General features: G+C 49.5%; 67 protein-coding genes. 3 read left to right on the forward strand and 64 right to left on the reverse strand.

Features of this window, described 5'->3' with window-relative positions; genetic code table 11:
* Window positions 1-430: 430 nt before the first annotated feature.
* From LK416_09665 to dinB, 4 genes are all read right to left on the reverse strand, one after another.
* The gene (locus LK416_09665) at window positions 431-874 is read right to left on the reverse strand and encodes a sigma-70 family RNA polymerase sigma factor (protein ID UEA73926.1); all 444 of its coding nucleotides are present in this window, start codon (window positions 872-874) and stop codon (window positions 431-433) included.
* Between the two features lie 319 nt (window positions 875-1,193).
* Window positions 1,194-1,397 carry a hypothetical protein gene (locus tag LK416_09670; GenBank protein ID UEA73927.1) on the reverse strand — a complete coding sequence of 68 codons (204 nt, stop codon included), beginning with the start codon at window positions 1,395-1,397 and terminating at the stop codon, window positions 1,194-1,196.
* A 15-nt stretch (window positions 1,398-1,412) separates the two neighbouring features.
* The gene (locus LK416_09675) at window positions 1,413-1,955 is read right to left on the reverse strand and encodes a hypothetical protein (protein ID UEA73928.1); all 543 of its coding nucleotides are present in this window, start codon (window positions 1,953-1,955) and stop codon (window positions 1,413-1,415) included.
* A gap of 14 nt (window positions 1,956-1,969) precedes the next feature.
* Complete coding sequence (gene dinB, locus LK416_09680) at window positions 1,970-3,208, reverse strand: DNA polymerase IV (GenBank protein UEA73929.1); 1,239 nt, start codon at window positions 3,206-3,208, stop codon at window positions 1,970-1,972.
* A gap of 198 nt (window positions 3,209-3,406) precedes the next feature.
* Between dinB and LK416_09685 the strand changes: the two genes are divergently transcribed.
* From LK416_09685 to LK416_09695, 3 genes are all read left to right on the forward strand, one after another.
* Window positions 3,407-3,844: a helix-turn-helix domain-containing protein gene (locus LK416_09685; GenBank protein ID UEA73930.1), complete on the forward strand. Its 438-nt coding sequence runs from the start codon at window positions 3,407-3,409 to the stop codon at window positions 3,842-3,844.
* Window positions 3,845-3,882: 38 nt separating this feature from the next.
* Window positions 3,883-4,404 (forward strand): ImmA/IrrE family metallo-endopeptidase, encoded by a 522-nt coding sequence (locus LK416_09690; protein ID UEA73931.1) that lies wholly within the window; start codon window positions 3,883-3,885, stop codon window positions 4,402-4,404.
* A gap of 477 nt (window positions 4,405-4,881) precedes the next feature.
* A complete protein-coding gene (locus LK416_09695; protein ID UEA73932.1) occupies window positions 4,882-5,163 on the forward strand; it encodes a hypothetical protein in 282 nt (93 codons plus the stop codon).
* Between the two features lie 80 nt (window positions 5,164-5,243).
* On the opposite strand, the gene LK416_09700 is transcribed toward LK416_09695, so the two are convergent.
* The 60 genes from LK416_09700 to LK416_09995 form a co-directional block, all read right to left on the reverse strand.
* Complete coding sequence (locus LK416_09700) at window positions 5,244-6,122, reverse strand: DUF4261 domain-containing protein (GenBank protein UEA73933.1); 879 nt, start codon at window positions 6,120-6,122, stop codon at window positions 5,244-5,246.
* Between the two features lie 183 nt (window positions 6,123-6,305).
* Complete coding sequence (locus tag LK416_09705; protein UEA73934.1) at window positions 6,306-7,181, reverse strand: spondin; 876 nt, start codon at window positions 7,179-7,181, stop codon at window positions 6,306-6,308.
* Between the two features lie 26 nt (window positions 7,182-7,207).
* Window positions 7,208-7,987, reverse strand: a complete 780-nt coding sequence (locus LK416_09710; protein UEA73935.1) for a hypothetical protein — start codon at window positions 7,985-7,987, stop codon at window positions 7,208-7,210.
* 24 nt (window positions 7,988-8,011) lie between these two features.
* Window positions 8,012-8,953: a DUF3885 domain-containing protein gene (locus LK416_09715; GenBank protein ID UEA73936.1), complete on the reverse strand. Its 942-nt coding sequence runs from the start codon at window positions 8,951-8,953 to the stop codon at window positions 8,012-8,014.
* A 14-nt stretch (window positions 8,954-8,967) separates the two neighbouring features.
* Window positions 8,968-9,327: a hypothetical protein gene (locus tag LK416_09720; GenBank protein UEA73937.1), complete on the reverse strand. Its 360-nt coding sequence runs from the start codon at window positions 9,325-9,327 to the stop codon at window positions 8,968-8,970.
* A gap of 24 nt (window positions 9,328-9,351) precedes the next feature.
* Window positions 9,352-9,855, reverse strand: coding sequence for a glutathione reductase (locus LK416_09725; GenBank protein UEA73938.1), 504 nt, complete (start codon window positions 9,853-9,855; stop codon window positions 9,352-9,354).
* Window positions 9,783-10,445 carry a DUF4304 domain-containing protein gene (locus tag LK416_09730; GenBank protein ID UEA73939.1) on the reverse strand — a complete coding sequence of 221 codons (663 nt, stop codon included), beginning with the start codon at window positions 10,443-10,445 and terminating at the stop codon, window positions 9,783-9,785. Before LK416_09730 ends, LK416_09725 begins: the two co-directional genes overlap by 73 nt.
* A 9-nt stretch (window positions 10,446-10,454) precedes the next feature.
* A complete protein-coding gene (locus tag LK416_09735) occupies window positions 10,455-11,318 on the reverse strand; it encodes a CbrC family protein (GenBank protein ID UEA73940.1) in 864 nt (287 codons plus the stop codon).
* 15 nt (window positions 11,319-11,333) lie between these two features.
* Window positions 11,334-18,029, reverse strand: coding sequence for a DUF2185 domain-containing protein (locus LK416_09740; GenBank protein UEA73941.1), 6,696 nt, complete (start codon window positions 18,027-18,029; stop codon window positions 11,334-11,336).
* A 42-nt stretch (window positions 18,030-18,071) separates the two neighbouring features.
* A complete protein-coding gene (locus tag LK416_09745) occupies window positions 18,072-19,712 on the reverse strand; it encodes a hypothetical protein (GenBank protein ID UEA73942.1) in 1,641 nt (546 codons plus the stop codon).
* 9 nt (window positions 19,713-19,721) lie between these two features.
* Window positions 19,722-20,204 (reverse strand): SMI1/KNR4 family protein, encoded by a 483-nt coding sequence (locus LK416_09750; GenBank protein UEA73943.1) that lies wholly within the window; start codon window positions 20,202-20,204, stop codon window positions 19,722-19,724.
* Window positions 20,194-20,604 carry a hypothetical protein gene (locus tag LK416_09755; protein UEA73944.1) on the reverse strand — a complete coding sequence of 137 codons (411 nt, stop codon included), beginning with the start codon at window positions 20,602-20,604 and terminating at the stop codon, window positions 20,194-20,196. The genes LK416_09750 and LK416_09755 overlap by 11 nt, the downstream gene beginning before the upstream one ends.
* Window positions 20,604-20,918, reverse strand: coding sequence for a hypothetical protein (locus tag LK416_09760; protein UEA73945.1), 315 nt, complete (start codon window positions 20,916-20,918; stop codon window positions 20,604-20,606). Before LK416_09760 ends, LK416_09755 begins: the two co-directional genes overlap by 1 nt.
* A gap of 18 nt (window positions 20,919-20,936) precedes the next feature.
* A complete protein-coding gene (locus LK416_09765) occupies window positions 20,937-21,266 on the reverse strand; it encodes a hypothetical protein (protein UEA73946.1) in 330 nt (109 codons plus the stop codon).
* Window positions 21,256-21,699 (reverse strand): immunity 51 family protein, encoded by a 444-nt coding sequence (locus LK416_09770; GenBank protein UEA73947.1) that lies wholly within the window; start codon window positions 21,697-21,699, stop codon window positions 21,256-21,258. The genes LK416_09765 and LK416_09770 overlap by 11 nt, the downstream gene beginning before the upstream one ends.
* 10 nt (window positions 21,700-21,709) lie before the next feature.
* Window positions 21,710-21,955 (reverse strand): hypothetical protein, encoded by a 246-nt coding sequence (locus LK416_09775; GenBank protein ID UEA73948.1) that lies wholly within the window; start codon window positions 21,953-21,955, stop codon window positions 21,710-21,712.
* A gap of 2 nt (window positions 21,956-21,957) precedes the next feature.
* Window positions 21,958-22,578, reverse strand: a complete 621-nt coding sequence (locus tag LK416_09780; GenBank protein ID UEA73949.1) for a hypothetical protein — start codon at window positions 22,576-22,578, stop codon at window positions 21,958-21,960.
* Window positions 22,575-22,811 carry a hypothetical protein gene (locus LK416_09785; protein ID UEA73950.1) on the reverse strand — a complete coding sequence of 79 codons (237 nt, stop codon included), beginning with the start codon at window positions 22,809-22,811 and terminating at the stop codon, window positions 22,575-22,577. The genes LK416_09780 and LK416_09785 overlap by 4 nt, the downstream gene beginning before the upstream one ends.
* Before the next feature lie 8 nt (window positions 22,812-22,819).
* Window positions 22,820-23,779 (reverse strand): RhsIA family immunity protein, encoded by a 960-nt coding sequence (locus LK416_09790; GenBank protein ID UEA73951.1) that lies wholly within the window; start codon window positions 23,777-23,779, stop codon window positions 22,820-22,822.
* 11 nt (window positions 23,780-23,790) lie between these two features.
* Window positions 23,791-24,738, reverse strand: coding sequence for a DUF4241 domain-containing protein (locus LK416_09795; GenBank protein UEA73952.1), 948 nt, complete (start codon window positions 24,736-24,738; stop codon window positions 23,791-23,793).
* A gap of 5 nt (window positions 24,739-24,743) precedes the next feature.
* The gene (locus tag LK416_09800) at window positions 24,744-25,070 is read right to left on the reverse strand and encodes a DUF5713 family protein (GenBank protein UEA73953.1); all 327 of its coding nucleotides are present in this window, start codon (window positions 25,068-25,070) and stop codon (window positions 24,744-24,746) included.
* A 16-nt stretch (window positions 25,071-25,086) separates the two neighbouring features.
* Entirely contained in the window at window positions 25,087-25,632 is a 546-nt protein-coding gene (locus tag LK416_09805) for a hypothetical protein (GenBank protein UEA73954.1), read from the reverse strand.
* Between the two features lie 16 nt (window positions 25,633-25,648).
* Window positions 25,649-26,653 carry a DKNYY domain-containing protein gene (locus LK416_09810; protein UEA73955.1) on the reverse strand — a complete coding sequence of 335 codons (1,005 nt, stop codon included), beginning with the start codon at window positions 26,651-26,653 and terminating at the stop codon, window positions 25,649-25,651.
* Complete coding sequence (locus LK416_09815) at window positions 26,650-27,204, reverse strand: SUKH-3 domain-containing protein (GenBank protein UEA73956.1); 555 nt, start codon at window positions 27,202-27,204, stop codon at window positions 26,650-26,652. The genes LK416_09810 and LK416_09815 overlap by 4 nt, the downstream gene beginning before the upstream one ends.
* A 26-nt stretch (window positions 27,205-27,230) precedes the next feature.
* A complete protein-coding gene (locus LK416_09820) occupies window positions 27,231-27,866 on the reverse strand; it encodes a hypothetical protein (protein UEA73957.1) in 636 nt (211 codons plus the stop codon).
* A 22-nt stretch (window positions 27,867-27,888) separates the two neighbouring features.
* Complete coding sequence (locus LK416_09825; GenBank protein UEA73958.1) at window positions 27,889-28,488, reverse strand: hypothetical protein; 600 nt, start codon at window positions 28,486-28,488, stop codon at window positions 27,889-27,891.
* Window positions 28,478-28,981, reverse strand: coding sequence for a DUF2004 domain-containing protein (locus LK416_09830; protein ID UEA73959.1), 504 nt, complete (start codon window positions 28,979-28,981; stop codon window positions 28,478-28,480). Before LK416_09830 ends, LK416_09825 begins: the two co-directional genes overlap by 11 nt.
* A gap of 13 nt (window positions 28,982-28,994) precedes the next feature.
* Window positions 28,995-29,834, reverse strand: coding sequence for a DUF2262 domain-containing protein (locus LK416_09835; GenBank protein UEA73960.1), 840 nt, complete (start codon window positions 29,832-29,834; stop codon window positions 28,995-28,997).
* Window positions 29,835-29,846: 12 nt separating this feature from the next.
* Window positions 29,847-30,467 carry a hypothetical protein gene (locus LK416_09840; protein UEA73961.1) on the reverse strand — a complete coding sequence of 207 codons (621 nt, stop codon included), beginning with the start codon at window positions 30,465-30,467 and terminating at the stop codon, window positions 29,847-29,849.
* Between the two features lie 11 nt (window positions 30,468-30,478).
* On the reverse strand, window positions 30,479-31,558 hold the full coding sequence (locus LK416_09845; protein UEA73962.1) for an ankyrin repeat domain-containing protein: 1,080 nt from the start codon (window positions 31,556-31,558) through the stop codon (window positions 30,479-30,481).
* A 26-nt stretch (window positions 31,559-31,584) separates the two neighbouring features.
* The gene (locus tag LK416_09850) at window positions 31,585-32,727 is read right to left on the reverse strand and encodes a hypothetical protein (protein ID UEA73963.1); all 1,143 of its coding nucleotides are present in this window, start codon (window positions 32,725-32,727) and stop codon (window positions 31,585-31,587) included.
* Between the two features lie 98 nt (window positions 32,728-32,825).
* Complete coding sequence (locus tag LK416_09855) at window positions 32,826-33,326, reverse strand: hypothetical protein (GenBank protein UEA73964.1); 501 nt, start codon at window positions 33,324-33,326, stop codon at window positions 32,826-32,828.
* Window positions 33,317-33,712: a hypothetical protein gene (locus LK416_09860; protein UEA73965.1), complete on the reverse strand. Its 396-nt coding sequence runs from the start codon at window positions 33,710-33,712 to the stop codon at window positions 33,317-33,319. The genes LK416_09855 and LK416_09860 overlap by 10 nt, the downstream gene beginning before the upstream one ends.
* Complete coding sequence (locus tag LK416_09865; protein ID UEA73966.1) at window positions 33,709-34,251, reverse strand: hypothetical protein; 543 nt, start codon at window positions 34,249-34,251, stop codon at window positions 33,709-33,711. The genes LK416_09860 and LK416_09865 overlap by 4 nt, the downstream gene beginning before the upstream one ends.
* 13 nt (window positions 34,252-34,264) lie before the next feature.
* Window positions 34,265-34,498, reverse strand: coding sequence for an immunity 17 family protein (locus tag LK416_09870; GenBank protein UEA73967.1), 234 nt, complete (start codon window positions 34,496-34,498; stop codon window positions 34,265-34,267).
* Between the two features lie 12 nt (window positions 34,499-34,510).
* On the reverse strand, window positions 34,511-35,893 hold the full coding sequence (locus LK416_09875) for a DUF6138 family protein (GenBank protein ID UEA73968.1): 1,383 nt from the start codon (window positions 35,891-35,893) through the stop codon (window positions 34,511-34,513).
* Window positions 35,894-35,907: 14 nt separating this feature from the next.
* Window positions 35,908-37,023: a hypothetical protein gene (locus LK416_09880; protein ID UEA73969.1), complete on the reverse strand. Its 1,116-nt coding sequence runs from the start codon at window positions 37,021-37,023 to the stop codon at window positions 35,908-35,910.
* Window positions 37,024-37,038: 15 nt separating this feature from the next.
* The gene (locus LK416_09885; GenBank protein ID UEA73970.1) at window positions 37,039-37,230 is read right to left on the reverse strand and encodes a hypothetical protein; all 192 of its coding nucleotides are present in this window, start codon (window positions 37,228-37,230) and stop codon (window positions 37,039-37,041) included.
* Between the two features lie 247 nt (window positions 37,231-37,477).
* A complete protein-coding gene (locus LK416_09890) occupies window positions 37,478-37,741 on the reverse strand; it encodes a helix-turn-helix domain-containing protein (protein UEA73971.1) in 264 nt (87 codons plus the stop codon).
* 15 nt (window positions 37,742-37,756) lie between these two features.
* Window positions 37,757-39,535: a type IV secretory system conjugative DNA transfer family protein gene (locus tag LK416_09895; GenBank protein UEA73972.1), complete on the reverse strand. Its 1,779-nt coding sequence runs from the start codon at window positions 39,533-39,535 to the stop codon at window positions 37,757-37,759.
* 54 nt (window positions 39,536-39,589) lie between these two features.
* Entirely contained in the window at window positions 39,590-40,528 is a 939-nt protein-coding gene (locus LK416_09900) for a DUF3991 and toprim domain-containing protein (protein UEA73973.1), read from the reverse strand.
* A 14-nt stretch (window positions 40,529-40,542) separates the two neighbouring features.
* Window positions 40,543-43,419 carry a relaxase MobL gene (mobL, locus tag LK416_09905; protein ID UEA73974.1) on the reverse strand — a complete coding sequence of 959 codons (2,877 nt, stop codon included), beginning with the start codon at window positions 43,417-43,419 and terminating at the stop codon, window positions 40,543-40,545.
* A gap of 110 nt (window positions 43,420-43,529) precedes the next feature.
* Window positions 43,530-44,129 carry an alpha/beta hydrolase gene (locus LK416_09910; protein UEA73975.1) on the reverse strand — a complete coding sequence of 200 codons (600 nt, stop codon included), beginning with the start codon at window positions 44,127-44,129 and terminating at the stop codon, window positions 43,530-43,532.
* Window positions 44,130-44,153: 24 nt separating this feature from the next.
* On the reverse strand, window positions 44,154-44,474 hold the full coding sequence (locus LK416_09915; protein UEA73976.1) for a TfoX/Sxy family protein: 321 nt from the start codon (window positions 44,472-44,474) through the stop codon (window positions 44,154-44,156).
* 43 nt (window positions 44,475-44,517) lie between these two features.
* Window positions 44,518-44,934 (reverse strand): YjdF family protein, encoded by a 417-nt coding sequence (locus LK416_09920; GenBank protein ID UEA73977.1) that lies wholly within the window; start codon window positions 44,932-44,934, stop codon window positions 44,518-44,520.
* Between the two features lie 195 nt (window positions 44,935-45,129).
* Window positions 45,130-45,549: a nuclear transport factor 2 family protein gene (locus tag LK416_09925; protein ID UEA73978.1), complete on the reverse strand. Its 420-nt coding sequence runs from the start codon at window positions 45,547-45,549 to the stop codon at window positions 45,130-45,132.
* 156 nt (window positions 45,550-45,705) lie between these two features.
* Complete coding sequence (locus LK416_09930; GenBank protein UEA73979.1) at window positions 45,706-46,119, reverse strand: hypothetical protein; 414 nt, start codon at window positions 46,117-46,119, stop codon at window positions 45,706-45,708.
* Between the two features lie 405 nt (window positions 46,120-46,524).
* Window positions 46,525-46,788 carry a DUF6103 family protein gene (locus LK416_09935; protein UEA73980.1) on the reverse strand — a complete coding sequence of 88 codons (264 nt, stop codon included), beginning with the start codon at window positions 46,786-46,788 and terminating at the stop codon, window positions 46,525-46,527.
* Window positions 46,789-46,857: 69 nt separating this feature from the next.
* Window positions 46,858-47,136 (reverse strand): chemotaxis protein, encoded by a 279-nt coding sequence (locus LK416_09940; protein UEA73981.1) that lies wholly within the window; start codon window positions 47,134-47,136, stop codon window positions 46,858-46,860.
* A 113-nt stretch (window positions 47,137-47,249) separates the two neighbouring features.
* Window positions 47,250-48,275: a C40 family peptidase gene (locus LK416_09945; protein UEA73982.1), complete on the reverse strand. Its 1,026-nt coding sequence runs from the start codon at window positions 48,273-48,275 to the stop codon at window positions 47,250-47,252.
* A 53-nt stretch (window positions 48,276-48,328) separates the two neighbouring features.
* Window positions 48,329-48,850 (reverse strand): gamma-glutamylcyclotransferase, encoded by a 522-nt coding sequence (locus LK416_09950; GenBank protein ID UEA73983.1) that lies wholly within the window; start codon window positions 48,848-48,850, stop codon window positions 48,329-48,331.
* A gap of 14 nt (window positions 48,851-48,864) precedes the next feature.
* Entirely contained in the window at window positions 48,865-49,908 is a 1,044-nt protein-coding gene (locus tag LK416_09955) for an amidoligase family protein (GenBank protein ID UEA73984.1), read from the reverse strand.
* 15 nt (window positions 49,909-49,923) lie between these two features.
* A complete protein-coding gene (locus LK416_09960; GenBank protein UEA75904.1) occupies window positions 49,924-51,687 on the reverse strand; it encodes a DUF87 domain-containing protein in 1,764 nt (587 codons plus the stop codon).
* A gap of 83 nt (window positions 51,688-51,770) precedes the next feature.
* Window positions 51,771-52,370 (reverse strand): hypothetical protein, encoded by a 600-nt coding sequence (locus tag LK416_09965; protein UEA73985.1) that lies wholly within the window; start codon window positions 52,368-52,370, stop codon window positions 51,771-51,773.
* Entirely contained in the window at window positions 52,367-52,627 is a 261-nt protein-coding gene (locus tag LK416_09970; protein UEA73986.1) for a hypothetical protein, read from the reverse strand. Before LK416_09970 ends, LK416_09965 begins: the two co-directional genes overlap by 4 nt.
* 68 nt (window positions 52,628-52,695) lie before the next feature.
* On the reverse strand, window positions 52,696-53,046 hold the full coding sequence (locus LK416_09975; protein ID UEA73987.1) for a 4-oxalocrotonate tautomerase: 351 nt from the start codon (window positions 53,044-53,046) through the stop codon (window positions 52,696-52,698).
* A 110-nt stretch (window positions 53,047-53,156) separates the two neighbouring features.
* Window positions 53,157-54,878 (reverse strand): DNA cytosine methyltransferase, encoded by a 1,722-nt coding sequence (locus LK416_09980; GenBank protein UEA73988.1) that lies wholly within the window; start codon window positions 54,876-54,878, stop codon window positions 53,157-53,159.
* Window positions 54,875-55,249, reverse strand: a complete 375-nt coding sequence (locus LK416_09985) for a DUF4406 domain-containing protein (GenBank protein ID UEA73989.1) — start codon at window positions 55,247-55,249, stop codon at window positions 54,875-54,877. Before LK416_09985 ends, LK416_09980 begins: the two co-directional genes overlap by 4 nt.
* Before the next feature lie 15 nt (window positions 55,250-55,264).
* On the reverse strand, window positions 55,265-56,167 hold the full coding sequence (locus LK416_09990; GenBank protein ID UEA73990.1) for a DUF6045 family protein: 903 nt from the start codon (window positions 56,165-56,167) through the stop codon (window positions 55,265-55,267).
* A gap of 17 nt (window positions 56,168-56,184) precedes the next feature.
* Window positions 56,185-56,613 carry a hypothetical protein gene (locus LK416_09995; GenBank protein ID UEA75905.1) on the reverse strand — a complete coding sequence of 143 codons (429 nt, stop codon included), beginning with the start codon at window positions 56,611-56,613 and terminating at the stop codon, window positions 56,185-56,187.
* Window positions 56,614-56,722 lie beyond the last annotated feature (109 nt).

Consider the following 56,722-nt stretch of genomic DNA (forward strand, 5'->3'; position numbering starts at 1 on the left):
ACAACCGATATCTTTGGGCGGCAACACTGACCAGCCATGGCTTAAGGCTGTCATGGGATTGTTCCCCTCCGAGGGTCTCTCCGAGCCGCCCTCATTGCGTGTTCCCGTTTTGCGGGGCTGTGACTGGACGGAAGTATCATTATAGGCTGTTCAGGTCATTGCAGGCAGTCTGCCAAAACTGCTTTAAGGACAAATTTTTTTCGCTCTGCACCTTTGATGTCATCTTATTGACAGACACTCTGACTATCTGCAGGTGGTCGTGGCGGATTTTCCTTTGTGCTTTTCCTTTTGGGCTGAACAACTAAGGTATCTGTATTGCCGGATATGACTGTTTCACACAGTTTTTGCCAAAGAACAGAAAGAGAAATCAGTCCCCTTCACTTCTTTCCACGCTGGCAGAGAAGTTTGAGAACCAAAAACAGAAAAATAATTAAAATAATTTTCTCAGTTTCTCTAAAATCTTCTGTCTCCGTTTGTTTATCGCCTTCTGTGACAATCCAAGTACCGAAGCTACCTCCCGTTCCGTCCGTTCCTCAAAATAGAGTTCCTGAATCAACCACTGTTCTTCTTTCGAGAGTTCTAAAAGGAATTTATGTAACTGTTCACACTCTATTTTTTTCAGAATCTGATCCTCAACACTTCTGTTTTCTTCTGGAAATTGCACAGCCATTTCCTGCAGGCGTTCATAGGAATCCTCTCTGCTAGGAATGGTCATTTTCTCTCCTGTTTTAGGATCTACGATATTTCTTGCTCTTTTTAAGTCATATTCCTGATACTGCATTTTTCTTTCACTTGTTCTCAATACAGCGATTACTTCCTCGCTGGCTTCCGGATACATTTTTCTAAAATCCGGTATCTTATACGGTTTTGCCATGTTCCTGTCCTCCTTAGTTTTCGTTGGGTGGTGAAAACGAAGGACAAGTGGCGGACTACGACATAGGTTTCTGGCAATCCTCAAGCAAAAGCTTTTCTCCATACGCTGCTCCTTAGAAAAAAAGAAGCCAACGGGAAGATCCCGCTGGCTCTTAACAAATTTGAAATTGGATGCAGCGCACAAAACACTATAAAAAAAGACCCCATACATTTCTGTATGAGATCTTCTCGCTCAGCACACTGACCATCCAGTGTACTGACTATAACATGAGAGAAGTCGGACTTTCAGTAGGACTATTGTCGGACTTTAGTCGGACTATTTAATTAATATGAAGCGTTCTCGGTTTGCTTCCGTCACTTTCAATCAGATGTTCTTCCTTCAATTGCCGAAGATAACCATGCACAGTTGATGGGGAACGATACCCTAAACCTTTTCCGATATCCCGCACAGTAGGCGGATATCCATACCTTTTTATGTATTGCTCAACAAAATACAAAACTTCCATTTTCTTTTTGTTGCTCATAAAACCACCTCTCCTCTATTCATAAAGTAACGGTTCTTCCAAAGCCTGTTTGATTTGAGGAAGAGCACTCCCCCAAAGGGATAGACCGAATATTTTAATTGCTTCCTTTTTTCTATCATAATATGTGCTTCTTTCCATCCGAAGCGTTTCCAGTAATTCAGGTTCTGTATATCGGAACCGGCTTAAATAACACTTAAACACAATGTCAAAATAAAGCTGTGGTGAATATGGAAAATCACGCATTTTAACCATGGCCGAGTCTACCAGTTCCACAAGCCACTTGGTCTGGAACAGGCTTTTTACTGTTTCTTCAAACTTTTCCCTCTCTACAGTAGGAGCAAAATCATTCAGATATAGAAGCCCCTCCTCCAGTTCTCTGCCATAACAATATTCTGCTTCTTCACGAAGCATTGCAGCACGGTCACAGGCCGTCCAGCATACATTTCGATAAATAGATAATAACAATTTTGACCTTTCATATAAATTTTGTTCATCCAGATGCTGCATCACACACAGCATCTGAATACTGTTTTTTGCCAATGAGTTTTTCCGTCCCATAAGCCCCTCCTATCTTACCGGTTCATAACTCCCGGCATAATCAAACCATGATCTCGGTATTCCGGCATCTTCAGATCCTTCATCAAGGCCGCTGGATAGATAGCCCTTTTTCCAAATCGCCGCCGAATTTCCTCAATCGCCAGAAATAATTTTTCTTCTTTCTCAAGCCGGATTGGATCCGAAAACAAACAGATTTGCTCCGGTTCTTTTGCTGATACCAAGTTGATTGCACGAACAGTTACCGAACGCACAGGTTCCTTCCAATCATAATTTCTCTGAAATAGTTCCCTCGCCAGTTTAGCAATTTCCAAAGGCACTATCGTCGGAAGGGAAAGTTGACCTTGATACTGCCTTATAAATAGTTCCTGACTGCGAATCGCTATCTGAACCCCCTGTGCTTTCAATCCATGAATCCTTAATCGATGTCCTATGTCCTGGCATAATTCCAGAATAACCTTCCAGACCTCCTCTTCTGTTTTAAGATCTGCTGTACAAGTAATTCCATGCCCCACACTTTTCATCGGAGACACAAAGTCCTTCTCCATTACCGGACTATCATCCAGACCATTTGCATATGACCACAGCATCAGCCCATTTTTACCAAGAAGCTGGTTCACATAATCATGATCCATTTCTGCCAGATCTCCTATCGTATAAATTCCAACTTGCTCCAGCTTCTTTGTAGTTGAGCGGCCACAGAATAATAATTCCGATACCCGAAGCGGCCAAACCTTTTGTTTCCATTCTGATTCTTCAATGCTAGTTATGGCATCCGGCTTCTTCATATCACTTCCCAGTTTTGCAAATATTTTATTGAATGAAATTCCTATACTAACAGTCAATCCCAGTTCATTCTTCATCCTGCAGCGAATCTGGTCTGCAATTTCTTTTCCAGAACCATAAAGAACCTGACTTGCTGTCACATCTAGAAAGCACTCGTCCATTCCGTAAGGCTCTACCAGGTCTGTATATTCCTGATAAATCTCTCTTGCCATATTGGAATATTTTAAATACTGTTCATACTGGGGTGGAACCAAAATCAAATCCGGACAAAGTCGTTTTGCCTCCCAGTTAACCATCCCTGTTTTTATTCCTGCTTGTTTCGCTTTCTCTGATTTTGCAAGAACAATTCCATGACGGTTTTCTGTGGACCCGCACACTGCTACTGCTTTTCCCTGTAGCTCTGGGTTCAGCATCATTTCTACAGAAGCATAAAAACAGTTCATATCGCTATGAAGGATTGTCCGATTCATATTCTGTACCCTCTTCCAATTTTTTCTAGCAAGTATTAGCACACTTATTCTTGACAGTTTGCACACTTACCATTATAATTTGCATATAGTCACTGATACTTGCTAACTCTTGCTAATTCAAATATTAGCAACTACATGCACACTTGTCAATAGCACAGTTAGCAAGTTTACGCACACTAAAACGAATGGAGGTCTGACATGAAATCTTTTGGTGCTAAAGTTAAAGAACAACGCGGAAATCTTGGATTAAGTCAGAAACAATTAGCAGAAAAAGCCGGAATGGGTATCCGGACAATTACTTCTTATGAATTAGGCGAAAGAAAACCATACCAGGCACAGCTTTATAAACTGGCAAAGGCACTGGAGGTATCAACCGAGTATCTGCAGAACGATAACATAGAGGATCCATCTTACGGCTTAGACCGCATGGAATATGTAGAAGATATGAGAAAAAATAGCGGAACCAGGGAGGCGTTGGATCTACAGAAAATGCTGGCTGAGAACACAGCTCTTTTTGCAGGAGGCACTCTAAGCGAAGAAGCAAAAGATGCTTATTTTCAGGCAGTTGCCGAAGCATACTATGACTGTAAAAAAGCAGCCAGAAAAACCTTTGGCAAAAAGAAAAATCCACAATAATCTTCTCCCGTAATATAGTCCGAAAGGAGGGAGCTGTTTTGACTATTCAATCCATATCTGAAGAAGTCAGACGGATCCAGAAAAAATATGGTGAATCGGATCCATTCCGTCTGGCACAGGCAATGAAAATTATCGTGGTATTAAAACCGATGGGAAGATATAAAGGGTGCTGCAAAGGATTTTATGTTCAGCACCGCAGAATCAAACATATCACAATCAACAGCGATTTACCGGAAGTGATTCAACGGGTCATACTAGCTCATGAAATTGCTCACTCCGTGCTTCATACAAACATAACAGCTGCGTTTCATGAATTTACACTATTTGACGATACAGATCGGCAGGAATATGAAGCAAATCTCTTTGCTGCCGAACTGCTGTTATCCGATGACTGCGTATTAAATGCATTAAACGAAGACCAGTTTTTCTTTCAGGCAGCCAAAGCTCTTTATGTACCAGCAGAATTACTGGACTTTAAATTTCGTGTCATGAAACGTAAAGGTTATAAACTGGAGTCTCCCATCGTATCACATGGGAATTTTCTGAAAACAATTGAATAGGAGGACTACTGATGAACGAAGATACTATCCGCGATATATACTATGTAGAACATAAATGGAACCCCCATTTTTTCTATCTTTCCCCAAAATCATTTTGCCAGGATCTTGAAAAAAATGGCTCCGATCTATACCTTGACTTGTTCCATGCCATGTATCAGGAAGAGTCTGATTATATTTGTCCATATACGGAAAACGATTTTTCCCTTAGAAAAGAACTTTGCAACAATGGGACAACTATCATCTATCAGCTTATTACTCCATCTCCTGTCCTCTCCCCTCTTACCCGGTGTGCCTATTTCTGCTGTCAATTAGATAAGCAGCAATATTTTTACTATACCTCTGAGCTAACACATACCGGTGATTATCTGCTATGCGGATGGACAAAGGATGAAGCACATCTCATTTTCCATTCAGATGCATCTACACTTGAGGAAGAACTGGAAGAAGTTAAAAAACTTTTTAAGGAGGTAGAACTATATGAGCGGTGTTCAGACAGACTGCAAGGTTTATGTAAACGTAAGAGCAGCCTTCCTTCCAGACGGAAAAATGCTTCCAGAAGAACTTACCTGGGAAGACGGAACGCCTTATACAATTGACCGCATTTTGAATGTGAAACCCTCTGTCGCAAGGAAAGCTGGAGGTCAGGGCGACTGTTATACAATTTTGGTAAACGGAAAGCAAAGCCATCTCTTTTTTGAACGCAGTACAAATTTAACGGGAGCTTATATAGGCCGGTGGTTTGTAGAACGAAAATCTTAACCAAAACCCTTATATAAAAAAGATAGCTGTCATTTTACGATATAATGTCAACTATCTTTTTTATATGGCATCATTTTATATTAACGCATTCCAGATGCACACTCTCCCATATTAATGTCCAGCACCCCTCTGAGCGGCTGGATCAGAGCGTCCTCATACTGGCACTTCCACTGAATCTCCCGGCACATCTGGCCATCCGCCACGCCGTCTATGGTTTCCCCATCCTGAATGGGGTTATCATGCTCCAATATGTACGATGCCACATTGTAGGCGTGGTTTACCACCCAGTTGGGGTCCATGTCGTGGAAGTGGTACTGGAGGTCGGGCAGGAACAGGGTGCTCATGCCCACCGTGTCGATGAGCATATCTTCGGTGCCCTCAATGTTAAAGAAGCGGACATTGACGCCAAAGCGGATGAACCGATCCGAACCTTCAATCTGGTGAGAACGCACATCCTCCGCCAGAAACAGTTTGCCGCAGTTCTGGAAATAGAATGCCTCACAGGTGGGGTATAGCTCCGCCAGAGCCTCCAAAAAGTCGGCATCCAGATTGGCACGCTCCAGCGCCGGAAGCGCCGCAGACAGCATATCGGTGGCTACCACCTGATATTTGCACTCCCGGAAGATCCGCTCCCGGTCCTCCTGGCAGTCCCACATCTGGCTCATCAGGAAGGCATCAAAGCCTTTGCCCTTGAACTTGTCGCATTTCATCACCATCAGCTGCACCGGGCATTTTCCGTCCTTGAACTCTGCAATATGCTCCTGTGCGGCAAAGCCAGCCATTTTCTTATCATAACAGAAGCACTCTGTTGATCCGATGTGCTTCTCCATTACAGCAGTCATTTTTTCTTTATCCGGCATTTCTACCGGCTCTTTGAACAGCATCTGAATGAGATAGGGGCCACCGGGCTGGGGGCCTTTTTTGTCGTTCAGATTTTGCCGGAAAACTTGATTGCTCATTTAGTTTCCTCCTTATAGCAGTAGATTATGTGGCAATGGACAATCACTACTTTGTGTGTGGAGTTACTCCAAAGGCTAAAAAAAGAACCACACAAAACAGAATCAGTCCGATGAAGTTGCGTTCTATCAGCAGTTTTATAGCCATGAGAAGCAGCAGACTACAAACCAGAATAATAATACCGTTCATTTTCTTTCTTCCTCTCTGTTAGCGAACAGCTTCCACCGGAACTCCAGTTCTTTCTGGACAAATTCTTTCGGCAGACCCCGGGGATTGGCGATGAGATACCATACCCGAAAGGTGCGTTTCTTCGGATCTGTTTCCTGCTGGTAGAGCTGATAGCCCGCCTCATCCTCCTGCGTCCACTGTCCTGTCTGCCGCTTGGCCTGCACAAAGGGTTCCACCACCTGGTCCAGTTCCTCTCTGGTGCGGCTTGAGGCCCAGGCATGATCCACATCCTTGGCATGGGACTGGTAGAACAGCAACTTTCCGGTATGGGTCTTCGCCTTGCACTCCGGCGTTCCGCGCAATTCTGCCTGACGGCGGTACTCCTCCATCTGCTCCGCCGTTCCGTACCGTTTCACCATCTGCTCCCGCACATAGATGAACCATCTGTAGTCCTCCGCCTCGGTGAAGGGGGCGCAGACCGACTGTAATGCCTCCACGGGGTCTGCCTCGAAGCGGTCGATGAAGTCAAGGTAGTGGGCTTTGATCAGGGGCAGAAAGGTGTCCAGCAGCCCGGTGTTCAGCCGCAGGTCCTCTGTCAGCATCCGAAAGAATGAACCGCCTGTTGTGGGTTCAATTCTGAAAGAGTAGAGGTAGTCATCTCCCTGCTTTATGATACAGCTGAAACCCACCTCCACATTTCCATGGCCGATTTCGTAGTCTATGTAGTTGTAGCGGCTCCGGTCAAACCAGATCTGATAGGTCAGCCCGTTTTTCGTTTTCTTTTTGAAGTCGCCTTTTTTCAGACGCTTCCAGCCCTTTTCCTCCAGGCCCAGGCCGTTCCATAGGTAGTCCAGAAGTTCCTGGAATATATCTGCCGGGCGTTTTTGTTCCACGGACTTCACCTCCTGATGAATCCTCTTTAATAATCAAGCAGGATGGGCACCTGCTGTTCCTCGGCAAACCGCATGGCCCGCCAGAACATGGAGAAGGCAAACTTGGCAAGGGATTGGGTGTCATACTGGGTGTGTTCCGGGATGTCCGCCTTGCTGTACTGTCCATCCGGGCCCAGGGTCCCGTCTACCGGGTATCCCTCCGTGTCTGCCCAACCAAGGATGGTATCCTCATCTGCCTGCCATGCCAGCTGGTTCAGCTTTTCCAGTTCCTTCCGCAGTCCGCCCAGGGTGGCGATCATCGCCTGATCATCGGTGGGCAGAGGCGCCTGAAAGAAGAAGGCATCCGCCAGAGGCAGCCACCAAGTTGCGCCCCGAAGCAGGGACCACACCCGCTCCTCGTCCGATGCAAGACGGGCGACCAGAGGATGCTCCCCGAAGATCCAGTCCTTCTCCACGGTGGAAGGCACCGGTTCCTCGTATGTACGACAGGCGGCCACCAGCAGCATAGCGCCGAAGGCATCCCAATCCGGCTTGTCGGTGTAATAAGGTTTCTCATTATCTTCAAGCCAGGGAGCGTAGGGGGGCTGGCCCGGCTGAGAAATGGCGCTCAAGATCTGATCCCGCCAGTTCTCCACCGCCGCCTGAACCTCAGCCGGGGACATTTCTTCCTCGTTATCAGCAGGTTCCCCATCCGGGGTGATGCAGTTGAAGGAGTATCCGTTTTCCTCCGCCCACTGCTGGACAACGGTTTTCCAGTTGTGAGAATAGTACCGGGTCAATGTTCCGGCGTAGATGTCAAGTCCCATAGTATTGCCTCCGTTTCTGTTCGGTCAAAACCGTTCCAGGGTACAGTCGTGCCCGGAATGGTCTGTATCCAAAATGATTTCCACAATGGTGTCCATAGTCACTTTTCCGAGATTACGGACGCTTTTTTCATAGGCCAACCACTGGATGTGGATGGGCTGTCCATACTCATGCCGTCCAAAACCGCCCCGGAGAATATCGTTGAAAGCGTTCAGGTTCCGACCGTTCTTCCGGTCCAAACCAAAGGTAAACACCCGCTCCACCTCGTCATAAAAACCAGCCATGTTAGAAAAGCGGCGACCGTCGATGGTGAACTTCTGCCGCTGTGGTTGCTCCGCTGTAAACACCCGGTCAATCTGCTCCAGATTATACTCCAAGATCCAGCCATGAAACTGATGGTAAAGCGGCAAAAGCAGTTCTCTGGAACTGCCCAGCACATCCAGCCCCCGGTCATCGTACAGGTGGTAGAGGAACGGTCCAGGCCCTGTCAGATAGACGCTGGACACAAAGCCGGCCCAGCCTCCGATATCTCCCAGAATGATCTCCTGCAAAAGTTGCTCCGGCTGAAAGGTAATCCCGCTGAGATCCCAGTAAAACTGCACTTGTGCATGGGTATCCCCATCTTCGTCCAGCTCTATGACCGGAAGTTGCTCATTGGGAACCGGGAGTCCCATTCGCTGCCGGATAACGGTCAGCAGGGACTCGGCAGGTTCTTCATCGGGATATCCGTCGATCCGCAGAAGGTCCGGCACCTCCGGAAGTGCCCGATAGATCGCGGCGGCCCGGTCCAGCGCCCCCTGAACATAGGCGGGGTTGGTTCTCAGCTTCGCCGCACTCCTGTCCAGATAGATTGGTTCCTCCCCGCCGATCTCAAACCGAATGCCTACCGGCGCATGGTAGAACAGAGGGTGTTCCAGTTCAGCCATGCCCAGCTTATGTAAAATATCTTCAAACCGCTTTGCCAGCATAGTATCCCTCCGCCTTATAACATTTCATACAGCAGGGCAACGTCGCCCCGCACCAGTTCCAGATGGGAGCGCAGCGTTTCAAGCCCGCTTTGCACCGCCTCGGTGGGCAGGTCCCAGTCAGGGGCAATTTCAGCGGCCAGCTCCGGGAGGTCCCACTCCCGCAGAGCTGCCAGCATATTATACGCCAGATCTCGCTCCAGCAGAGCGCAGTCCAGGGTGTCCTCCGTCTGGGGAGCAGGAAAACGGACATCCAGATCCAGCTCGCTCTCACACCAGTCCCAGATGGCCATATAGACCACGCCGGAGCAGTCTCCGTTGGACAGTTCCTGCCGCTGGCCGTCTTTGAGAAGATAAAAGGATGCAATCTGTGACATGGTGATTCCTCCTGCAAGTTAATCTTACGCGTCTCCTCTTTGCTCCAGCAAAGCAAAAACTTCATTCATATCCATTTCGAACATGACACTGTTTGCCTGCACCGGTGCAAAGTAGTAGGCAACTTTTTCTGCGCCAAATTCCTGCTCTATCTGCTCCCATTCTGAAGTGGGATAAATACAGAAAGCGAGGGTATCGCTACCGAGCGAGCCCATATACCAGCGGAGCTGATACTGCGGCGACAGATACTCCTGAATACTTCTCAGTGTAGTGTCACGGTCGGTACAATCATCTGCGTAGGGGATCGGTGCGCTGACACCATTCTTTTTCATAAAAATATCAACACCGCGTTCTTTTTCTGTTTCCACACATTCAAACTGAATTTTATCTTCATCAGGCAGTTTTTTATTGAAGTATTCGATGATAGATTCATCAAAATCTCTCCAGTCCACCCAGATCAGAGCATCGCTTTCCCAAAATTCGTCCTGATGTTCCTCAGGTTCCGATAAAAACTTTCTGATTTCTTCCATACCGCTTTCCTCCGTTTTGTTTTCTTACTGTAATTTATTATATCTTTTTCAGATACTCCCGGGAAGCATTCGATGAACTCCCGATTCCGCTTAGGGACATCGAACCCCCTCCGATAGGGGAAGAACCCCTCTCGTTCCACATCGTCCAGCAGCTTCGGCAAGTCGGAAAACCGGGCGAAGAACGGCAGGGCATAGTCCCGGATCTGCCCGGAAATCTCCTGGATGGAGCGTTCCCGCTCCAGCAGAGTAGATACCTCATAGCGGGGGAAGTCATCATACCGGTGGGTCAGCCGGGCGATGGAGGTACCAACGATACCATCATAGGTTTCCTCCGTCCCTTCCTGCTCACTGCGCCACTGGGCAATCACCGGGGAACTCACATCGAAGAAGGCAGTAAAAGTGGTGGAGCCAAAGCAGATAGAGGGGGAAAAGTAAAAGGAGAACACAAAGATGCCGTCTTTTTTGTAGATGTCATTTTTGCTCTTACGGTATTTGTAGCCCAGCGGGATCAAAGGCTCCGCGATCCGCTCACAGGTATAGACGAAGATCTCGCGGGGCTTGGTTCCCTTGGGAAAATCCTTCTTCTCCATGTTGCCACCTCAATCAAAATCCATCCAGACCAGGTGCTTTCCGCAGTGGAGGCACTGGAACAGATAGCATTGCAGGTGCCCGCCATTGACGGATTCCCGGATCATATCTTTCTGCTCCTCGTCCCACATGGGATCGTCCAGCACCTCCTCCAGCACACCCAGTGCCCGCAGTTCTCTGGCACCCACATAGCCCAAAAAGGCACAGTAGTCGCCGCAGTGAGCACGCCAATATTCCTGCTGCCAGCCGGAGTAGCCGGGGGTGCGGTGGATCAATTCGTCCAGCTTCTCCGGATCGTCTACACCATCATCCAGAGAGAAATCATCTTGAAAACTACCGTCATATTTCCGGACCGCTTCGCCGCTGGCGATGCACTCTGGGCACAGATATGCAATATCCTCCACTGAAAAGAACGGATTTGTATAGAAAACATGGGTCGTCTTGCCACAGCAGTCGCAGACAACGCCATCCGCGGACTCCTCAAAAGCGCCGGTTTCCAAAGGGTAGGGGTGATACCGGAAGGCGGGCAGACCCAGCTGGGCCCGCCGCTCCTTCTCATTCTGCTTTTCCTCTGGTGTTTGGGGCTTGGGGATGGCGTAGTGATTGCCCCAATTTTCCGCATAGTCCTTCAAGACTCCCAACCGCTTGAGGGTCTTCTTGTCGGAACGATTTCCAATTTGGCAGAGCAGTTCGTAGGCATCCTTCTTGAAGTCCAGCAGATCATACACATCCACCAGCACTTCCTTGGCCTGCTTGTCTTCCGACAGCTCCAGTTTCTCCTTGAAGGTATAGAGAGCACGGACACTGTCTGGATCTCCTTCTGTCTCCCGAAACTGCTTTTGGAGTTCAATATATTGCTTCAGGTATTCGTTCATGGTCACAATCTCCCATCAATCCCACCAGAAGTACCAGACGGTGGACTGCCGCAGCACATCCGCCAGATTGCCCACAGTGGGGTCATCCTGCTCCTGATCCACGATGTCCGGGCAGAAGCCGTACTGCTCTGTGGCAACTTCCATAGCCTGCTCCTGGGAAACAGGGGCCGGGAGCAGGAACTCCAACTCATCGTGGCTCATAGCGGCGGGGATGGCACCATGCTGCTCAAACCAGTATTTTGCCACCGCCATCAGTTCCGGCGTATCGGGACACTCGTTCCAGTTCCCAAAGGGCAGGTAGGCGAAGATCTCCCAGGGGTTCTTGACCGGAATTTTGGCCAGAATGAGCGGATAGGTCATGTGGCTATCCGAATCCCAATAGCAGGAGAAGCGGTCATTGTCATAGCCGCCCTCCATCTCGCCCAGGACTTCCTCCTCCCAGTCCATGTCATCGTCCTCGGCTTCTTCCTTACGCTGGCCGGTCAATTCCTCCAAAACCGCCTTTCCGTCCTTGACGGGAGCGGCCAGCATCTTCTTCCGGTACTCCATTACCGTTTTGAGGTCAAATTCATAGAAGTCCGCATCATGCTCCGGATCGGCGTTCATTACCAGACACTCCAACAGCGTTTCATCATCCGCCTGGATAAGCACGGGAACAAAGCCCTCCCGTACCCCCAGCCGCTGGGCGTAGCTGTATGCCGACCTGATGGGGTCATCATCCTTCATGGAGGGGAAATAGGTACACTCGCAGTCCAGATACTCCATGATGGCCTGGGCCACCTCGGAAGGCTCCAGCGTGTCCCCGTCGAAGTCCTGTCCCTGCCAGTTTTCAAAACGTTCCCCGATCACCTCTGCCATAACCTGATAGTAGTCCTCGTCAAAGGGGATGAACAGGTAGGCTTCGTCCTGGAACTCAGCGGAGTGATACCGCTCCGGGCCGAAGAAGCGGAGGGCGTTGTCGTCAACATCGGCAGGATAGTAGGGGCTGTCGCCCTCTCCGTAGTAATAGCCTGCAAAGGCACGGCCTTGCTGATTGAATAGCACAGAGAACAGACAGCCGTCCAGCTCATCCCGGATAAACTCCCGCAGATCCACACTGGCAGGGTCAGCTTTGACCTGTTTGGCCACTTCGCTGTATTCTTTCAGGAAGTCCTCACCCATCAGGTCGTGCTCCATGCACCAGCGCAGGTAGATGGCCATGTGGTTATAAGCATTGATGGGGTCAATAGGCAGTTCCTTCTCCTCAATGCTCTCAAGGTGATAGGAATCGTCGTCCATCTCACCGTCAAAATCATCATTGGAAAGGGTGCCACGGGTGATAGCATTCTGGCGAGTGGGGTTTACGACAAAACTGATCCCCCTCATCTTGTTCAGCAGAGCGTCTACATCATGTTCCAGTTTATAGTCCAACTCGTCCTCATAAAGCGGAATGACCTGATAGAAGTTGACCTCCTCGCCGCCCGGCAGAGTGCAGACCTCGCTGCCATCCTCCGTATCCTGGAGACCGATCAGGGTAGCAGTACACAGTTTGGTGTTGTCTGCAAATGGTTCCCGGTTCTCCACCGTATGACCATGCCCCAACCAGCTGTCACAGTTGATGGGCAGACGGGCCAAGGATTTCAGCAGGCGGATGGGCCAGTACCACTTTTCGTCTTTCATGGACTCCTGATCCAACTTCCAGTCCGCAGGCAGCGCGATAGCCAGCTCCGCCCGCTCCAGCTTGTATTCCGCCAGTTCCACCGGCACATTCATCCGGTGGGCACCCATACCCATGGTGACCAGGGTGTAATAGTCCCGCTCCTCAGTGGGCGGCACCATGCAGATGTCCACATGGATGTCGGGAGAAACCAGCTCGTGGAACACATTCTCGACCTTGCCGAAATACTGCTCAATGTGCCCCTCGACGGCCTCCATCTCCTCCTCGGTGTAGACTTCGGGATTACTGAATTCTTCCTCATCCTGCGTGTCATCATTGTCTGAGTGGTCGCAGCTGTCATCCTCCGGATCTCCCTTTATAGGCTCGTAACTGATTTTCAGGGTCATCTGCTCCTCCGGCAGAGAGACGCCGGGGCTGCGGGTGATGGTGTGCTTATCGTCCGCGGAAAAGCCGATAGTCTCGCCGTCTTGTAGCGTCACATCACACGCCAGCACATAGGAGGCAAGGCTTGCCAAAAAGTCCCGCAGTTCCTCCGGCTCGGCGTCGGTGTTCAGCACCTCCATCTCCTCCTTGCCAAATACATCCATGCCGTAGGTGTAGCCGTTCAAGCCATCCTCGCTCCGGTACAGGCCGAACCAGACCCAGTTGAAGATGGGCAGCTCGTCCTCTTTGAGCATATCGGCAAAGCCCTCGTAGAACCGGGGCTCAAACACCACGCCGCTGGTGTAGACGCCGGTGGCATAGCTCTGGCGGCAGCAAGCGGCCATCAGCTTGGTGAAGAGCTTGCCCTTCTCCAGAACCTTTTCCTCTTTGCCCAGCACCGCCACCATGATATGGGCACAGTGCTCCCTGGCGATTTTCACCGCATCCGGCCACATATAGTTGTTTTCCGCATTTACCTCGGCCTCACCACCGGGGATAGGGGAGGAGGCCAGGCTGACGGCGGCCAGCATATCGCCTACTTCAAACACCAGGGCGTCATCGTCCTTTTCCTCGCTGGCGTCGTATTCATCCACGGTGATGTCCCATTTTTCCTTCATGTCCCGGATGAACTGCTCTTTATCCCATTCTGCCTTGGACAGGAGGACAAAGCCGGTGAAGACGCCTGTGTGGCTGTTTTCCTCCCCGTCAGCGTCATCTTCCTCGTCGAGATCGTCTGTATCTTCTTCATCCGGATCATACAGGGATTCATGCTCCAGTCCCCGGATAAATTCCTCAAAGCTGTCTGCCAGATGGGAAATTTTATAGTTATTTTCCTGATCCACATGGACCACCGCAGGCTCTCCCTGGGGACCGCAAGCCCGGTAGTCCAGGAAAACCATATCGTGTCCGGCGCTGGGACAGTCGCAGATGGCCACGCCGATGGCGGGATACTCCCACTCATCGATCATAAACTGGCTGCCCAGCTCTCCGCAGAGGGAGCAGCTCTTTTCTCGCCCGATGCCGAAAATTCCGGTGATGGCCACATGGTCCTCTGCCCAACAGGTAGGCTCATCGCAGGGATAGCAGGTATTCACCGGAATGCCGCCGTTGTGCTGCTTCATCAGCCAGATGTAGGCGGCGGGCAGCTTGTAGCCCAGTTCCTCCTCCACGCTGGCAATCAGCTCATCGGAAGGCGGCTCACTGACATATTCTTTCAGTGCATACCAATTATCATCCCAGAAGTTGGTGAGGTCGAAGCCCTCAAAAGGGGTATTACCAGGCACGAATTTGGCCTTCTTCCGGCCGCGCTGGCGTTTCCGGATCTCCGCCTTACACTCCCGAATCACCGCCGGAGCGTCCTCGTCTTCCGGGTCCAGTTCTGCCCAACGCTGGGCGTAGGGAATGGCCTTTGCCTCCTGGCCATAGAGATACTGATAGCCGTAGGCCATCCGCATATTCCACTCCGCCTTGTCCTGGCCTTCCTCCCGGACGGACTCCAACACCTCAATGGCCCTCAGGAGGGCTTTGTCTCCCTTGGATTTCAAAGTACCTTCGTCATGGTCCCCGATGATGGCGTAGTTCTCCAGTGCACGGGCCAGGGCGTAGGCGGTGCGGTAGTTCCTCCAGTTCTCCGGGATGGCATTCAGTGCCTGGATACAGCGGGTGTACTCGTCCTCGTCGTTCCACTGCTCCAGCTGAGCGAAGAATGCTTCGGCGTTCTGTTGGGTATAAGGAATATAGTCCATGCCCGTAAGCGTTTCATCCAACTCGTCATCCTGATTCTCAGTTTCTGGCCCATCATCTTGTTGCTTTAGGGGTACAGAACCGGCTTCACGGCGGAAGGTGTGGAAGATGGCCCATGGGATGTCCGTGCCTTCAAAGAACTCTTTCGCCATGTTCAGCGCCTCTTGGATGTCCCAGGCGATGAAGTCCACATAGCCGCAGTAGCGGCCGGTGGCCCCGCCGGTGAGAGTGAGCACTTCCGATCCTTCATCAGTGGTAAACACTTCTTCCAGCTTGTCTCGGAAGTCGAAGATCTTCTGACTGCCTTCCTCCTCCCGCAGGGTATCCAGGGGATAGCAGAAGAAGCCCGCCACCGTGCCATCGGCATGGAGATCGTCCATAAAATCATTGTCGGCATTCAGATAGCCGTTGATGAGCGGCACACAGCAAGTGGAGCCCACCATGGTATCCAACCGCCAATCGGCGTCGGGATCTTCATTGGGTTCCATTTTGTAGCCAAGGTAGCTCTCCAGATAGGCTTCCGGGTCGGTGGAGAGTTCCAGCCCCCGCTCCTTCAGAGCGTCGGGAAGCTGAGACAGGAGGAAGGACGGCTCTGTCTTGGGTTCCTCCAGCACATCAAAGCTATCTATGTATCTCATGTGGGGGATCTCGCCCAGCACCTGGTCGGTGAGGGTGGTGAGCATCCACCAGGCCCTACTTTCCTCCTCCCGGAGCATAGGCAGCAGCTTTTCACAGTAGGCGGAGATGGAAAAGCTGTTTTCGCCCTGCTTCTCCAGCCAGATCTGCACATCCTCCCCGGAGATATCCCAGCCATCGTCGGTGCGCAGTCCGATGTTTCGGATGGGCTGACGGCCCACAAGGATGTTCCAGTGCTCCAGCACCTCCTTGGGGGCATGCTTCTGGAAGTAGATCAGCTCAAACAGTTTGACCTTATCACCCTCCGGGGTGAGGATCAGCTCGTACTTCTCGCCGTTAAATCCCATTTCAAAGGAGATTTCATCAAAGACCAGATTCAGGGTTTCCTGCATTTGGGCCACGAGTTCGGCACCGCGGGTGTGATCTTTGTCCTCATCCATCATCTGGCGCAATTCTGCTTCCATTTCCGCAAAGGTTTCCCACCAGTCCTCTGTCCGCTCCCGGAAGCACTCCGAGAACTGCGGCAGGGAAATGCCCTTCTGGCACCAGTCAATCAGTTCCTCAATGTCCTGTTGGGTGTTGAGCTTAGGATCATCACCGGGATGCAGTTCCAGAGCTTTTTCAAAATACCGAAGAGCCCGGCCTTCCTGATCCAGATAATAATAGGCATATCCCATGCGGAAATTCCAGGAATAAGTGTCTCCAAATTTCTCCTCTTGGGACTGCATCAGTTCCAGTGCCCGGTGAAGCAGCTTTCTTCCCTCCGGCTCGCTGGGGTTCGCCAGATTGTTGTAGGCCCGGGCCAGTTCCATATCGATTTCCGGGGTACGCTCTTCGGCAGGAATAGCCTCCAGCGCGTTAATGATCTTCTGGTGTTCGTCGTTTTCATGCCACTTCTGGCACTGCTTCAAAATATCCATATCAGGCTCCTCCTCATCCTGTTCCGGTTTCCAGCCTTGAATCTGCTGAAACACACCACTCTCGTCCCGCTCAAAAGCGCAGGGGGCGGGCGTATGCAACAGCGAAATGATGTCGGGATCGTCGTTGCAGATCGTATTCAGCTTGTAAATCCCGGCATTGTTGGGATCATCCATGTACGCCTCGCTCTCGTCACCAGCGGTAAAGCGCCAGCCGCTGTCCCAGCCGCCGTCCGGCTCCTCCCTGTAGCAGTAGCCCACCTTGCGGCCCTCTACTGTGATGCGGTTGGTGGCGATACAGCCATCGGCGCCCTCCCAGTCGGGCAGCAGATGTTTCACATCTTCCGCCTTTACATGGTAGTTCCGATTACGGCCGGAGGCTTCGTACAGCTCTTTCCGCAGCATCTCCACCTGATAAGCCATATCTGTGATCTCATCCTCGCCCATCATCTCGCTGATGTCGTATTCCAGCGGGGCATGGACAAAGTCCGCCAGGGCCTTATTCATGGCGTCGTGCTCCTCCGGCGTAACCGTGATGCGGATACGGCGGGCGGGGGTGTTGTACTCGTCCAGATCCTGAAGGTTTACACTGCCACTGACGCTGCACTCCAGCAGGATGGCGGCCAGGTCGGTGACCACATCAATGGCGAAGTGGAAGTCCATCTCCACGCCATCGGAATGTGTAAACTCCAGGTACTCCACGGTTTGGCGAAAGTCCCAGTTCTGCTTGTCCAGACCGATCTTGGCGAAAATCTCGCTGAGGGGGATCTCCTCCTTTTTCTGATCCTCTAAAAATGCCACAAGGTTCAGACTGTCATCGGAACCTCCGATAAAGTTGCCCCAGTATTTTTTGATATACATTTTCCGCACCTCCTGTTCTGAATCCAGTCGATCAATGAGCTGATTCAAGTGTTCCAACCACTCAGGAGCGATCTCACCGCTATCCTCGTTCTTCCAAAGATCCACAATCTCACGGATGCCGTCCTCGTCCGGCACCTCGTTTTTGATGTCGGTGAGCTGCCGCAGCAGGAAGGCAATGGCTTCTTTGGATGCTGTGAAACCGGTGATTTTATCCCATATAGCTTCTTCATGATCGTAGTCCAGCTTGCTGTTATCCTTCCATTGGAAATACAGCTCAGCCAGAGCCATAGCGGTGTTATCATAGAGAAAGTCGATGTCGGAGAGATCTTCTCCCAACATACCTTCCTCTTTCATCAGTTCGATCATCTCACCCAGATCCATTACCGGATGCTCCGGTACATATTCATTTTTGAGGATGTTCAGTACATCCAGCCCTTCGTCACGCTCTAATGCTTTTATACCCCATGCTCCCATGTCGGCACCTCTCTTTCTTTATTTCGTATCAAGCTTCTATTGTCAATCATAGTTCTCCAGCCGAATGATAGGCCGATAAAAGTCATAATCTCCGTTTAGTTCATTGTCCTCCTGCACTTCCGGCTTACAGTGAGGCGAACAGGGTAGGAAACCGAGAAATGGGCCCAGCCCACCACAGATATTGCATCCGCCGTCACCGCCGCAGGTGGTAAGCCTATCAGCCTGCACCACTTCCCGCATATAGGGATCGTAGGCGATGGACAGGCCGAAGAAGTTGGGTTCCTCCATGTCATAGGGCCGGTTCTCATCCTCATCCATGTCCTCAAACCAGTGCAGATGCATGGAGTAGTCTAACCCATCTCCCCATGGGAACAGGGTCCGACATCCGCCGCCACACAGGTAGGCCCACTCGTCCGCCGTGGGCAGCGAAAGCCCCTGCTTTTCCAGCCTGGCAAGAAGCGCATCGTAGTCTGTGCGGTTATAGATCCAGGTCTGAAATCCATCTTCTGTCCGTTCTATGCGAGCCGACTGATGCAAGGTAAGACTGCTGCTGTCACTCCAGGCAAAATCACGGAATTCCTTCAGCCAGTCAGGGTGGGCAGTCAGCCTGGGATCGTCCATTTTGACTGGCTCCCAGTTAATTTCCTCCAGCTCCCGGCCCACCAGCATGGGTCCAATGGCCGCCTGCCGAACAGGAGCCATGCTTTCCCGGATCATCTCCTCCGGGTTCTGCGGTTCCATCTCCCACTCCTGGAACAGATAGTCCAATTCCTCCCGGCTCTCCTGATTCAGTCCCACGGCAAACTGCTCCCAGCCCAAGGTGACGGTATCGCCGGGGACAAAGACGAACTCCCGGCCATCTTTCTCGAAGATGCCGGTGATGCAGCTCTGACCCCAACGGTCAAAGGTATGTAGACCGAGAAAGGTCATATCATAATGAGCAGCCAGGCTTTCCATCAGCGCCTGCTTCTCGGTGGTATCCATTTGATTGAATTGGGGACGGGACAGTTTTTCGTTCATGGCAAGTCCTCCTTCGATTCGTTTTGCGTGTTCCAGCAGATAGCTCCGGCCATCCTGCTTGGCCCGTTCCAAGTATTGTGGAAGCAGGTCGGAATGGATGACATCCAGCGAGACCAGAACAGCGATCCGCTGGTATTCCTGAAGTTCAGGAGGGTAACAGTTGCGCTCCCAAAACAGCGGAGCGAACTGTTCCACACAGTCAGGACGCAGAGCGGGCATCGCCAAAAGCGCCCGACGGCTCACATATTCATTGGGGTCCTTTGCGAAATTCAGAATTATATCCCTGACTTCCTGACTACATGAGCATTCCGGCAGATAGGCGGCAAACTGCCACTTGGCCTCATTCTCATTGGAGGCTACGGCCCTGCGGCAGAGGCACTCAAACCATTGTGGATGGGAAGTGGTCTCCTGTATAACCCCCTCCGCTTCGTTGTCCCTGGCTATCAGATAGACCATCTCATCCAGCAGGACGCTGTCTGCCGTTTCTGCATCCATTTGGGTCAGCACATGGCAAAAGGCATCAAAAATATCATTCCATGCAGGGTAATCGACCTCCCACTCACCGCCAATCTCCTCGGTGTTTTTTCCGGGATAAGTGATTTCCTGCCACTGATGAAATTTTCTTGCCTGCTCTAGCAGGCACTCCCTGATGTCCTTTGCCATACGCTTACCTCACAATTCTCTGCACAGTTTTCCCAGTTCCAATGCCTGTTCCACAAGGTCCAGGAGCAGGCTGGAAAAATTCTCGGCAATCTCCTTCAGATCGGCATAGTCACAGTTACAGCCCCGGACTCTGCCGCTCTCCAAGTCGATAAATACGATACTCCCGTCACCCAATCCTCCGATTGGAAAGGCGGGACCGTGGTCATATTCGCTCATGTAATCCTCATAAGCCTCTTGAAAAATCGGGTAGGCTTTTTCCAACTCTTTCAGTGTGAAAATCCACGGCTCTGCCAAATAGCAGCCGCCGAAGTTCAAAAGTAGCCAGCGGTACTCTGCGGGGATGGGAGTATACCTGCTTTCAAATCGTTTCACAGCATCCTCCGGTTCTGGGCAGGTACCCTTTGTGAAGGGGCTTACTTTATAAGCAGTTTGAATTTTACTGCGGTTTTTTTCCAAATTCATGTCATGCATTGTATTTCCCTCACAGAGCATCCAGGTTTTCCTGTAAATCGCCCTGCATCAAGTGCTGGGCAATGGCTTGGTTCAGTGGCTTATGGGGGTGATAGGCTGCCTCCTCTACATCGTGCAGACACTCCTCCATCAGTGCCTCCGGAGAAATGCCTTCCCGTTTGCCATAAAGATGGCCGAAGGCATAGCACACGGACTTGAGAAAGCCGAAAATATAGTCATGATTTCCACGCATACTGGGCAGGTCATTGAACGAGCCCATGCCGCCGTATGCCCGAAGATGGTGGGCAACCTCATGGCGCTGGATCCAGTCCTGAATATCCCTCTCCAGCCAGTCAATCCAGTTTTGAAATTCTGGATGGTCTGCCAGAAGGATGGAGCGCAGACAGGTCAGAGCTTCGGTATAAATATCTGTCTGTTTCATCAGAACCCTCCTGATTCTTTTAACGCTCCATCATAGGTGTGGCTTTCCCAGATGGCCTCAAATTCCGCTTTCTCTATGACGCAGGCGTGGAATTCCTCGCCCCAGACATGGGCGTTCAGTTCCTCCACAGTGGGGACGGGCGTGATTTCAATAGCTCCATCGTAAAGGTCGGGTATGTTGCGGGTGCAGCCGTCCCTAAAGATGTCAATGGAGCGGAGGGCCAGCCGCTCATTTCCGGTATCCACTTCATAGAGGATCACCAATGGTTCTCCCTCCGGTGCGCCCTCCCAAAAAAGTTTGATGTACTCGATCATCTCGATTCCCTCATCGTATCATTTGAAATAATAATACCAATTCCCGCCAAATTCCCGGTCACATTCCTCCTGGGAGGCAAAGGTGCAGTCCTTGATTCCCTCAATGGGGTAATGACGCTTTATCAGCTTCCCTCTGTGATAGGAATTGATCTGTTCCGTCAGGCCGCTCCGCCGCGCCGTCTCTAATTGTGCATCGGTGGCAAAGATGTAGGACACAAAGTAGTTGTCCGGCTGGATGTAGCAGCCAAACTCAATGGCCTGCTGGATGTCATCGAAGTGGTGTTTCACAGTCTCCATGCAGGCTTCTATTACTTTTTGCCATACGAACTCCTGCTCCTTATTTCTCATGTTCCACCTCTCCTTTGCCCAGATAAGTCCGCATCGTTTTTTCATTGTCACAGGCCGCTCGGATCATTTTGGACAACAGCATCAGGTCATCGATGTATTGGGAGTATACGCAGAACACATCTTCGTCGGAGTCGAAGTGAAACAGATCCACGCCGCTGTTATTTTCCTCGAACTCCTGGATCACGCCCCGGGCAAGCCGCTCCCAGTCCTCGCTGTTGCCAATCAGTCCCAGCCGTCGGAATTCCTCTGTCCGGAACCCGTCACTGATTTTCAGCAGAAGGGAGATCGCATAGGGGTGGTGGGGGATGAGAAAGAATGGCGCGATCTGCTCCAGCTTCGCCCAAATTTTGAAGGGCGGGCGCGGATCAGGTATCCATGGCAAGATTTCCCATTCGTCCTCCGGTCGGTTTCCGTATTGGCAAAGGTCTTTCATAGTGTTCTCCTCATTCGATGTCGTTTCGTTCTTCTTTCACATCCAGTGGAGCGCCGTCCAGAGATGTGATCTGTGACAGTTCTGTTTCAGTCAGATTCTTCAGGAAAATGCAGTATTCGTCCGGGTGGCCTCCCACAAATTCCATTTTAGGCATTCCGATCTGCTGTGGGTCGGTGATCCACAGGCAAGGCTCTCCTGTTGCCCAAAACCGAGTCAGAGTAAGAATTTGGCCGTTGTAAATTACTTTCTGCTCCATCCTCATCCCTCCTGTAACTTCTTCAGCAGTTTCACGATCCGCTCCCGGTTCTTTGCGGTTTTCATGAAGGTGGGGAGATGGTCAGCCTGGGTCATTTTCGCTCTTCCCATCGGCTTTTCCCGCAAATCGGCACTGAGATAGTTGATCAGATAGGCAAGGTGCTCCCGGTTGAGGGCCCAGACTGGCTTACCCTGGAAGGAGGTCAAAAACCAAAGTTCCAGGCCGAAATAAGGTTCTCGTCCGTCCTGAATATCAGCAATATAGGAGAAAGCCTCTGCTGTTTTATGAACTTCTCCCGACATGGTTGTTCCACAATAGGGACAGGCCACATGGAGAACGGAAAAGTGCTTCCTTTCCTCATCTTCAATATCCACCCGGTAGTACCTGCCGCAGTTTTTGCACTGGTTATGGACATCGTAGCGGTAAATCGTCCGGTCACGGGTCTCCTGATGGCCGCAACTCAAACAGCGGAAATAGGCGTTATCCTCATCCGCTGTCACCACACCCGCGCCGTGGCACTTGGGGCATTTCACCTGAATGCCGGAGGTCAGGGCGTTGTATGCACTGTATGTAAAGTAGGGTTTATCGACGATTCGGCTCATGCGCCCACACACTCCTTTCATCCGTCTTTCTCTAAATAAAATCCCCATACGCAGTTGGAGAACTCTCCAGCAGCAAAGCGGTGGATCTGCCCATCAATCTCTACCTGCCAGACCTCGAAGGTATGGTCTTGGTGATAGATGGGGTCTTTGATTTTTACCCGCTTGCCGGTGGTTTGCCAGTCGTAGTCAAAGATGTTCACACCGAACAATTTGCATTGACCGTCCGGGCCAAAGGTTTCATATTCCCAAGCCATGTGATGCCTCACAATTCCGTGCGCTGCCAGCCGTTCAGCCGCTCCTGCACCGCATCAATCTTCCAGCCTTCGCCCACACGCTTCATAAGAAAGCGGCGGTCAAAGCCGATGTTTTTCTCCCTGGTGTAGATGTAGAGCTTGTTTTTGGTGATCTGCTCTGCGTCAAGGAATTCTTCCCCGTTGTAGGTGCCCTGGGCGCTGTATGAGAGGCCCAGAGGTCGATAGCCCGGACGGGGCTTTTCGTTCACATACTTCTCCCAGATCGCCAGCAGGCGGGGCACCGCCTCAGCATCTTCAAACCCGGCCTGCTCCATATACTGCTCCCATTCTGTCATTTCGGCAAAAAAAGCGGACAAGATTCTGCGACATTCCGCCGCCGCCTGTTCATCCAGCTGGACGGGCTTTTTGGCCTTTTCCCGCTGGAGCCGGGAGAAGTGTTCCATCTGCTCCTTGGCAAATTGCACATGGGCCACCGGCTTGATATAGTTGTTGCCGGCGATGGCCAGCAGGCCCTCGTATGTCACAGCGGTATGGTCAATCTGGATGTGGGAGAGTTTGGAGATGGAGGCTGCCTGGAGCAGACCGGCATCATCCAGCCCGGTGCGGTTAAGGGTCAAAAGATCCAGCTTGCAGCCTTGCAAGGCGGACAGGCCCCTGCCGTGAATGGCGGAATTGCCGTCCAACAGCAGATAGCGTAGCTTTGGCATAGCGGAAAAGACGGGGAAACAGGCGTCAGTGAGCGCGCCGTCCTCCACACCGAAATTCACCATGCTTTTGTGCCCGGCAAAGGGGGCAAGCAGTTCATCCGTCGCCGGATAATCTTTCACATGGAATCCCACCAGGCTGTAACCGGCCAGCCGCTCCATGAGTTCCATGGTCAGCTCCGGAATTTCAAATTTCTTTTCTCCGTCTAAGGTCAGGACACCGTTTTCCCAGTCCGCTGTCCGCGCCCGTTTTGGTAATTCCATAGCGTGCCTCCTTATTCCTGCTCTTTGTAACTGGCTTCAATGTCGATGAAGCGCACATACACGGCGCAGACTTCGCCCTTGGCGTCATAGCCGAAGTAGACGGGATAGTAACCGTCACCCCAGCCGGAAGCGAAGATGGGCAGGTTGCAGTCCGTGTCCGGCACCGTCCAGTTGAGCCAGTCGCCGTAGTCCCCCTGATATTTTGGGTGGGCTTGGGCGTTTTCCTCCAGTAAGTCACAGAACAAGTCGTTGTAGGGGTCGATGTCCGGGTCCACCTCCAGCCGCTTGGCCCAGTATGTCTTGAAGGCCGCCTGGGTCTGGATGTCCGCAATACACCCCATCCCGGCATCCACGCCGAAACCGAAGTAGTCGTCATCTCCCAGCGCCGTGTCCAACTCCTCGTTGCCCACCATGCCCAGCTCATAGCGGACAGGCTTCTTCTGAGAAACCTCCACCTTGACGCAGGCGTAGCGGTCGCCGTATTGTTCGCTGGGTACCACGCAGATTTTCACGGGATAAGTTCCGGCGGGGATCGTTTGAAGGAACGGCAGAGTGTCCTCCAGTTCCACCAGCGGATCACAGGCGAAGATCTGCCCGGTGGGGAAATGGACGGCGCCGATGTCCAGTACATCCACCGCCATGTTCCCAATCACTTTCTCTGTGAAATGGGCCTCCAAGTCATCTTTACAGGTCAGTTTATCCTTGATTGCTTCGTATTTGTTCAGCCATTCAGTTATAGGCATATCAGTTTCCTCCTGTTGATTCTGTTTCTTGATGTACAGACTCTTTGAGCCATCCCAGTAGCAGTTCACACACCGGCCATCCTGAAAATGATGGCCACAATTCGGGTAGCCATAGAGAATATGGGCACATTCCGGGCACAGCCCCATCATCTGTGAGGAGCCTTTGAAAAACAGGCTGCCGCACTCATCACTAAGGGCCAGTTCTTTTTCTGCCATAGGGCTCACCAGTCCCGTTCCCGGATGGCCTCCTCGGTGTCAATAGGGATGCCAAACCACTCCAGAATGTAGGCCACGGTTGCCGCGATACATTCCCGTGCCACCGTTTCGATCTCGCTGTCGTGCTCGTCAAACTCCTCCTGGAGATCATTGATGCCGCAGACCGCCTCGTCCAGTGTTTCCTGCACCACTTCGGTGTCGGTTTCGCCGCTTTCCAGCAGGTCGATGACCTTCTGAAGCTCGTCCTTTACCTTGTCTACCAAAAAAGCAGGATAGTAATTGTCCTGATACATCTCGTCCAGCAGTTTGTAATTGGGGTCAAATGCTTTCATCGTGATTTCTCCTTTCTCATTCAAACATCAAACCGTATGATTCGGTCAGGCTTCCGTCGTCCTCGTGAAATATACACTGATACAGAGGCTCACGCTGGGTTGCTTTGCGGAACCGCTCCAGAACCGGAGCCAGCGGCTCACCGTTAGGGATGCCGAGGGCATCAGACACCTGTTGCAAGCTGTCCATATCCATATCTTCCAAGTTACAGTTGCGCTGTCTCTGCCCATACTCCTCCAATGTTTTGGAATCTACATACTGCTTTGTGTCACAGCAGTCGTGCCAGCAGATACAGCTCACAAGCAGGGAAAAGAGGTCGTCCATGCTCTCGGCCAGACGGCCTGCCTCCCCTTCGCTGCTGTAATATCCAATGGAGCCATCTTCCAACAGGTGGTATTCTCCGCCGGAGCCATCTCTGGCAAAGGCCATGCCGGGCAGGGAAAAGGTGCATCGGCCTTCTGCGTCATCCCGCGGGGATAACTCATCCAGCAGGAAGAAGTCAAACAGCGAATCAAATTCATCCGCCAAATCAGGGTTTTCATGTAATATCTTCAAATAGTCCATAGCCGTTTTCCTCCGTTTACGGTTCTTGGGTCATTTTGCGAAGCTGTTCCAGCCACAGCGTTTCTTCCATTATCTCATCATTTTGGTAAAAATGGTCTTTGTCGCGGGCCAGATGATCGGCAAGCGGAGCCGCATCCACAGGAGTGCAGACTGTGAAACTGTCCCGATCCGCCCCCTTGATCTCCCGGTTGAGGTAGTACACCCGCTTGGCATCGCGGGAATACCAGTGCCCAAGCAGCTCCCAGGAAGTCAGCTCTGCTTTTGGAAGCTGTTTGCCGTAGGCATAGATCCGCTTCTCATCTCTGGCAAAATAGGTATCACCCAACGAGCGGAAAGAGGAAACTTCCGCGCCCTTGATGATCTTCACCTTGCCGTCTCCGTTGTGGAAGTAGACCTGTCGGCTGTCCTTTGCATATCCCTGGGGCGCACCCGAATCGTTCTGGCCGTTGTCTAATACCTGGAAGGCTGCCAGCTCTACATCTGGTATTCTCCCGCTGGTGGTGTAGACAGCTGTTTTATCCATCGCGTAGGCATAGTTTAACACCCGAAACGACGCCGGGTCTGCTCCACGCAGGCGAATCCCGCTGAGAAAGCAGGCCGTAGAGGATTTTCCCCAGTAATGCCAACAGCAGAAGTCTTTGGGCGCAATACCCTTCAACAAGCCGTTTTCATATAGACCGGAGAAATAGACCGCTCCATCCCGAAGGAAAAATTCGTTGTCCACCGGCTCTGTGTTGGTGAGCGGTTGGAGCATTTCTCCGTGCTCGGCTGTGATGCTCAACTCAATCTCATCGTCGCTGTAAACTAAGTAGAGTTCATGAGGGTCCTTTCTATCGAAATGCAGTTCAATGTCACAATATTTGAGAATCAAAGGTTTCCCGTCGCTTCTCATGGTGGAAACGGCATCGGGATTCCCGAAGATTTCTATGACCTCATCCTGCGACATTCCGAATTTCAGCGGTAAAATGTCCCGTGGATTCTGCAATATTTGATTGCGCCAAATCGTAAAGTCCTGTTTCATAGTTTTTCGTCCAGTGCCTCCACAGTTTTCATGGCAGCGGAATCAAATTTGCACTGCCGCAGTTCCCGTTCGATCAGGGCAAACACATCTGGAAAGCACTCAATCTCATCCTGGTACTCATATTTCGCATACAGTTTCCCATACTCCGAGATCCAAACCTCTGCCGGGTAGTAGTAGCCGATGTGACCGATGGGCTGGCACTTCTGACCAGCTGCCTGCTCGATCTCCGCCAGCTCACAGCCGGACATATCCCGGAAATAGGCGTCCTCCAAATGGTTTTTAATTCCGTTGACCAGGTAAGGGAACAGAGCAAACTCAAAGTCAGCCGCCCATTTCAGCTTTTTCTGCGCCAGGTACCACTCGTAGCACAGGCCGAAATATTTGCGGTAAAACCGCTGGGTGGTCTTCATCATCGGGACGCCATGATCGGCGTAATACTTCTCCGCAATGGAAATATCCACACTGCGGCCTTCCTGCCATCCGGCGTACTCCATCAGCTGCTTGACCTTGCTGCCCAGGTCGCCAGAGATAGGGATGCGTTCTTTGATCATTCAATTCACCTCCTGTCTGCTGCGAATCAAAGTTCATTTGGATACCCGATCTTGTCCAGGCCCGCCTTGATTTCTTCCCATTCATTGCGCTTGGGGTTCAGTGCAGCGACCAGTTCTTTTGTTACCGGCCCCCCATCAGCAAGCTGGCGCACAGCCTCCAAAGGCAGGTCTGCTGGGTAAAACCACTTTCCATACTTCACATAGGTCTGTGGATTGCCATCAATCGTGGGGAGCAAATCCTTGGATGCATCCTCGCCGTCCATGGGATTGCAGTTCCAGGTGGTGCCATCTTCCGTCCAGACGCAGAAGGTGCTTTTCATCTTTTTGACTTCACGGCTGCTCATGAGTTTTTGCAAAGCAGGGGGCATCCCATCTGTCAGGTCTTCGATACGGGGAAGTTTTTCCTCCCAGTCGTAGAGTTCAGAATCCACGCCGTTAATCACGCAGCCTTCGGGCGCGAATAGGACAATCATACTCTGGTCGCTACCATCGGTGGCAAAGAATGCCTCCTTGCCTTTTCGCCATGCGGGGTTGTATGTATAGTGGCGGATGAAGCTCCATTCCTCCTCCACCATGATGATGTCCAAAGCCGCCAGCCCTTTGCAGAAGTTTTTCAGGCGCTCCGCATTGGGAAGGCCAGATAAATCTTTTGTGGAAATCATGTGGTTATCCTCCTGTTTTTCATCACCACAGCCGGTCGATCTGGGTATATATCATATTCGGTTCTCTGTCCATAAAACTGGTCAATGCGTCGGTGGGTTCTGTAAGCGGCATCACATTCAAAATGTCCAGCACATAATACCAGATCCCTGTGTCCCAGTCTCGAAACCTCCCATTGCAGATAGCCCGACCATAATCACCAGGAATCAAATCCAGTGCCAGCTCATTGAGGGGCTGTTTTTGCCCGGTCTTATCATAGGTATATCGCTCCGGCATCGCACCAATATGCCAATCATAGCGGTAACGCACCTGGATTCCGGACTCCTGCTGAATCAGTTCAAAAGAGTGAACCCGCATTGTGCCATTAAGCTTCCATTCCATCAGCCTGCGACAGTCCTTATTGATCTGAAATCCATCGGGCCTCTGTAGGATAGATACAAAGTGTGTAGGCAGGCCAAAGGAATAATAAGAGAAGAAGTCTTTCGGCAGCCGCATCGCTCTGGGATACTGGTTTCGCTGTGCGGCGGCGTTTCCTCCCCGGCAGTCTTTATACCATTGCAGGCGGATCTGCTGGATCAGAAGTGTGGGCAGATATTTTTCTCTTTTTCGTTCCTCAGCTCTCATGTGTAATACAGAAAATATCCTTGTTCAAATCAAAGTAGATTACCAGCAGCTCGTCTGTGATCTCCGGGTTGAAGGACAGATCCATGATGAACACTTGTTGATCCATTTCGTCATCCACCAGACTACCAAACCGCTTGAGTTTCAAAAAGTCCACCATCTCGGCAAAGGACAGCTTGGATGGGGCTGTTCCCGGAAAAAGTTCCGCCGCAATATCTGAGCCTACATCGTCCCGGTGGAACTCCATGAAAAATGTCACAACGCTATGGTAGCGACTGTCCTCGTCCGCCAGCGCCGCTTTGATGGCGGTTTTGGCCTTCTCCGCCAATTTCTCCGCCTCATCCAGCATTTCTCCCACCGCATCCATGGCAGCAGGATCGCCGGTCAGTTCTTCCTCTACATCGAAGATAAAGGGTAGTCCCGATTCCTCGGGAAAGTTGAAGATTTCCTCGCCGGGTGTATATGTAAAATCAATGCGTTTACAGTTCAGTTTCATAATATTATCCTCCTTACCCCTCAATGTTGGCAGTTTTGAGGCCCTTTTTCAAGGAGCCGTAGACTGTCACTGCATGGTCGGTGAACATCTCGTCGCAGTCAAACCAAGCGGTGAAGCTGCCGCCGGAGGTGACGGACAGGCTGGTCATGCTGATTCGCCGGGCAAGTTCTTCCTCCGTAATGGGGTCTGTTTCCGGATCACGGGGATTTTCCTCATCCTGAGAGAGCCAGTTGTTGGCCAGCCCGGTCAGGTTCTTGGCTGCAAGCTCTCGCATGGCCTTGTCCCAGGTTTCACAGTCGGCCAGCAGCTTCTTGGCGGCACTGCGGGCGCGGGTCCAGGAGGGCTTGCTCTCGGCATTGACCTCAAGGGAAAGAAGCACATCCTTTCCGCGCCACTGGATCTCACCCTCAAAGACATCATGGTCCTTGTCCAGTGTCAGTTCTCCCAGCACCTGGTCCTGGATCACGACCGGCTTGTGGTACTCGTCCAGAACGGTCTGAAGTTCCGGGCAGTCCTCATGGGCCTTGACCACCTGGGAGATACACCAGGGCCACGCCACCAAATCCTTTGCCCATTCTTCTTTCATCCGGCGGATCTTCAGGCGGCAGATCTGCTCGTTTTGAAAGCGTTCCCAGCCCTTATCGCTGTTTCGTTCCTCGTCTGTGACTGGCCACTCCAGCCGCTCCTCTTTGGTGGTAACTTTGCCGGTGTCACAGAACACCATGCCCAGCGTCACAACGGTCATTTGCCAAAAGCCACCCTTGTTGTTATATCCGCCCCCGATGCAGCGATTGATCAGAGCGACCACTTCCTGCTCCTCGGGCTCGTACATCTCATAAAATTCTTCAAACATAGATCATTCTCCTCATCCCTCTATATGATTGTGGTATTCCTTTTCAAGCTGGGTGTACCACCGTTTCAGCATGGTTTCCAGACTGGTCTTTCCTTTCCGATCATAAAAAGCAAGGAACTTGTCCAGCAACTCAGGAAACAAATTCTTACCGGTATTTGTCAAGTCCTGATTGAGATAGACCATCCGCAGGATACGGTCATACCGGTCCAGAGGGTTCTTTTTCAGCAGCTCCTTTTCAAAGCAGAAGCGCAGGAATACCACATTCTCGTCGTAGAAGTCCTCCACCACTGCTGCTCCAATGCTGGTGTAGGTGATGTCGTACACCAACCGGCTCCAGTCAAATTTCTCGGTATAGAGCAATTTCAGCGCCTTCGCCCAATGTTCCTCCGGGATCACCAGCATCCTGTGCTGGGCGGTGCTGGAGTAGCCGCGGTAGACGGGTTCCGGCTGCCCCAGCAGTTCACTCACACTGTCGGCGTAGACGAAGCACAGCGCCTCATCGAACGGGCCACCGATGAAGTTGCCATTGCAGTACAGCATATAATTCTTGGACTTGGCCGGAGAGTAAGAGAGGTTGTATTCCTGCGAATCCAGGATTTTATGTACTTTGTTCAAAAAATCTATTGATGTCATCGGTTTGCTCCTTATTCCTCAAACTCGCCCTCGATCATTCCATTGAGATATTTTCCGGGATCAGCGATAAATTCCTCCCATTTGGCCAGGGGATGGAACTCCTTGTGCTCGATGTCCAGATACCACAGCTTTTTGTCCCTGGGGCTCCACAGCAGCAGGTAGTCGCTGTAATTGTCCATGGCCGCCATGAGGGAGAGCAGCCTTTTTCGTTTCCAGGTCATCTCCTGCACATCCATGTAGGCGTACAGCTCCGCCCATTTCACCCACTCCTGCTCCGGGAATTCCAAACGCAGGGGGCCGGTCTTCAAGTATTCCACCAGCTTGGCGGGCAGTTTATAGGGCATGAGCTGCCGGATCTTTTCCTGCTCATTGTGCCAGTCCTCCGGTTCCAGGGCTTTTAAGTAGTCGGCCAGCTCCTGATTTTTGTTCTGCACCGCCACGGTGTAAGGCCGGTCGCCGTATTTGTCGGCAATGGTGATGTCGGCCCCCTGTTCCACGAGCCAGCGCACCATAGGGAAATCGTTGGAGCGGGCGGCCTCGGTGACAGGGGTGGAAGCATAAGGGAACACCATGTCCGGCTTGTGGTAATTGATGTCTGCACCTTTTTCCAGCAGGAGTTTGGCAAGTTTGGCCTCTCCATCAGACACAGCGGCCCGAAATGCCTCGCCGCCAAACTTGTCCACTGTGATCCCGGCTTGCTCCAGCACCGGGATATTCTCCGGGCGCTTGCCCCAGCGTACTTCCTGGAAGGCACGCTCTTTCTGCTTCGGGCTGAGTTTTACGGCCTGTCCAGCAAAGAGGGTGACCACCTCCGGCCCACAACAGCGGGCAGCGGTGAGCAGCAGGGGCTGTTCCTCTGCCAGACCGGGATCAGCTCCATGCTCCAGCAGGAAGTGAATCATAGGCACATCGTTCCGAAAAACCGCGATTTCCAATGGCATCAGCTTGATGTATTCGCTGAGCTGGATAGGAGCACCCAAATCCAGCCCGCCTTGGAGCAACGCCTCCAACTTGGGAGTGTCATGGTCACAGATGGCGGCAGCCGTTTCCGGGAGGGTCTCCCAGCGGCCAATATATGCAATTTGGTACATAAGGCACCCGCTTTCTCGTCTTGTACTCATTCATCCCCGAACCGCTCAGCAGCATCTTTGTAAACAGTAATACTTTCTTCCACTTTTACTTTTTCGCTGCGAATACGGAAGTAGTCCCGCAGAATGCTCTTCAGTTCCGGGTTTTCTACCTTGCGGGGCAGCAGGCTGATGAACATTTCGTCGTAGCTTCCATATAGCACACCGCTCCGGTTGTAGGTCTGCCATGTCACCGTAGGTTTGCGGCCCTCCGGGTCCTTGGCCAAATCAAAGAGCCACCGCTCATCCAGATCCACATAGCGTTCAATCATAAACCTTGTGTCATAGGTTCCATAGCTATAATTCCCCCAGAAAATCAGAGCGATCATTCCATCCGGCCCCAGGCGTTCATAGGTCCAGCCTTCCGGATAACAGCGGTAATGGAGCATTCCCAGCGCATGGAACAAATAGCCTTTTTGCGGCGTATCCAGAAGGGGCGAATAGGTCTCGTACACCTGCTCCTTGGGCTGGGTGATGATCGCCTTCATAAAGACCGGCATCAGCCAGTTGCCGCCGTAGCGTTCATTCAGCTCATCAGCCAATGCTTGCAGTCGCTCATCCGGGTTGCGGATCAGGGAGGCGGTCAGCACCACAGCGGGAATTTTCTCTTTTTCCTTGGGTGTGGCATCCCAAATGCGAAGCCCGTCCGTGATCCACCAGGAGGTACAATCATCATCAGAATAAACAGGCGTGCGTTTCAGCTGGGCGATCCGCTGGGTGTTTTCCGCCAGGAAGCGGTAGACCTCCAGCATTTTAGGCGAGGCTTTCCCCAACATCAAATGGAAACAGAAGTTCAGTTGTTCTATATCCAGCGGCTTTGTGTCCCCCTCGTCCAGCAGCTTGGAGAGAGTCTTCAGAATAACTGGGGCGATCTGCTCCGATACACAGTCGGAACAGGCATCCGACATGATATTGCTGCCCATCCATTTACCCTTGACCAACTTGGCCCACAGTGGGGCAGCAGGGGCATACTCCAGATGCGCCAAGGCCTTCTGAGCAGCCGTTTTGTACTTGCCCTTTTCTGTATTCACAAGCTGGAACAGCAGTTCGGCGTTTACTTCATCCTTGCCCAGCTCCAAAATGGCCTGTTCTCGCTTTACGCCCTTGGGGGGCAGTTGTTCCAAAGTCATCATTCATTTTTCTCCTATCCCACAATGGTGGTTTCCTTGACGGCCAGATTGTCGTAATTCATAGCGATCAGCTTCTCGGCGGCCTCCGGGGTACACATGAATCAAGTGCTCTCGCCCCAGGCGTCCATCCTTGTGACGGTGAAGAAGTCGGTTTGGGCAGAAGCAGGTTCTCTTGCGTCAATATAGTAATCGGAGTAGAGATACACCAGATCGACCTCTCGCTCCGGTAGCCACTTGGCCCGGCGCGCACGCGGTTTACCATTTTTCAGAGTCTTTTCTCTGGGGTTCTCAAACCACGCCAGTTCCTTGAGCTTCAGACCGGTGAAGGTATCCATGAGCCGCTGGGCAATCTCCCGGTGGGTGAATACTCCGCAGTCCCAGGAGCCCATCAGCCATGTCTTTATAAAGTCGCCCACCTTGCTGCCGGGAGCAGGCGGCCCATAGACGCTCTCATCCGCCCACATGACCTCCAGCTTTTCACATTGATCTGGCCGAGGACAAGACTGCTTATTGCCATAGCGGTACATGATATTTACATAGCCATAGTCTTCTCCGGTTCGGTCATGACCGACGGCTTCTACTTTATAGGCAGTTATGGACATTGCAGTTCCACCTCCTGAGCCAGTACAAATCCGCACAGTCCAAGGGATGAGTCGATGACAAATACCCGGATGTGCTCCCGTTCCATGCGCTTCCGCAGTTCCTCGATACTGCAGCAGGCGGGAAAGCCGTAAGAGATAGTCCCGCCCAGCAGGTCTTTGTACTGCTGGAAAAACCCATCCACGGTAATCTCTTCCATACCAAAGAGGATGTTGTCCTGAATCACATTTTCAAACCAGTGGGCCAGCAGGCCGGTGAAGCGAACGGATACTTTCTCTCCGGCCTCGGTCTGGGTATCCATGTGCAGGGTATGGGCTTCAAAGTCAGCGCAGTAGCGCAGGACTCGGTTGTCGTGCAGATTGTCAAAGGATTGAATTACCATACTCATGCCAATTCCGCGTCCAGTATCTGGACGGGTTTTCCTTTCTCATTCACATAGTAAAGGGCGATATAGTCGATGCCATCCCGCTTGACCTGCTCCCAAGGTATACGCTCACCGTTGATTAGTTCCACAGTATCTGCCTCGTCCGGGTCGAAGTCTTCTTTTTCGTCTTCATAGTCGATACTGTAACCCAGCTCCAGCACCAGTTTGGAGGCAGGGATTTCGTACCGCTTGAGGGGACGGTGTTCCAATTCAGATGGATTATGTTCATCGCAAAACATATTGTCGTAGCCATGCCGTCCACCGTCAAAGATGACGAACTCCTCGCCGCTCTCCGGATCACGGGCTGCCACCAGTCCGGGAGCCGGAGAGCCATCTACAATATAGGATTGGGGCTCTCCTTTCACCGTGAGCAGATCTCCGTAATACCAAACCTCCAGCAGTTCATTGCCGGTGGTGGAACAGAGTGTCACGGTGGGCAAACGCTTCTCCGCCCACTCTTTCACATGGCCGGTGAGCCAGGTGGGATATTTCTCAGTCATCATAGTCTTTCTCCTCCTATTTCAATTTCAGTACAAATCCCCAGATGCTCACTACGATCAGGAGGACACCCAGCAGGAAGAACACCACCCGCCGGTATCCTCTGCTGTGGCGGTGGGCATCTCGCGTACCAGTGGGATTGCAGAGCCAGTTCCAGTTGCGGATCGCTCCAATTAAAATCACGGCCCCGATGAGCACCGAGGCAATATACCAATGCTCTTGCAAAAATGCTGTGACCTGTTCGCTGTTCATTCTACTTCCTCCTCACGCAAATACCTGCTGGTATTTCTCTTTCAGTTCCTTGGGCGCCGTCTTGATGACCTTGCTGCCGCCGTTTTCAGAGGCTGTGCCCCAGATGGCCCAGAGCACATCACGCCACAGGTAGGCCAGCGCCCTTTTGTTGCTGCCGGATTCTTCCGACAGGTAATATTCCAGATGCCCCTTGATCTCCAGTAGCGCATCCAGGCTCTCCTCATTGGCGATCAGGGTGCGGAACTCCTTTGCGGGCTTCAGATTCTGCATGGACTGGACACCGTGGACCAGCACCGGCAGGGACTGAGCAGTAAACCCGTACTTCTTAAAAAAGGTGTGAATAAACTTTTCTTGCAAAGAGGAGTGCTCGTCATCACAGCGATCCAGGTAATCGCACACCAGCCGCCACCACTTCGGCCCTTCCAGTCCCAGGGCAAACACGGCAAAGGTGCCAGGCATGGCGCAGGACTCATCAGAGAGGTTGTTGTACCACTCGTCCTCCTGCATGGCCAGCCGAGCATAATTCTCCATCCGGACATGGAGACGGGGATACCGCACCGCACAGGCAAAAAGCTGATGGACACCCTTCTTGGGCAGGCCGGGGATGGGCAGGTAGATCTTCTCTGGTCCGCGAAACTCGATGGAGTAGCTGCGGGGGAACTCCGGCTGCTCCAAAATCTCAATCAGATAGCTGAGAGCCTCCTCACAGGCCCCCTCGCCGCAGTCCTTGGCGGTAATGCGGATGGTGGCGAAAGCGTCGTTAGCCGAGGCGGTCAGGTGCTTTGTTTTCCGCTTTTGGATATTAGGCGGCAATTTGCCGCTACCATTGGTTTTCAGTTCCTTTACCATGTCAGGACGAATCTGGGAAACCAGGCCAAGGATGTGTTCAGTGGTGAGGGATTCAAAACTCTGCCCATACACCGTATGGCAGATCGCCACATAGCAGGCAAAGCGCAGCAGACCTTCATCCACATCCTCCGGATGCAATTCTGGCAGTACTGTACAGGGCGGGAAGACGGTAAAGCCATCATCCCGCTCTCCCACAAGGAAGAACCGCTCCTGCACCTGCTTTTCTATGTACTTCTCCAATGTATAGCGGATCTCTTCCCAGCCAACCAGCCGCCGCATGGCATCGCATAGGGAAACAGCAACATCGCAGGGAAATTCCTTCAACGGCAGACCGGTCAGATACCGCTCCAGCAGTTGATCGGGAAGAAACGGTGTCCCGTTGTGATTTCGCACTACGGTCGGGTAGGCGGAGTGATTTTCACGGGCGGTGCCATTCAGCACATCCTGAATGCAGAGATCCGCCTCTGCCAGCACCTCCGGGGAGGTGTCCGGCTTGTGGATCAGATAGTAGCGGTCATGTACGCCGTCACGCTTTGGTAAGCTCATGGCAAGGTCTCCTCTCAGGTCTGCTGGTGCTGCATGGATACGATCTGGCAGTCCGAGCAGAACTCCACATAGAGCGTGCCCTCCGCACAATCAAACACCGTATCCCACTGGATCTGAGCCAGATACTTCATGGGTTTGCCGCAGTGGGGGCAGGTGGTATATTCCGCGTCCTGCACCCAGTTGGCAAAGCCGCCGATGGTGTTCACATCCTGGCAGGCCGCGCCGTAAAACAGGGGCACAGGCGCTTCGCCCAGCACAAAGGGATTTTCCGTGAGGGCCTTGTAGTCCTCGGAACTGACATAGCAATCCGTCTTCTCCGCCCCGTCAAAGAGTTCGGAGGGGAAGACCTCCACGCCGCCATCCAGGGTGAACCGGTTGAAGGCGGGGCCTTTGAGAAATCCCACACAGCTGGGGCAGCAGGTGGCGGTCAAGATGCCGTCCAGTCCCAGGAACCGGAGCCGCTCATCCCGGCCGTCCAATACCAGCATGTCCACCATGCGCCCGCCACAGTGGGGGCATGTGTCCTCCCTTGCCCGGCCAATGCGGACGGGAGATTTCTCATCGGTGGTTCCTTTGACCATAGGATAGCAAGTGTCGAAGTTGAGTTGGATTTTCTGGCCCTCCTTGTTGAAGGTCCAGCCTCCGATCTGCGCATAGCTGGATGGGTCCACATAGAGGCCCTTGCGCCAGGGCCGGGGATTTCGCTCCAGCTCCAGCAGCGTCTCCATTGCCTTGTCATCTCCCTGCATAGCAAGGCAACTCATCAGGTTGGAAGCCGCGCTGGAATATTCCGCAGACAACAGCGCATGGATCAGACCATCCCGCACATCGGCGGGAGCGTGATAATAGATTTCACACGGCCAGAACACCTCTGCGGCCAGTGCCACTCGCTGAATCTCCGGGGTGATGGCATCATGGTAGCCAAGCAACTGCCAAAAGTCGGTGAACTCCGGGTCCTCCATATCAGCCAGCCTCTGGATGTTCTGGATCAGGTTTTTCTGTTTCTTCGTGATTTGTTCCGGCGTCCAGGCAAGAGCAGCTTGCCGTTCTTGCTCGCACTTACATTTCCAACACAATCCCTCATAACCCAAGGGGGTTCCACAGCTGGGGCAGGTATATTTCAGACTCATGTTCTCATACTCCTTTCAGGCAATAAAAAAGCCCCACGCCGCACTGTCATAAAGACAGGCTGACGCAGGACATGAAGAAGCCGCGTTGAAGGAGCCGCATCCACCAGCAGATGTAGTTTCTTCAACAACCAAAATATTTTTTTCGTATCTTAAAGCAGCAAATTGCTGTCCAATATATTGATTCATCGCAACACCCTTTTTATTCACATAGCATTGTCTTTTATTATACCACATATTGTTTTATTCGGGAATATTTTTCTTACCCTAAGTTGTTTTATATTCACCAAAAATTGATACGCATTAACCTCACACTCACCTTCTTTTTTTATAGATAACTGTCTAATTTTTTCTCTGATTATTATATTTCTTCAAGTGATACCTTCTCTTCATATGTCATATTGCCATATCCCATATGCCACCAAGAAAACAAACTGATCCCTTGGTGGCGTATCTTTTAGCTGCTGTCTATCAGCGTATACAAAAGACTGCTTTTTCCTCCGTTTTCACGCCACCTCTGTTCCTTTTTTATAAGCCCAGCCTTTACCAGATCCTGAATCGCCCGCTCTACAGTTCTCCGTGATAGGTTTAATTCCTTTGCGATAGTACCAATCGCAGGATAGCATTGTCCGTCTGTATTACTCCGGTCTTTCAAATACATATACACAGCTTTAGCCCGATGAGGCAGATCTGAAGAATAAATTTTAGAAAAATAAGCCATCTGTTCTCCTCTCTGCTAATCAGTTCTAAGAGGTAGTCTTCGAGTAGCTGCCTTATGCTGTTTTTCCTTCGCTGTCTCTCCATGAGCCTTTCCCCCTAAAAAAGAAGCCTCCTCCAACTTTCCGCTTTCAACAGATCCCCTCCATAAGTCTTCCTCATCAAAATCAGACCGCCTTACTATTTCCTCCTCCAATTCCAATCGGTCAGCATATACAACCTCTCTTGCTGCCTGTTCCGGGACTTCATAAACCTCCTCAAACCGGATACCCCATTTTAAAAACAAAGGAAGTCTTGTCTTCATAGGGCATACCCCTGTCTTAGCAAGAATGAAATTCCCTTTTGGCAAGGTCTTTAACTCCTCCGGCGCCATTAATGGTCTGCTCATCATTTGCAGGCTCTGGCTGGGGTCATTTTTTCCTCTGGATATAGAACCAGACAACACCGTTCTGTTTCCCAATGCTTTTGATAAGATTTCTGCGCTCTCTGAGTTTGGTGCAAAACCTCCAAACAAAATATCCTGGCAGTTATCGATGATAATACTGGAACCTTCTTTTCCATAATTCTTTTCCAACTGCGCAAAGCTTTGAATGATAGGAACCATGCTGATCCGTCTTGAACGGCCTGCGGAAAACATCATCTCCATGGATTCAATTTTTGGTATGGTTCCGATTTCATCTGCAAACATCATGACTCTGTTGGGCAGCTTTCCTCCATGTTCATCTGCAATCGTCAACATTTCCCGGTAAAGCTGTTGTAAAAACAGGGATACCATAAAATACTTCGTGTTATCTTCTTCCGGCAGCACAATAAAAATTGCTGACTTTTCCCTACAGAATGTTTCCGTGTCCAAAGTACTCTCAAAGCACAGGATCTGTTCCATCTCAGAATCCAGAAACGCATTCAATCTGGACATTGTTGTGGATAGCACAGAGGCCATTGCCTGATCCGCAGAATTTAAAGCTGCTCCTGCAAACCACTTCGCCTTGTGAGTAGGTGGCAGCTTATCCATAAGTAACTGGAACAGGCTCCGGTTCTTCACGGGGGATGGCGCCAGAAGATCCTGAATCAGCTTGAACACAGAAATGATATGGCGTTTCTCTGGCGGGCAATACTCTGCAATCAACAGAATCACAGAAGTCAGCAAACCTTCTGCTGCATCATAGAAAAAAGCATTTTGTCCATAACTGCTGGCAGAAGCCCCTTCAGAGCAGATAATTGTTTTAGCTGTAATTTTCGCATACTTCTCTGCTCTTGCCTTTGCTGCCAGATTTTCAGGATTCTTTAAATACTCATCCATGTATTTATTAACCAGCGTCAGGATATTGTTGCCATCAGAACGGGTGGGATTTCGTAAATCCAGAATGGAAATCCGATAGCCATAATATTCCTTGGCTATACCTGCATAATTACGAAACAGATCGCCCTTCGTGTCTGTGGTGAGGAAACTCATTCCTGAAGCACAGGCATATTCGATATTGGGGTATAAGAAGTTTGCGGTCTTACCCACTCCTGCTGCCCCGATCATGAGACAGTGAATATCTCCACTGTCTACCAGTGCTGAAATGGAATTTCCTTTCTTTTTGCATCCAACTACCAGCCCCTGCTCTTTTGGTAGATGCTTTCCTGCTCTCCATTGTTCCGGTTCATATGGTACATGTGCATACGTTTCCCGTATTTCCTTTTCCGTTGCAAACCGTGCAGTTCCATACTGCCCGTCTCCTACCGTTCTCGATTTAATTCCGTTTAAGGTATAATGATTTGATATCATTACCAGACTGCCGATTACAGCGAACATCCCCAAACCTATACAAATAAATATAATGACTCCCTGTATCCTACTCCCCTCCTCTCACATCATCTGTATAACTGTCTGCTGTCTATTCATATATTCCGGCGGTGGCTTCTTCAGTTCTTGAAGATCCTCATTCCAATCCTTAAGATTTGAAAAAAGCGAGAATACCATATGGTATCCCCGCTCAGACAGGTTTTTCTTTATCCGTTCCCTTGCCTGGATTCCCGCCTTATCATGATCCAGACATAAAGCAATTTGGGAGATGTGCGGTGCATCATTCAAAAGCTGCATCAACGCATGTTCTGCCACCCCACAGAGTGCCACATAACTATGATCCATCCACCCCTTTTGATACATGGAAATAAAAGACAGCATATCAATCGGTGCCTCAAATACATACACGGTATTACTCTTCCCAATCCAACGAAAACTGTACCTTGGATCACATCCTTCTACATTCCCCTTAAATGGTTGTCCCTTCTGACAGGTTCCCCTTTTATGTGCATGGCGTGGAATTCCATCTGAATCAAAACCCACAAACACAACATTATGATATTTGACATCTTCATAAATCATGTGTTTTCCTGCAAATACAGATACTACTTTAGGATCCACACACCTTGTCTTTATCAGATACGCAAAAGCACGGTGCATGGTCTGGTTCGCCTCTGGAAGTACGAATGGCTTTTTCGGTTCTAGTTGCTGATTCACGCTTTCCCGGTATGCAACTCCCTGTTCTCCGCCAAGCAGCATTGTAACTGCGTCCGGAAAGCTCTGGTTATAAAACATCCGCACAAAGTCAATGGCACAGCCTCCCTTTTCTGTCGCGTGATCATACCATCGATTTCCCCTCACTGTAATACTGTGATCACTGGCCAGGCGCTTTTCTCTTCCAGAACGAAGCAGCTTTTCCCCCTGCCTGGAAAGAAAATCTTCCAGATCCACCGCATTGGCCCTCTGTTTCTGTTCTTCCGTAAAATAAACAAATTCTCCCATGCCATCCTCCTTCGTCAATAAATACCTTGTGCCGGCTCCTGATCCTCCCTATGATGTCCTTGAGCCTGCTTTTTCTCTAACAGTTTCCTGCGTCGTTTCCGGTCAATCTGATACCGCTTCATTTCCATTGGTCTCTGTACTTCTTCGCAAAACAGCTTTTCCAGATGATGAAGCAGTCTGGTTGCTGCCAGAAACAAGGATGGATCCTGATATGCATCCAGATGTTCCAGTAAAAAACTGGCATACAGATTTCCTTGTTCTGCCGATGCTGTCAGATATTCCACTGCCTTTTCCCGATCACGGGAAACATCTCTGCCACAGAGATATAACTTTCCCAATACATACTGGGCATACTGGTTTCCTTTTTCCGCACATAGTCCTAGGTAATGTACTGCTGTTTCCACATTTTTCGTTACATGTTCTCCTGAAAGATATAACTTCCCTAACTGATAAAAGGCCCATTCATTTTTCTGCTCCGCTGCCTGTTGAAGCCATTTCATTGCCACTTCCACTTGAGGAGAATACTCTTCCCCCTTGAGATATAGCATTCCAAGCCGATACTGCGCATACGGATTTCCTTTTTCCGCTGACAGGCTGAGCCACTTCACAGCCGCTTCCACATCCTTCGGTATTTCCTCCCCCAAAAGCAACAAACATCCCATCCGATATGCAGCATATTCATTTCCAAGTTCCGCTGCAGAGCGGAACCATTTCATGGCCTGATCCATATCTTTATTAAAATACACACCATCCTGGTATAATTTCCCCAACACATACTGGGCAGCTGAGTGCTCTGCATTTGCTGCTTTTGTAAGCCATTCCACTGCCTGGCCGCTGTCTCCACTTCCCGTTTCCAGCCAGAGTGTTCCAAGTGCATACTGAGCATTGATATTCCCCAGCTTTGCAGACTTTTCCCAATACCTGGCCGCCCCCTCATCATCTTTGCTGGTTCCCGTTCCAGTATGAAGCATCTGACCAATCCGGTACTGGAGTTTATCATCATGACTTTTTTCTTCCAGAACCACAAAACCGGAATACGCATTCTGAAATCTCCACTCTGCCTGCTGTAAATCCGGCTCTGTACCCAAACCATCCCTATACATCTTCGCCAGTTCCAGGCTGGCATAAGGATTTCCCTGCTCTGCTGAACTCATATATAGAGAAAACGCCCGTATATCATTTTGCTCCACCCCCCGGCCCCGCCGGTAAAGCCCAGCCAGCGAATACTGGGCATACTTATGATCCATTGCAGCCGCCTGAGAAAACCAGTGTGCCGCCTTTTCATAATTTTGTTCTGCTCCCAAACCAGAAGCATACATTTTCCCAATACGATATTGCAGATAGGGTTTCTCCTTTTTCTTTACGGATTCTTCTCTTACAAGAAATGCTTCCAATGCTTTCTCATACCATTTCTGTGCCAGCCCAACATCCGCATCCCGTCCCAAGCCATCCGCAAACATCCGGCCAAGGTCGTGCATGGCAAACCCATTCCCCTGCTCTGCTTCCTGAAGGAACTTCTGATATGCCTTTTCAAAATCCTGTAATGTAGAATCGCTGCCATACAAATAATTCCTAGCCTGTATATATCCATCTGTCCACCAGTTGGAACTGGATTTTTCTTTTCTGCCATTAGGAAAAAGCTCTTGCTTGAGTTCCTCCTCCGCATAGTCCGAATCTAGTTCCCCTGTCAGCTCTGCTACCGGATTTGGTTCTTGTATAAAAAAATCGTCCTTTGGTTCTGAGTATCCATCTTCATTCTCTTCAAACAAAAAATGATGACTGCCAAGCCTCAATGCTTCTGCAATCACCATATTTTTGATACTTTTTAATTTAGGCTGTTTTGATAAAGGCGGTAATTCTTCCGTCTGTTTTCGGTAGGTCTTCACAATCTCATCCTGCCATAGCCCCCATTCCCGGTACAGGGCAGACACCCGGTCATCTTTCTCCAACTCGTCTACGATGTGATCGACCAGATCCTTCACATCTCTCTTCAGGTAGCCATAAACCTTTTTCCCACCTGTATTCTGCAGCCGTTTAGAAAGCTGCATCATACTGGTTTCAATTTCCGAACTCTTAAGCGTCCCCGCCCGTATTTCATCTATCCATGTCTTCATTACAACTTCCGACCGTTCCTTTAAATCCATACGAGACTGCGCCTGTTCCTCATAAATATTTGCAAAATCCTGACGGAAAATATCATGCGCCAGCTCAGAACGCATGGCCTCAATCGACTGCTTTGTCAGATACCCTTCTCCATCTTTTACTGAGTACACCAATAGATGAACATGGGGATGATGGCTTTCATTATGAAATGCAGCGTACCATTTCAGATTGGCGCTGTCAATTTTCATATGCTTACACAGCATTGCCCGTTTGGAACGCAGCAATGCCATCCACTGAACAGCACTGTCATACCCTAACCGGGCTGCATCCTCGCGCCGAAGGGAAATCACATGGGTCCACACAATTCCCTTGTGATCTGCCACTTGATTCTGCACCTGTCCAAGAACCACCGGTTCTCCCTCATCTGTAAACAGACCATGCTCACCAATCTTTTCTACACGGGGACGATGCGCCAGATAATCCACATAATTTTTTCGCGTCGCTGCTATATCAAGATTTTGTTCCAATGCACAGAAAATAAATTCCGAGGCATTTTCGATTGTTGGTTTTCTTTGATAATCTTCATACTCCAGCATTTCTTTTGTCGCCGGAAAATCCTGCAGGAGCTGATGCACTAACTTCTTTTGACTCACCGTTGCTGGGAGGTGCTTTTTACTTGTATCAATTTTCTCTACCCCTTTCCGCGTTCCAATGTAATGGACATAATTTTCTTTCTGAGATGGTTTTGCATCTTTTAAATATCGGGAAGTAAAAATAAGTTTTGTCATGTTACTCCTTTTTAGAAAGCAAAAAGGAACCTATGGCTTATCACACACCATGGCTCCTTTTACTTTTTATCACATCTTCTTCCGTTACATAGTTTCAATATTTGAACATATCATGTACATTGCTTGATCCAGTCAGAAAGAAAGTCCATCTGCTCTTTCGTATGAAACCAGTGCTCCCCGTTTTCCATAACTGTAAGTGTTGCTCCGATTCTATCTGCAAACTCAGCTATTGTTTCATACGATGTCAGGTTATCCTTTTCTCCATACAGAATGTGCGTTGGAACAGTCCAGGTAACAGGATGCTCCCTCACATAACAAAGATAAGCCCAGGAAAGTGTTTCCCCAAAGGATGTCGGGATTTCTTTCTGTTTCTGCAAGTCATCTTCGGTCACATTCGCCCACTGCATCATATTCCGAATCAATCTTTCCATGTCTACAACCGGAGAAATAAAGTATGCCTTCTCTATTTTGCTGTCTGCCAAAGCACTCATAGCAAAGAAAGCACCAATGCTGTTCGCAATCACTGTTACCGTTTCATATGTTCCGCATAGGTTATCAAACAATCTGGGGAACTCTTTTTTCGCTTCCCAAGGTGACTGTGAGGAATAGTCAAAACCAATTACATCATATTCTTCAAAGAGCGCTTTATAATACTCTGCCTCTTTCGGATTTCCACCTTTACCATGTATATACAAAATTGCCTTGTCCATTTATTTGTTTTCCCTTCGCAATACCTATTTTTTCTTTTTGGGTTTGGGCAGCGGCAGTTCATCATACATCGCGTGGAACAGTCCTGTCAAAAATTCTTTCTGATCAACCTCCTCTACCAGCAGCATCTCTTTTGCTCCCTCATAAGGTACTTCATATACCGGATCTGTCATATAGGCAATTGCTGACTTTGTGGGTTTTACAAGCAGTCTGTCATCATAAATGCCTCCTACAATCTTGCCACGATAATAAATAATAAACTCTCCCATCATCGTCCGATATGTAATTTCATCCAACTCGGACAGCTGCTCTAAAACAAATTGTAAATAATTTTTACTTGATGCCATCGTTTACCTCAAACCAAATTTTGTGTAAGAATACATTACATTCTTAATGCCCTCGATGTTTCTCTTTTTTCTTTTTTTGTTTTAAATCAAACATTTTTTTCTCTTCTGCCAATTTGTCTTCCCGGCTTTTAGACTTACGCTGCTGTTTCCTTTGTTCCTGCTGCAGCTTTAGTGCTTGCTGAGATTTTGTTCCAACGCCCCTATCCAACATTTGTTTATGAATTTCACGCTGGAGCTTCTTTGGGTTTTTTGTTAGTTCCTTTGCAGTAACCTCCACAGATGGACTAAATTGCAAACGATCATATTCCTTTAGCACAAACTCCCAAATCTCATAGTCCTTTGGTTCAGTTCCAAATGTTACTTTGGAAACGGAAAGTTTCCCATTTTCAACTCTCTCAAAAATACCTACCCAAAATGGTTCCTCAAAAAACACTGTCAGCTTGCCTGTCCTTATACTCATGGCAATCCCTCCTTAATGATTGAAATGAGCAAAGAATGGACAACCCGGAGGGGCAGGTTACTTACCCTAATATGCAGGACGGCCGGGCTACCTACCGGCTCTGGTATGCATCACTGCATACGTTGCGTTTTTATCTTTACTTTTATAATCAAGCCTCCTCGGCCAGATTAACACATATAATTTTTCTGTTTCTGATTAAAACCAACTAGTCTTTTCATCTCTAAATTTAGGCGTATCACTATCCTCATAAGGATTATAATTGTTTAAGTTACATCCAAACTCCTTTAATGATTTTATTTTATTATCTGCTGTCCATACAATCAAGGACATTCCGTCAAATTCCTCTATATTCCCATTATTCATTTCATTTTTAAAATACCACTCTACAACCGTCTGGTTATCTTTATGAAAGAACTGCTTGATCTTCCACTCCATCACCTTGCCACGTGTATTCCATTCATTAAACCAATGTTTTACAACTTGACGGTTATTATATTTTGGACTCCAGCTTTCAGTATAAATCACGTCTTCCGCAAAAATGTCATCCATACCAAGATCCTGTTGTGTAAGCCACATTTTGAACCATAGTTGAATGATTTGTTCTCTCTCATTCAAAATTCTACACCTCGATTCATTTCTTAGTATATTATAATCGATGAGTTATTGCATCGTAAAGGACAAATCTATTTTTTATCTCTTCTGAAAATTCATCACACAACTAGAGGGAAGTACAAATAAATTCTCTTTCCATCGTTTCCTTTCCAACAATATCTACACATCCCGCTTTTGATAATGATACGCATCTTCAAACTTCACAGTTCCATTGATCCGTCTCACTTCATCAACACATTTTACGTGCAGCCTGTTTAAAGATTCTTCATCCACATCATGGGTGTAGGCAATTACCTGTGAGAGCTTGGACAATTCCACTGCTATCTTAAAGTCCATCCTGGCCAGACGGTTCTCACTATCCTGAACGGTTCCCGTAAGCACAGAAGCCAGTGACTGCAAAAAATAATTTTCTGCTTTTCCTGCAAGAAGATACCCCATATAGAATTTAAGTGCTTCTGCTACAAATTCGTTTCTGGAACGCACATTGGCAGTCTCCAACAACCCGTCTGCCTGTTCTAATATAGCTTTTTCAATATAAATCCCAACACGGACTTTCGCATTTTCGCTCCCCATCGTTCCCTCCTTACCAGGTATTCACAAAATCTCTCTCATTTCCTCCAAAATCCTGCCACTTTCAAAAATCCAGCACCATTCTTTCGACCGCCTTTTCCAAAAGTATTCAAACCAGATTTCCCGAACGGCTTTGCCGGTCGGTGTTTTCCAGGGGTAGGCTGCCAAAAGCAGCATACCCCCTTTAACCTGCACACGTTTCGACCCTGCCAACCACTCAGGAATCCCATATCCCCCGTGTTCTTGCTGTTTCCATAACCTTCTCTCACATTTGCCCAACACCGCTTAAAATCCTCGTATGGGTACCACGATGCCACCTAGCTGTCCAAAGCCCGACACAGGGGCACACAGGGGGCTACACGGGGATGTCATGGATGACTGGGGATTCCGTTTTCTTTATTCTGGTTATCATACGATTTCTGATTCTTCCAGCTGGGACTCCTCCCGTCTTACAGTCCGATCAGCTCTACGGGTACGTTCTCTGGTGGATATTTCTCTTGCCACCTTGTCATCAATATATTCACGGGTAGCCTGCGGGACATATTTTTCATACAGTTTCTGTACTGTATCATTTAATTCCCCCTGAAGATCGGTGTCCCTTTTTTCCATGTGGAACTTTAACGCATCCAATTTTTCTGTGTTAAAACTGACATTGATCGTAGTATTTCTCATTTCAAATCTCCTTTTTCTTTCAGAAAGCAAATCAGGCGGCTGCTCACACAGCCGCCCGATCTCGTTTCATCAGGTTCTTAAATAATGGATTAGTTCAATGGCATCTGCAAGACCCGCCTTATAATACCTCAAACGCTCCTGTTCCGGTATATCCATTTTAGCCATAAGCTGGTCATCCAACCATTGCCGGTCATCCTCTGAAAGGCTATTGAGAATTCGATCCATGCGGAGGACATGTTCCTTGGTCTCTGTGCAATAAGCGGGAACCTTGTCCTCTTCACTTTTTCTCTTCAGCTCCAGAACTCGTTCTTCGATTACCTGATTTAACTGATCCATAATCTCATCCATCGGTTACTTCCCTCCTTTCAGCCACACACAATACCGAACTTTTTTCTAAAAGTCGATATCACATATCCATAAACTGTCCAGGCAAATCTGCACAAATTTCATTTTTAGCTGCCTCATTCCGGAATAGTTGCCAGCCTTCCAAAAGCATACAGATGGCTGTTCCAGTAAGGAGAAGTAAGGTCCGCATAGCCAATAGGCGAACCACAATGCAGCATCCTAGAGCCTCCAACATAAATCCCCACATGGCTGACCGCCCCTGCAGATGCATAAGTTCCCGTAAAAAACACCAGATCTCCGGGTCTAGCTTCCTCTCTTGACACAATCGCACACTGGTCATAAATCCCCTGAGCTGTTGTTCGGGAAAGGTGATACACCCCGGATCTCGTGTAGACCCAACAGATATATCCACTGCAGTCGAAACTGGTGTCTGGAGAACTACCGCCCCATACATAGGGATAACCAATATAACGGGTTGCCTCTGCCATCAGCGCGGAAAAACTCCCATCTCCCATAGCCTGTCCGGGAGGAAGACCATTTCCACCTGGTACACTCACACCGTATTTTGCCAGCATATAGATGCGCTGTACATTCGTTTTATCTTCCAGAGAAACCTCCTGGTTTAATTCTGCAGCAAGATTTCCGTAGACCATATTCAGGCTTTGGATTGGAATTGCAACTGTATAGGTTTCTCCCTCTTCATCCTCCCTCTCCTCATACTCTACAAAACAATCTGCGAATGCCCGATAGTCCCCCTCATCCATCCGAGGGTACTCCTTACCAAAAAACAGGGCATAAAAAATCGCTTTTACCTGGTAGGGATCTACTTCTTCGGCTTCTGCCATACCATTAATTTCATTTAACACCCCATCCAGTTTTTCAAAACTGTCCTGCATATTTTCGATGTACATCCGATACTCTGCTGGCACCTTTGAGGACAAATACCCTCCATGAAAGGACAGCTGGACAGCAGAAATGTTATGGTCTACAGTCCCAGAAAGCGTGCACATAATCATGGTGGCAATTAAAATAACAGGGGTTACTAATGCTGCAATAACAGAAAAAACCACAGTCCGCCCATTCCGGTCAGATAGGGTAAGCGCTACCAGTTTTGCTGTCACAGCGGCAGCTGAGACGGCCATAAAATCACTCCTTCCACACTTTTTATCGAGATATTCATCTGACGCATCAGGATTTATTTCATTCCATCATAGCCCCCCATATGAAACAGGCTCTGCTGATAGAAGTCTCCCTCTCTTTCCTGTTTCTGTACAAGCTGATAAGCATGTTCGATTGCGTCCTCCAGAAACTGGGTTTCAAACCCTGCCGTTTCGTACCCTTGCCAGATTACATTGGAATAATAGTCAGAGGGAATTCCAAATGAATGCCCTGGTGTCATCACATAAACCATGGCCGGAACAATTTTTCCATCCAGTTCAATCTCCAGCATCTGCTTATCATAGAAATTCGGATACCCTTCATAAAGATCCAGCGATGCCTCGTCTTTCTTCTGAATCTCCCAGACCAGTATCGGCACAGTACTCCCTGCTTTAGGTTCTACGGTTGCCACAGCCCCCCTGCGGCCTCCCCGAAATAACAGTTCGTAATCCTTTAATTCACTCTTTCCTACTACCTTCGCAGTCGGACAACGAAATGCCATCTGCTCCAGATTCAGATTGCTCCCATAGGCAATATAAAGTCTTTGTTTTCCTTTCAATTTGCTTCCTCCTGTCACATTCGCATACAAAAAGCCGGGGATTCCTGTGCTTCCCCAGCTGATTCTAATTCCTCAATTGGATGAATGGTTTCCTGTCTCTGGATCCGTTCTGCCAATTCCTTCTCCCGCTTCTGTCGCATTCTTTCCTTTTGTGCTTCCGCCTGAGCCGGATCCTTCCAGGCAATACAGCCCGGCAGATTTGCCAGCAGATGTTGACGAGCTGTGGCGAATTCTTCCCCATTTAATCCTAGCCGTAAAAGCCAAGTGCGGAATGTATACTTCTCATTGCTGGTCTGAGTTTTTCTTCTGCTGGCGCAGGACTGATTCAGCGCTTGGGCGCCAATCGCCAGACAAAACTGGATATAGGCCTTAATCTTGCCTGCATGAAGCGTCCCATTGAACAGACGAAATTCCACTGTTCCTTTCTGAAAAACAGAATGAAGGTTCAGACAATGATAGCGGCTATCATCATAATGCTGGTCTCTGCGGCTCTCCCCGTTATACCAGATCCGTTCCACTGCCTCCATACTCTTTGGTTTTCTTCTGTTTAATTCTTCCAAAAATCGTGTGTCTACTGGCTGACACCACCGATGCTGTCGATCCACGGACACCCCCAGAGCTTTATAGATCAGATCTTCCTTGGCTGCCATGATATTAGTGATATTACGAAGGGTTCTGGCATCAAACGGTTCCGCATTGATATGCACATGGATACCGCAGCTTCCATTCGTCAGTGCCCCATGCTCTTTCAGCTTCCGGATGATCTCCTGAATCGTCACAATATCCTCATAGCGACAGATGGGACTTACCATCTCCGTCTGATATTCTCTCCCTGCATTGATCTTTCTCCCATTCGATTTTTTCTGCGCTGTTATACTCCCATCACTCATAAACTTCCACTGCCGCCCCTCCGTGTCAATGGCTGCATAGGTATCGTAATAGGTTCCCAGATATTTGACTCTAGTTCCAAAATACTCTGCCGTTACCTCAGCCGCTTTCGCACGGGTAATGCCGGTCATCTCAATCTCAATGCCAAATTTCTGCTCCTTTAACTCCATTCATAGTCTCCCCTTTTAGCGTCCTCCTGCCTTTCCGAACAGTCTGGCTTTGTGTTCCGGGGCATTTACCATTAAGTTATATCGCTCATTTCCACATTTATACAGGCAGACTCCCCGTTGTGGATACCGGATCAGGTTATACTCACTATCCTCCAGCTGCAGGGTATCCGTATAAAACTTGGCATCAATGCTCCCCGCATTGAACAGAAACTGATGCGTCGGGATGGAAAACAGCGGCTTGGTATACTCCCTCACGCCATCCAGATTAAAATCCTCTAGGTTCTGGCTGGCTATGATAACTGCAGAATCTTTTTTTCGCACACGCTTCATAAAATTTCTAACATACTCTACTGCAGTCAGGTTGGAAAGGAACAGATAAAACTCATCCAGACTGGCTGCCGTATTGCCTTGTGTCAAAAGAACATCGCTCATAAACGAAAGCACATTAAAAAGCAATGCATTTTTAAGGCTCCTGCTGGCCTGTAACAGTCCTTTTACCCCAAAGGTAATGAAGCCATCATCGGTGATATTGGTATGTCCATTAAAGAACTTGCTCTCAGCTCCCACACACATAGAATTCAGCCCAAGAAGAATACTCTGAATCATTTCTGCTGTATAAAGCTGTCTTCTGTTTTCGTCAAATCCCTGATATTCTTCCTCAATGAACGCATAAAGATCGGAGAGAACTGGGTAATCCTCCGCAGCCAGGCATTCAAAATCACTTTCGTCTGTAATCCCCCATCTGGTATATAACTTCTGCAGCATGATCTCAATCACATCGATTTCCCTGTCGGAAAAATCCTTGTAGCTTCGGAAAAAGTCCTTTAAGAAACTGATATGCTGGGATAATCTGGACCGGATGCGAAAGGTCTGAGGTGCATCCAGATCCTCCGGGCTTCCCGCTTCGTCCCAGGTTTTCGGTTCCAGAGGGTTGATAATGAACTCCCCACTCATTAAGTCGATAAAACACCCTCCCAGATTATTGGTCAGATCTTCATACTCCATTTCCGGATCCAGAGCGCAGATATGCATTCCGGACTCCCTTAAATTCGTCAGCAGCAATTTAAGCAGATAGCTTTTTCCCTGTCCGCTGTTTCCCAGAATCAGGATATTGGCATTCGTCTTATCATCTGCTCTCCGGTTAAAATCCACCAGTACATTACTCCCAAATTTATCTCTCCCAATATAGAACCCATGAGGATCCGTCTTTCCTGAATAGTTAAAGGGATACAGATTCGCCACACTGCTGGCCGGAAGCACTCTCTCAAACTGATCCTTAAACAGGTTATAACCGCTTGGCATTACACACCGGAACCCCTGTTGTTGACGGAGGATCAGTCGGTCTACATTCAATTTTGACCGGATCAGTTCCGTTAGTACTTCTGTTTGAAGAAGCTTCAAATGCTCCAGATCATGGGCACACAACTCCAGATATACTGCCGTATGGAGGAGGGGTTCTCGGTTACGGTGCATCTGGGCTACGATGGTAGTTACATCCTGTAAATTACTTTCAGCCAAAACAGTCTGCTGTAAATCACTGGTATTGCTCCGATCCATCCGGTTTTTGTTGGCTGCATTACTGATGATCTTCCGCTCCTCAACGGGTGTCACATGACGGGTATAGATCCGCAAGGTTACACCATCTTTCTCCCCTAAATGTGAAAGAATTGCCTGCTCTTCCGTAGCAGTCGGGTACTCCCGCAGTGCCCAGACACAACGATAGGTGTTACCGCAAATAAAATGATCTGTTTCAAATTTAATGACAGACGGGGCAATCATATCCAGAAATTCCTGGATACGCACATTATCTTCCCTGTCATCAACTGCTGTTCTTCCTTTTTTCAAGTCATCTCCTCCTCACTCTAAATCTCTGGTATGATCCACCGCTCCCCGTCAAAGTCTTCAAACTTCTCTGTGGTCACGTTCTGCTCATAGTAAACAGCCAGGATACGTTTGATATCCTCTTTATCTGCCCGTTTAACAGAAAAACTCTGTTCCTTCAGGGATTTTTCAATCCTGGAAAGGTACGGAAAAATATCCGATTCCTTTTCATCTTTTAACCGCAGCATAATCAGAAATTCACGGGCTGTCGCCATCTGCACCTGAATCCGGTCCAGATGGGTCTGATCCTGTTCCAAAAGACGGCGTATGACTGGATTCTCTTCCTGCTCCATCTGACTTTTCAGAAACCGCTTGTTGTCTTCAAAGCTTTCCCTGCTGTTTAGACACAGCATCTCAATCTCTGCCACTCCTTTTAGTACAGTCATAAGAGCATAGATTCTTGCCCCGACACTAGATTCGGACAAAACAGAAATATTCGTTGGTTTTACAATAAAATACACCAGCTCCCCCTGTCCGTAGGTCACCAGACTGTAGTCTGTAATCTCCTTTGCACCAATGAACTGCCGTGTGGAGAGGCGCTTCTCTGCCTCTTTTTTCGCTTTTCGTTTCTCCCTGCTCATTCATACCTCCACTCAAAAAATTGCTGACGCATAAAAAAATACGCACAGGCATACCGGATAAAATCCAGAATGCTGGTATCTTCAAAGCGGATCGTCAGAAATCCATATACCCCTGTCAGAACACAAGGGAACATAAATCCCGCCTGCGTAGCTGCTAAAATGGAGACCAATCCGCAAATACCAAGAATCCCAATGTCCCGAAGCTGCCATAACCAAAGTGTTGCTTTTGATTTCAAATGGTCCGGATAAATATACAACCGATCACCTCCAAATAATAACCGCCGGCATGATGAAGCTCTGCCGGCGGTATGTTCGATCCTTCCTCTTATTCAGTTTCCTCAAGTTCTGCCTTTCCCTCTGTCTCCTGCATCTCTCCAGATACTACATGTTCTTCCTGCGAAAGTACATCTTCAATCAGTCCGATCACAAATTCTTTCTGGCTCTGTCCTGTCTTTTTGAGGTATTTTTTTAACCTCTGAAAAAACTCCTCTGATACCTGAAATGCCAGTGTCCTGGTTCCGTTTGCCATCTCTCTTTCTCCCTTCTCAAAGTGGTCTTTTAGAATCCGTTCCATATACTCGTTCAGCTTGATTCCCCATTCTTCCTGTTCTTCCCGAACTTTCTTATGCAGGGATTCTGGAATCATGGCGCATAAATTTTTCTTACGCTCTTCCATTTGACTCTCCTTTCCTCGTTTTTACAAACCAAGTATATCCATAAAGAGATGAGATAGCTATGACGATACCCAACAAAGATTGCCTGAAAACGGAAGCAGAACTACCAATCTTATGGTTCTTTCTCCTCCTTCATCTTGCGCAAAAAATAAGCGATACCACGGAGAACAAAATCCACACACGGTATCGCTACGCTATTTCCAAGAGCTTTATAACGGGCACTGTCCGAGGCACCAGGGATATCTGTCCAGTGATCCGGAAAACCCTGCAACCGTTCACACTCCAAAGGCGTCAGTCTCCGGATCAGTTTCCGGTTCTCAACAATACATTTATCTTCGCTGACATATTGATTATTAATCCCCTTATGATCTGTATATCCAATGGTTCCTACCGTATTCTGATACGGCTCACACACCAGATCCGTAGCATCCTTATGCTGTCTGGCACTCTGAGTCGCTGTTACCCGATTTTGCAGAAATTCATCACTTCTCTGGCGGCTGAACACTGCATGACGGTCTGCGCTCGTAAGAGTATAGGATATATCCGGCTGGCATCCCAGACCATTTCCTCCATTTTGTACTTCCCGATCAATGATATTTCCGGCAATACAATAACTCTCCGGCATATCTGAAACCAGTGGGACATTGTTTCCTCCTGTTCCATACCGGGCTGACATGGTAGGGGCCACCTCATGCGGACCTGTATATCTGGCATCAATCCCGTGATTCTCAAACAGAATCTGGTAATTGTTCCCGCCGGTTTCTGCCTCCTCTGTAAGGGCTAGATCCGGAGTTTCCTCTGCCCCAGCACTCCCCTGCTGGATGCCCATCACCAAAGGCGGATGACCACTCATCCCTGCCCGCAGGGTTGCTGTTACATCGACCGAAACATCCATACGCTCTCCTCCTTGGTCATTGAGGCACAGACACTCTTCTTTTTCTGCACTTTCAAACTTCCTCATCCCCCCTGCCACAAAGGTCTGCATCTGCAAATTGGTCGTTGCCATCAAAGCTCCGGATATTCCATTAAGGTTGATTGTTTCTTCCCTCTGATCAATATGAACCGCAAAAATATCCACCTGTTTTTCCTCTGCTACTCTACTCCCGCCTGAATCCGCAGAGCTGTTTCCAGCTGCGGCGGTAACTCCTTTCCCCTGATCTTGGCCCTCCGCAGGATCCCCAGGCAGGCGTTCCTGCTCAAATAATATCTTTGGTGCGGTGAGTCCTCCAAAATCTGCGACAAGGAAGATTCTACGGCGGCGCTGGGCGACTCCCCAGTATTGAGCATCCAAGACTCTCCAAGCCAGGCTGAATTGATCTCCCAAAATGGCAGCCCCAGCAGATTCCCAGCGCCCGGTGTCAGGTCGAGGCACATGACAGGTACTGTCCTTGATATGGACAATCTCCTCGATGACCGCCCGGAAATCTTCTCCATTTGCGGAACTGAATGCTCCAGGGACATTTTCCCAAACGAGGTATCGAGGTCGAATAAAGTCATCTGATACCCCTCGTCTTTCATCCTCTGCTCTCATCTCCTTTACTATGCGTACCTGGTCCATAAACAGACCGGAGCGCTCCCCTGCCAATCCTTTCCGTAATCCGGCTACTGACAAATCCTGACAGGGGCTGCCTCCGCAGATTACATCCACAGGCGGCAATTTTGCTCCATCCAGTTTTGTAATGTCCCCTACATGGATCATATCTGGAAACCGGAGTTTGGTTACCCTCATGGGAAACGGTTCTATCTCACTGGCCCATACCGGTACACCTCCACAGTGAACTGCCGCCAAAGGGAATCCTCCAATCCCGTCAAACAGACTCCCCAGTGTCATCATCCGCCCATCTCCATTCCCTTTTGTATCGGTACTTCACATAGTTCCCATCCAATCTCCTGTTCGCTGACCCGTCTAAGCGGAATCTGAAGCTGCCTTGCTGCACGGATTTCCTGCTCCATTCCTGAAGACAGTTCACTTCCACACACCCAGACTTCCTCACACACCTTCAAAATCCGAAGCCCCATATCTGTTCCCAGCTTCCTCTCTTCTGGGACTCCATCATCCAGCATCTGCGGATATAACAGATGGGAGGCAATTGGCGTAACCCCCTGGTTCATGGCATAACGACAGGCTGCCTTTGCAAATGCTACATTCCGCTCAACATCTCCAGAATACGGAGATGCAATATACACCAGTTTGTTGTGTTCCATCCTTCACCGTCCTCTCTACTTAGAAACCACTTGCACAACCGTCCTTGTTAGGTTCATAGCTCCCTGCGCTGCATAGACTGCTCCCATCACATTTGCTTTGGTTCCCGTTTCCAACCCAAACTGCCCCGCAATCCGAGGAATCTCACCTGCCGATAACATAAGTCCCAGACCAAGCAGTGCCTGATCCTTAACGACCATCAGACCTGCGATCAGGACCGTCGCCTGTAAAAATGCGGTCAGGCACAGACCGATTACCTGCTTGCACCAGCCAACAAATCCATCAATATATCCCCTTGGCACACTGAATAAATAAAGGCTCCCTACTGCAATCTGGATCAGCAGGATCCCGCCCCGTTTTAAGTTCGCAAAGAACACTTTGATTACCGCATAACCCATGAGGATCAGGAGAAAAATCATAAAAATCGGGCTGCTGATACTTCCGATTCCACCAAAAACTCCAGATGTGGCAGCTTCTTGCCAGGTAGCAGCATCCTGAAGAGACTGCACAATCCCTGCCGCAACTGTCCCAATATCTTCTCCCAATCCTGTAATACCGGCTGTAAAACTCCCCTGAAGTGAAATACTGAGCTTATAAAGTTCCACTGGAACAGTCGTAAAAAGGCTGGCTGCCAGGAATCCTTTGATTACATTCAGGGCAGTATCGCGTATGCTTCCCCTGCCATTCTGATATTCAATTCCGCATTCAAAGGCTGCCACTACGATTCCCGTCACATAAAGTGCCCATGCCAGATAATAAAAAAGAAGCACAACAGACTGTACCCAGCTCATTTCAAACAGTTCAGCCCCCATGCTTCCCATCTGCATGAAAAAATCCCCCAGAAATCCAACAATCTGACCATACAGCCAGTCAATGATCTGTCCCAGAACCGTGTCTGCAACAAAATCCCAGATAAACAAGTTTTAACCACCTCCCCTTAACACATCTTCTGTCCCATTTGCATAGTTTCCTCCGGTTCCTGAAACACTTGCAGATAGGTTTTTATCGCTTCGCTGAGTACTTTATAATCCTCTTTTCCGGGCTGATATACATACCAGCCGATCTCCTTTCCATAGGACCAGATGTGGGGATTTACCCCGTCGCGAAAATTGGGATTAGTCGTTTTTTTCAGCCCCCACACATCTCCAAATTTCACAACCATGCTGTCGATCATTCCTTCATTCCGATTCAAAAGGGTCACTTTCAATCGGTCATAATGATCCGCAACCATGCCTGTCTGAAAGTTGATTTTGACACGGATCTGATCCGTCAGCCTTCCATAACAACAATTCCCGACAAACCTTGGTTCTGAAAAGTTCGCTCCCGTTCCAAATAATTTTTTAAGTTCTCTCTCAAAAAACGTCATGCTTTCCTCCTCCGACCTATGTGGGTTCTCACGTTCTTCCCCTTCTTTCTTTCCTGCCATTTTTCCTGGTTCCACCTTCTGGCAAACGCTTCCTGTCCATAATGCAACT

The sequence above is a fragment of the Lachnospiraceae bacterium GAM79 genome, assembly GCA_020735665.1.
GTDB lineage: Bacteria > Bacillota > Clostridia > Lachnospirales > Lachnospiraceae > Coprococcus.

Coding starts and splice junctions, on each gene's coding strand:
- LK416_09860 (UEA73965.1), bottom strand. CDS start 33,712: ATGAGTATGGTAATTCAATCCTTTGACAATCTGCACGACAACCGAGTC.
- LK416_09685 (UEA73930.1), top strand. CDS start 3,407: ATGAAATCTTTTGGTGCTAAAGTTAAAGAACAACGCGGAAATCTTGGA.
- LK416_09980 (UEA73988.1), bottom strand. CDS start 54,878: ATGATGACACTGGGGAGTCTGTTTGACGGGATTGGAGGATTCCCTTTG.
- LK416_09805 (UEA73954.1), bottom strand. CDS start 25,632: ATGGACTATTTGAAGATATTACATGAAAACCCTGATTTGGCGGATGAA.
- LK416_09820 (UEA73957.1), bottom strand. CDS start 27,866: ATGATTTCCACAAAAGATTTATCTGGCCTTCCCAATGCGGAGCGCCTG.
- LK416_09675 (UEA73928.1), bottom strand. CDS start 1,955: ATGGGACGGAAAAACTCATTGGCAAAAAACAGTATTCAGATGCTGTGT.
- LK416_09890 (UEA73971.1), bottom strand. CDS start 37,741: ATGGCTTATTTTTCTAAAATTTATTCTTCAGATCTGCCTCATCGGGCT.
- LK416_09810 (UEA73955.1), bottom strand. CDS start 26,653: ATGAAACAGGACTTTACGATTTGGCGCAATCAAATATTGCAGAATCCA.
- LK416_09995 (UEA75905.1), bottom strand. CDS start 56,613: ATGACGTTTTTTGAGAGAGAACTTAAAAAATTATTTGGAACGGGAGCG.
- LK416_09955 (UEA73984.1), bottom strand. CDS start 49,908: ATGGAGTTAAAGGAGCAGAAATTTGGCATTGAGATTGAGATGACCGGC.
- LK416_09840 (UEA73961.1), bottom strand. CDS start 30,467: ATGACATCAATAGATTTTTTGAACAAAGTACATAAAATCCTGGATTCG.
- LK416_09785 (UEA73950.1), bottom strand. CDS start 22,811: ATGGCTTGGGAATATGAAACCTTTGGCCCGGACGGTCAATGCAAATTG.
- LK416_09755 (UEA73944.1), bottom strand. CDS start 20,604: ATGAAACAGACAGATATTTATACCGAAGCTCTGACCTGTCTGCGCTCC.
- LK416_09870 (UEA73967.1), bottom strand. CDS start 34,498: ATGAACAGCGAACAGGTCACAGCATTTTTGCAAGAGCATTGGTATATT.
- LK416_09730 (UEA73939.1), bottom strand. CDS start 10,445: ATGGAGAAGAAGGATTTTCCCAAGGGAACCAAGCCCCGCGAGATCTTC.
- LK416_09850 (UEA73963.1), bottom strand. CDS start 32,727: ATGATGACTTTGGAACAACTGCCCCCCAAGGGCGTAAAGCGAGAACAG.
- LK416_09830 (UEA73959.1), bottom strand. CDS start 28,981: ATGAAACTGAACTGTAAACGCATTGATTTTACATATACACCCGGCGAG.
- LK416_09875 (UEA73968.1), bottom strand. CDS start 35,893: ATGAGCTTACCAAAGCGTGACGGCGTACATGACCGCTACTATCTGATC.
- LK416_09930 (UEA73979.1), bottom strand. CDS start 46,119: ATGGGGAGCGAAAATGCGAAAGTCCGTGTTGGGATTTATATTGAAAAA.
- LK416_09935 (UEA73980.1), bottom strand. CDS start 46,788: ATGAGAAATACTACGATCAATGTCAGTTTTAACACAGAAAAATTGGAT.
- LK416_09665 (UEA73926.1), bottom strand. CDS start 874: ATGGCAAAACCGTATAAGATACCGGATTTTAGAAAAATGTATCCGGAA.
- LK416_09910 (UEA73975.1), bottom strand. CDS start 44,129: ATGGACAAGGCAATTTTGTATATACATGGTAAAGGTGGAAATCCGAAA.
- LK416_09975 (UEA73987.1), bottom strand. CDS start 53,046: ATGGAAGAGCGTAAGAAAAATTTATGCGCCATGATTCCAGAATCCCTG.
- LK416_09765 (UEA73946.1), bottom strand. CDS start 21,266: ATGAGAAATAAGGAGCAGGAGTTCGTATGGCAAAAAGTAATAGAAGCC.
- LK416_09725 (UEA73938.1), bottom strand. CDS start 9,855: ATGGAAGAAATCAGAAAGTTTTTATCGGAACCTGAGGAACATCAGGAC.
- LK416_09900 (UEA73973.1), bottom strand. CDS start 40,528: ATGGGAGAATTTGTTTATTTTACGGAAGAACAGAAACAGAGGGCCAAT.
- LK416_09720 (UEA73937.1), bottom strand. CDS start 9,327: ATGTCACAGATTGCATCCTTTTATCTTCTCAAAGACGGCCAGCGGCAG.
- LK416_09920 (UEA73977.1), bottom strand. CDS start 44,934: ATGAGTATAAGGACAGGCAAGCTGACAGTGTTTTTTGAGGAACCATTT.
- LK416_09855 (UEA73964.1), bottom strand. CDS start 33,326: ATGTCCATAACTGCCTATAAAGTAGAAGCCGTCGGTCATGACCGAACC.
- LK416_09895 (UEA73972.1), bottom strand. CDS start 39,535: ATGTTCGCTGTAATCGGCAGTCTGGTAATGATATCAAATCATTATACC.
- LK416_09965 (UEA73985.1), bottom strand. CDS start 52,370: ATGAGCAGGGAGAAACGAAAAGCGAAAAAAGAGGCAGAGAAGCGCCTC.
- LK416_09670 (UEA73927.1), bottom strand. CDS start 1,397: ATGAGCAACAAAAAGAAAATGGAAGTTTTGTATTTTGTTGAGCAATAC.
- LK416_09695 (UEA73932.1), top strand. CDS start 4,882: ATGAGCGGTGTTCAGACAGACTGCAAGGTTTATGTAAACGTAAGAGCA.
- LK416_09880 (UEA73969.1), bottom strand. CDS start 37,023: ATGAGTCTGAAATATACCTGCCCCAGCTGTGGAACCCCCTTGGGTTAT.
- LK416_09745 (UEA73942.1), bottom strand. CDS start 19,712: ATGGCAAAGGACATCAGGGAGTGCCTGCTAGAGCAGGCAAGAAAATTT.
- LK416_09700 (UEA73933.1), bottom strand. CDS start 6,122: ATGAGCAATCAAGTTTTCCGGCAAAATCTGAACGACAAAAAAGGCCCC.
- LK416_09835 (UEA73960.1), bottom strand. CDS start 29,834: ATGTTTGAAGAATTTTATGAGATGTACGAGCCCGAGGAGCAGGAAGTG.
- LK416_09760 (UEA73945.1), bottom strand. CDS start 20,918: ATGATCGAGTACATCAAACTTTTTTGGGAGGGCGCACCGGAGGGAGAA.
- LK416_09780 (UEA73949.1), bottom strand. CDS start 22,578: ATGAAAGGAGTGTGTGGGCGCATGAGCCGAATCGTCGATAAACCCTAC.
- LK416_09815 (UEA73956.1), bottom strand. CDS start 27,204: ATGATCAAAGAACGCATCCCTATCTCTGGCGACCTGGGCAGCAAGGTC.
- LK416_09985 (UEA73989.1), bottom strand. CDS start 55,249: ATGGAACACAACAAACTGGTGTATATTGCATCTCCGTATTCTGGAGAT.
- LK416_09940 (UEA73981.1), bottom strand. CDS start 47,136: ATGGATGAGATTATGGATCAGTTAAATCAGGTAATCGAAGAACGAGTT.
- LK416_09845 (UEA73962.1), bottom strand. CDS start 31,558: ATGTACCAAATTGCATATATTGGCCGCTGGGAGACCCTCCCGGAAACG.
- LK416_09740 (UEA73941.1), bottom strand. CDS start 18,029: ATGGGAGCATGGGGTATAAAAGCATTAGAGCGTGACGAAGGGCTGGAT.
- LK416_09915 (UEA73976.1), bottom strand. CDS start 44,474: ATGGCATCAAGTAAAAATTATTTACAATTTGTTTTAGAGCAGCTGTCC.
- LK416_09715 (UEA73936.1), bottom strand. CDS start 8,953: ATGCTGGCAAAGCGGTTTGAAGATATTTTACATAAGCTGGGCATGGCT.
- LK416_09795 (UEA73952.1), bottom strand. CDS start 24,738: ATGGCAGAAAAAGAACTGGCCCTTAGTGATGAGTGCGGCAGCCTGTTT.
- LK416_09825 (UEA73958.1), bottom strand. CDS start 28,488: ATGAGAGCTGAGGAACGAAAAAGAGAAAAATATCTGCCCACACTTCTG.
- LK416_09945 (UEA73982.1), bottom strand. CDS start 48,275: ATGGCCGTCTCAGCTGCCGCTGTGACAGCAAAACTGGTAGCGCTTACC.
- LK416_09960 (UEA75904.1), bottom strand. CDS start 51,687: ATGATTGCCCCGTCTGTCATTAAATTTGAAACAGATCATTTTATTTGC.
- LK416_09750 (UEA73943.1), bottom strand. CDS start 20,204: ATGCTCTGTGAGGGAAATACAATGCATGACATGAATTTGGAAAAAAAC.
- LK416_09865 (UEA73966.1), bottom strand. CDS start 34,251: ATGATGACTGAGAAATATCCCACCTGGCTCACCGGCCATGTGAAAGAG.
- dinB (UEA73929.1), bottom strand. CDS start 3,208: ATGAATCGGACAATCCTTCATAGCGATATGAACTGTTTTTATGCTTCT.
- mobL (UEA73974.1), bottom strand. CDS start 43,419: ATGACAAAACTTATTTTTACTTCCCGATATTTAAAAGATGCAAAACCA.
- LK416_09770 (UEA73947.1), bottom strand. CDS start 21,699: ATGAAAGACCTTTGCCAATACGGAAACCGACCGGAGGACGAATGGGAA.
- LK416_09800 (UEA73953.1), bottom strand. CDS start 25,070: ATGAAAGCATTTGACCCCAATTACAAACTGCTGGACGAGATGTATCAG.
- LK416_09735 (UEA73940.1), bottom strand. CDS start 11,318: ATGAACGAATACCTGAAGCAATATATTGAACTCCAAAAGCAGTTTCGG.
- LK416_09775 (UEA73948.1), bottom strand. CDS start 21,955: ATGGAGCAGAAAGTAATTTACAACGGCCAAATTCTTACTCTGACTCGG.
- LK416_09710 (UEA73935.1), bottom strand. CDS start 7,987: ATGGGACTTGACATCTACGCCGGAACATTGACCCGGTACTATTCTCAC.
- LK416_09790 (UEA73951.1), bottom strand. CDS start 23,779: ATGGAATTACCAAAACGGGCGCGGACAGCGGACTGGGAAAACGGTGTC.